47 protein-coding genes and 2 pseudogenes are annotated in these 54,668 nt (G+C 70.4%); 32 read left to right on the top strand and 17 right to left on the bottom strand.

The features are described from left to right. The coding region (locus tag IEZ11_RS46805; protein ID WP_189269199.1) for an enoyl-CoA hydratase/isomerase family protein at positions 1-1,011 on the bottom strand (1,011 nt) is incomplete at its 3' end. Positions 1,012-1,020: 9 nt separating this feature from the next. Beyond that, positions 1,021-2,151 (bottom strand): acyl-CoA dehydrogenase family protein, encoded by a 1,131-nt coding sequence (locus IEZ11_RS46800; RefSeq protein ID WP_189269198.1) that lies wholly within the window; start codon positions 2,149-2,151, stop codon positions 1,021-1,023. Positions 2,152-2,280: 129 nt separating this feature from the next. Here IEZ11_RS46800 and IEZ11_RS46795 point away from each other — a divergent pair, with 129 nt between their 5' ends. Then, positions 2,281-3,468, top strand: coding sequence for an acyl-CoA dehydrogenase family protein (locus IEZ11_RS46795; protein WP_189269197.1), 1,188 nt, complete (start codon positions 2,281-2,283; stop codon positions 3,466-3,468). An 83-nt stretch (positions 3,469-3,551) separates the two neighbouring features. Here the strand turns inward: IEZ11_RS46795 and IEZ11_RS46790 are convergent, their stop codons facing one another. Further along, a complete protein-coding gene (locus IEZ11_RS46790; RefSeq protein ID WP_189269196.1) occupies positions 3,552-4,541 on the bottom strand; it encodes an LLM class flavin-dependent oxidoreductase in 990 nt (329 codons plus the stop codon). 115 nt (positions 4,542-4,656) lie between these two features. Between IEZ11_RS46790 and IEZ11_RS46785 the strand changes: the two genes are divergently transcribed. From IEZ11_RS46785 to IEZ11_RS46735, 11 genes are all read left to right on the top strand, one after another. Next, on the top strand, positions 4,657-5,916 hold the full coding sequence (locus tag IEZ11_RS46785) for an FAS1-like dehydratase domain-containing protein (RefSeq protein WP_229713822.1): 1,260 nt from the start codon (positions 4,657-4,659) through the stop codon (positions 5,914-5,916). A 102-nt stretch (positions 5,917-6,018) separates the two neighbouring features. After that, the gene (locus IEZ11_RS46780; protein ID WP_189269195.1) at positions 6,019-7,323 is read left to right on the top strand and encodes an AMP-binding protein; all 1,305 of its coding nucleotides are present in this window, start codon (positions 6,019-6,021) and stop codon (positions 7,321-7,323) included. A gap of 86 nt (positions 7,324-7,409) precedes the next feature. Beyond that, entirely contained in the window at positions 7,410-8,174 is a 765-nt protein-coding gene (locus IEZ11_RS46775) for an SDR family NAD(P)-dependent oxidoreductase (RefSeq protein ID WP_189269194.1), read from the top strand. A 23-nt stretch (positions 8,175-8,197) separates the two neighbouring features. Then, positions 8,198-8,962: a crotonase/enoyl-CoA hydratase family protein gene (locus tag IEZ11_RS46770; protein ID WP_189269193.1), complete on the top strand. Its 765-nt coding sequence runs from the start codon at positions 8,198-8,200 to the stop codon at positions 8,960-8,962. Positions 8,963-8,991: 29 nt separating this feature from the next. Next, on the top strand, positions 8,992-9,762 hold the full coding sequence (locus IEZ11_RS46765; RefSeq protein WP_189269192.1) for an SDR family NAD(P)-dependent oxidoreductase: 771 nt from the start codon (positions 8,992-8,994) through the stop codon (positions 9,760-9,762). A 14-nt stretch (positions 9,763-9,776) separates the two neighbouring features. Then, complete coding sequence (locus tag IEZ11_RS46760; protein ID WP_189269191.1) at positions 9,777-10,880, top strand: acyl-CoA dehydrogenase family protein; 1,104 nt, start codon at positions 9,777-9,779, stop codon at positions 10,878-10,880. Between the two features lie 5 nt (positions 10,881-10,885). Further along, complete coding sequence (locus IEZ11_RS46755) at positions 10,886-12,013, top strand: acyl-CoA dehydrogenase family protein (RefSeq protein ID WP_229713821.1); 1,128 nt, start codon at positions 10,886-10,888, stop codon at positions 12,011-12,013. A gap of 43 nt (positions 12,014-12,056) precedes the next feature. After that, positions 12,057-13,241 carry an acyl-CoA dehydrogenase family protein gene (locus tag IEZ11_RS46750; RefSeq protein WP_189269189.1) on the top strand — a complete coding sequence of 395 codons (1,185 nt, stop codon included), beginning with the start codon at positions 12,057-12,059 and terminating at the stop codon, positions 13,239-13,241. Then, entirely contained in the window at positions 13,241-14,047 is an 807-nt protein-coding gene (locus IEZ11_RS46745) for an enoyl-CoA hydratase/isomerase family protein (protein ID WP_189269188.1), read from the top strand. The genes IEZ11_RS46750 and IEZ11_RS46745 overlap by 1 nt, the downstream gene beginning before the upstream one ends. Continuing rightward, positions 14,047-15,150, top strand: coding sequence for an acyl-CoA dehydrogenase family protein (locus IEZ11_RS46740; RefSeq protein WP_189269187.1), 1,104 nt, complete (start codon positions 14,047-14,049; stop codon positions 15,148-15,150). The genes IEZ11_RS46745 and IEZ11_RS46740 overlap by 1 nt, the downstream gene beginning before the upstream one ends. Positions 15,151-15,264: 114 nt before the next feature. Then, complete coding sequence (locus IEZ11_RS46735; protein ID WP_229713820.1) at positions 15,265-15,879, top strand: TetR/AcrR family transcriptional regulator; 615 nt, start codon at positions 15,265-15,267, stop codon at positions 15,877-15,879. A gap of 4 nt (positions 15,880-15,883) precedes the next feature. Here the strand turns inward: IEZ11_RS46735 and npdG are convergent, their stop codons facing one another. Next, positions 15,884-16,606: an NADPH-dependent F420 reductase gene (npdG, locus tag IEZ11_RS46730; protein ID WP_189269206.1), complete on the bottom strand. Its 723-nt coding sequence runs from the start codon at positions 16,604-16,606 to the stop codon at positions 15,884-15,886. 140 nt (positions 16,607-16,746) lie between these two features. Here npdG and IEZ11_RS46725 point away from each other — a divergent pair, with 140 nt between their 5' ends. Continuing rightward, positions 16,747-19,167, top strand: coding sequence for a CaiB/BaiF CoA transferase family protein (locus IEZ11_RS46725; RefSeq protein ID WP_189269185.1), 2,421 nt, complete (start codon positions 16,747-16,749; stop codon positions 19,165-19,167). Between the two features lie 247 nt (positions 19,168-19,414). Beyond that, complete coding sequence (locus tag IEZ11_RS46720) at positions 19,415-20,446, top strand: DUF2889 domain-containing protein (RefSeq protein WP_229713818.1); 1,032 nt, start codon at positions 19,415-19,417, stop codon at positions 20,444-20,446. Positions 20,447-20,488: 42 nt separating this feature from the next. Here IEZ11_RS46720 and IEZ11_RS46715 read toward each other — a convergent pair whose 3' ends face one another. The 4 genes and pseudogenes from IEZ11_RS46715 to IEZ11_RS46700 form a co-directional block, all read right to left on the bottom strand. Next, positions 20,489-21,019 (bottom strand): DUF6114 domain-containing protein, encoded by a 531-nt coding sequence (locus IEZ11_RS46715; protein ID WP_189269183.1) that lies wholly within the window; start codon positions 21,017-21,019, stop codon positions 20,489-20,491. Between the two features lie 37 nt (positions 21,020-21,056). Beyond that, positions 21,057-21,665, bottom strand: a complete 609-nt coding sequence (locus IEZ11_RS46710; protein ID WP_189269182.1) for a DUF6230 family protein — start codon at positions 21,663-21,665, stop codon at positions 21,057-21,059. A 337-nt stretch (positions 21,666-22,002) separates the two neighbouring features. Further along, a pseudogene (locus IEZ11_RS46705) lies at positions 22,003-22,147 on the bottom strand (transposase); the annotation flags it as partial. 126 nt (positions 22,148-22,273) lie between these two features. After that, positions 22,274-22,522, bottom strand: a pseudogene (locus IEZ11_RS46700) (transposase); the annotation flags it as partial. Between the two features lie 299 nt (positions 22,523-22,821). Between IEZ11_RS46700 and IEZ11_RS46695 the strand changes: the two are divergent. The 4 genes from IEZ11_RS46695 (at position 22,822) to IEZ11_RS46680 (ending at position 28,606) form a co-directional block, all read left to right on the top strand. Next, on the top strand, positions 22,822-24,042 hold the full coding sequence (locus tag IEZ11_RS46695; protein ID WP_229713816.1) for a cytochrome P450: 1,221 nt from the start codon (positions 22,822-22,824) through the stop codon (positions 24,040-24,042). A 454-nt stretch (positions 24,043-24,496) separates the two neighbouring features. After that, positions 24,497-24,808, top strand: coding sequence for a DUF485 domain-containing protein (locus IEZ11_RS46690; protein WP_189269180.1), 312 nt, complete (start codon positions 24,497-24,499; stop codon positions 24,806-24,808). Positions 24,809-24,810: 2 nt separating this feature from the next. Further along, complete coding sequence (locus tag IEZ11_RS46685) at positions 24,811-26,448, top strand: sodium/solute symporter (protein WP_189269205.1); 1,638 nt, start codon at positions 24,811-24,813, stop codon at positions 26,446-26,448. Positions 26,449-27,283: 835 nt separating this feature from the next. After that, complete coding sequence (locus tag IEZ11_RS46680; protein WP_189269179.1) at positions 27,284-28,606, top strand: sialidase family protein; 1,323 nt, start codon at positions 27,284-27,286, stop codon at positions 28,604-28,606. A gap of 422 nt (positions 28,607-29,028) precedes the next feature. On the opposite strand, the gene IEZ11_RS46675 is transcribed toward IEZ11_RS46680, so the two are convergent. Further along, the gene (locus tag IEZ11_RS46675; protein ID WP_229713814.1) at positions 29,029-29,457 is read right to left on the bottom strand and encodes a hypothetical protein; all 429 of its coding nucleotides are present in this window, start codon (positions 29,455-29,457) and stop codon (positions 29,029-29,031) included. Positions 29,458-29,730: 273 nt separating this feature from the next. Here IEZ11_RS46675 and IEZ11_RS46670 point away from each other — a divergent pair, with 273 nt between their 5' ends. From IEZ11_RS46670 to IEZ11_RS46650, 5 genes are all read left to right on the top strand, one after another. Continuing rightward, positions 29,731-31,944, top strand: a complete 2,214-nt coding sequence (locus IEZ11_RS46670) for an MMPL family transporter (RefSeq protein WP_189269178.1) — start codon at positions 29,731-29,733, stop codon at positions 31,942-31,944. 110 nt (positions 31,945-32,054) lie between these two features. Next, positions 32,055-33,236 carry a sensor histidine kinase gene (locus IEZ11_RS46665; protein ID WP_189269177.1) on the top strand — a complete coding sequence of 394 codons (1,182 nt, stop codon included), beginning with the start codon at positions 32,055-32,057 and terminating at the stop codon, positions 33,234-33,236. Positions 33,237-33,268: 32 nt separating this feature from the next. Then, positions 33,269-33,928: a response regulator transcription factor gene (locus IEZ11_RS46660; RefSeq protein ID WP_189269176.1), complete on the top strand. Its 660-nt coding sequence runs from the start codon at positions 33,269-33,271 to the stop codon at positions 33,926-33,928. Between the two features lie 251 nt (positions 33,929-34,179). Beyond that, on the top strand, positions 34,180-36,420 hold the full coding sequence (locus IEZ11_RS46655) for an MMPL family transporter (RefSeq protein ID WP_189269175.1): 2,241 nt from the start codon (positions 34,180-34,182) through the stop codon (positions 36,418-36,420). A 303-nt stretch (positions 36,421-36,723) separates the two neighbouring features. Further along, a complete protein-coding gene (locus tag IEZ11_RS46650; protein WP_229713812.1) occupies positions 36,724-37,665 on the top strand; it encodes an SGNH/GDSL hydrolase family protein in 942 nt (313 codons plus the stop codon). A gap of 4 nt (positions 37,666-37,669) precedes the next feature. Here IEZ11_RS46650 and IEZ11_RS46645 read toward each other — a convergent pair whose 3' ends face one another. The 8 genes from IEZ11_RS46645 to IEZ11_RS46610 all read right to left on the bottom strand — a co-directional run bounded on the left by IEZ11_RS46645 (position 37,670) and on the right by IEZ11_RS46610 (position 46,152). Further along, positions 37,670-38,329 (bottom strand): response regulator, encoded by a 660-nt coding sequence (locus tag IEZ11_RS46645; protein WP_189269174.1) that lies wholly within the window; start codon positions 38,327-38,329, stop codon positions 37,670-37,672. After that, on the bottom strand, positions 38,317-39,471 hold the full coding sequence (locus IEZ11_RS46640) for a sensor histidine kinase (RefSeq protein WP_189269173.1): 1,155 nt from the start codon (positions 39,469-39,471) through the stop codon (positions 38,317-38,319). Before IEZ11_RS46640 ends, IEZ11_RS46645 begins: the two co-directional genes overlap by 13 nt. Before the next feature lie 121 nt (positions 39,472-39,592). Further along, positions 39,593-40,015: a hypothetical protein gene (locus tag IEZ11_RS46635; protein WP_189269172.1), complete on the bottom strand. Its 423-nt coding sequence runs from the start codon at positions 40,013-40,015 to the stop codon at positions 39,593-39,595. 125 nt (positions 40,016-40,140) lie between these two features. Further along, positions 40,141-41,379 carry a sensor histidine kinase gene (locus tag IEZ11_RS46630; RefSeq protein WP_189269171.1) on the bottom strand — a complete coding sequence of 413 codons (1,239 nt, stop codon included), beginning with the start codon at positions 41,377-41,379 and terminating at the stop codon, positions 40,141-40,143. A 449-nt stretch (positions 41,380-41,828) separates the two neighbouring features. Beyond that, a complete protein-coding gene (locus tag IEZ11_RS46625) occupies positions 41,829-42,662 on the bottom strand; it encodes an NAD(P)H-binding protein (RefSeq protein WP_189269170.1) in 834 nt (277 codons plus the stop codon). 151 nt (positions 42,663-42,813) lie between these two features. Next, on the bottom strand, positions 42,814-44,139 hold the full coding sequence (locus IEZ11_RS46620; protein WP_189269169.1) for a lipase family protein: 1,326 nt from the start codon (positions 44,137-44,139) through the stop codon (positions 42,814-42,816). Between the two features lie 220 nt (positions 44,140-44,359). Then, positions 44,360-45,013 carry a response regulator gene (locus tag IEZ11_RS46615; protein ID WP_189269168.1) on the bottom strand — a complete coding sequence of 218 codons (654 nt, stop codon included), beginning with the start codon at positions 45,011-45,013 and terminating at the stop codon, positions 44,360-44,362. Continuing rightward, entirely contained in the window at positions 45,001-46,152 is a 1,152-nt protein-coding gene (locus IEZ11_RS46610; protein ID WP_189269167.1) for a sensor histidine kinase, read from the bottom strand. Before IEZ11_RS46610 ends, IEZ11_RS46615 begins: the two co-directional genes overlap by 13 nt. 82 nt (positions 46,153-46,234) lie before the next feature. Between IEZ11_RS46610 and IEZ11_RS46605 the strand changes: the two genes are divergently transcribed. The 9 genes from IEZ11_RS46605 to IEZ11_RS46565 all read left to right on the top strand — a co-directional run bounded on the left by IEZ11_RS46605 (position 46,235) and on the right by IEZ11_RS46565 (position 54,613). Further along, positions 46,235-46,954 (top strand): response regulator transcription factor, encoded by a 720-nt coding sequence (locus IEZ11_RS46605; RefSeq protein WP_189269166.1) that lies wholly within the window; start codon positions 46,235-46,237, stop codon positions 46,952-46,954. Between the two features lie 296 nt (positions 46,955-47,250). Next, positions 47,251-48,078 carry an SDR family oxidoreductase gene (locus tag IEZ11_RS46600; protein WP_189269165.1) on the top strand — a complete coding sequence of 276 codons (828 nt, stop codon included), beginning with the start codon at positions 47,251-47,253 and terminating at the stop codon, positions 48,076-48,078. 563 nt (positions 48,079-48,641) lie between these two features. Further along, a complete protein-coding gene (gene mftA, locus IEZ11_RS46595; RefSeq protein WP_229713810.1) occupies positions 48,642-48,779 on the top strand; it encodes a mycofactocin precursor MftA in 138 nt (45 codons plus the stop codon). A 9-nt stretch (positions 48,780-48,788) separates the two neighbouring features. Beyond that, a complete protein-coding gene (mftB, locus tag IEZ11_RS46590) occupies positions 48,789-49,064 on the top strand; it encodes a mycofactocin biosynthesis chaperone MftB (RefSeq protein ID WP_229713807.1) in 276 nt (91 codons plus the stop codon). Next, positions 49,061-50,257, top strand: a complete 1,197-nt coding sequence (mftC, locus tag IEZ11_RS46585) for a mycofactocin radical SAM maturase (RefSeq protein ID WP_189269164.1) — start codon at positions 49,061-49,063, stop codon at positions 50,255-50,257. Before mftB ends, mftC begins: the two co-directional genes overlap by 4 nt. 176 nt (positions 50,258-50,433) lie before the next feature. Beyond that, positions 50,434-51,033, top strand: a complete 600-nt coding sequence (locus IEZ11_RS51585) for an alpha-hydroxy-acid oxidizing protein (RefSeq protein WP_229713805.1) — start codon at positions 50,434-50,436, stop codon at positions 51,031-51,033. Then, positions 51,023-52,204, top strand: a complete 1,182-nt coding sequence (locus tag IEZ11_RS46575; RefSeq protein WP_189269163.1) for an acyl-CoA dehydrogenase family protein — start codon at positions 51,023-51,025, stop codon at positions 52,202-52,204. The genes IEZ11_RS51585 and IEZ11_RS46575 overlap by 11 nt, the downstream gene beginning before the upstream one ends. A 98-nt stretch (positions 52,205-52,302) precedes the next feature. Next, a complete protein-coding gene (locus IEZ11_RS46570) occupies positions 52,303-53,040 on the top strand; it encodes a hypothetical protein (protein ID WP_189269162.1) in 738 nt (245 codons plus the stop codon). Between the two features lie 313 nt (positions 53,041-53,353). Beyond that, a complete protein-coding gene (locus tag IEZ11_RS46565; RefSeq protein ID WP_229713804.1) occupies positions 53,354-54,613 on the top strand; it encodes an amidohydrolase family protein in 1,260 nt (419 codons plus the stop codon). The last annotated feature ends 55 nt before the right edge of the window (positions 54,614-54,668 follow it).

Below are 54,668 nucleotides of genomic sequence, written 5' to 3'. Positions count from 1 at the left end.
CAACGCGGTACGCGCGTCGATCGGCGCACCGCTGAGGACCAGGTAGGCGGTACGCCACCGCCCGATGCGCCGCGTCACGCTCACCGTGCCCCCCGCCCCGGGTACGAGTCCCATGCGCAGTTCGGGGAGCTGGAAGTAGGCGTCGTCGGTGGCTTCCACCCGGTCCGCGAACGCCGGTACCTCGATGCCCGCGCCGATGCAGGCACCATGCACCCGGACCCGGACGCGGTCGGCAGCCCGGTACACCGCGTGGCCGGCGCTCTGCCGGACACGGATCAGATGGGCGGTCGCCACGTCGGGGGTCGTACCGAACTCGTCGAGGTCACCACCGCTGCAGAACGACGGACCGTTGCCGCTCAGCTCCACTTCGGTGATCGTCGGGTCGAGCAGGACGAGGTCGAGGGCCTCGACAAGACCGTCCCGCACGCCCCGGCTGAAGGCGTTGTGGCGCTGCGGCCGGTTGAGGGCGACGCGCAGGAGCGATCCGTCGCGGGAGACCAGGACCGGTTCGGGGTGGTCGGGCACCGGCCGTCGCGGAGTGCGGGCGCGCCAGGCGGCGAACTCGGGGCCTGCCAACAGCATCGAATAGGCCAGTGACTCGGCGGTCAGGCCGTCGGCGACCGGCAGCCTCTCGGTGAGTCGGAGCAGACCGTTCAGCGTCACCGCGGCCCTGGGCACGGTGGCCGCGTACTCCGCCATACGCTCGGCGGTCGCCCAGGGATCCTCCACGCCCACCCGCTCGGCCCCGCACGCGTCCTCCCCGGCCGGCACAAGGGTGCACGTCAGCCTCTGCAGGAGGGGCGAGAGGCGATCTGGGACGGAGGTTCTCGTCACTCCGATCAACACCCGGTGCGGCTCGTCGGCGAGGACGGGCAACGGGTCGCTCGGGGCCCATTGGTCCAGGTCGACGAAAGCCACCGGTGCCACCGGGTGCCCGGAAGGAGTCAGCTCCAACCGCGTGACGGCTTCGTCCGAGAGCTCACGCGGGCCGACGCGGCAGACAGTGTCCATGGGGGTGCCTCAGGGGAAGACCGGGTGCCGTGCAGCCAGCAGCAGTCGGCACACGCGTTCGTAGTGCAGGGCGGAGTTGCCGTACAACACCTCGTCGGCTTTCACGCGCCGCAGGTAGAGGTGCAGATCGTGCTCCCAGGTGAAGCCGATCCCGCCGTGGATCTGCAGAGCCTCGCCTGCGAGGCGGCTCGCCTCCTCGGAGGCGAAGGCCTTCGCGGTACTCGCGGCCTGCGAGGCGTCAGGTGCACCGGCATCGGCGGCCATGGCCGCGTAGTACACGGCTGCCCGCATGCCCTGGACGGCCAGGCGCATGTCGGCGGCCTTGTGCTTGATCGCCTGAAAGCTTCCGATGGGCCGCCCGAACTGGACCCGGACCTTGGCGTACTCGACCGTCGCCGTCAACATCCACTCGGCCGCGCCGAGGGCGTCGGCGGCCGTCAGGACGGCTCCCGCGTCCCGCAGCCGGCTTACCTCGGCAGGCTCCGCATGGAGCCGTCTGCCGAACGGGACGTGCACCTGGTCCAGGGACACCTCGTACAGGTTCCGGGTCAGGTCCAGTGACCGCTGGCGGCGCACGGTGACACCCGAGGCGTGGCGGTCGACGAGAAAGTTGGCCGGCTCACCGTCGAGCTGCGCTGTGACCAGCAGCCAGCGGGCGCTGCCCGCGTCCTGGGCGGCCGACTTGGTGCCGCGCAGCACGAATCCGTCCCGCTGCGGTGTGGCTGTGGTGAGCTGGTGCCGTGTGCTCCATTGCCCCCCGGCCTCCGCGAAGGCCCACGTCGCACGAGCCGACCCGGCCGCGAGCAGGGGCAGGACTTCGACGCACAGCTCGGCGGAGCCGCCACGGCTCACCGCGAGCCCGACGAGGGCACTGGTGAGGAACGGCCCGCGGGCCACGGCCCGCCCCAGCTCCTCGGCGACCAGGGCCAGCTCCGTCAGGCCCTGGCCCGCGCCGTCGTATTCCTCGGGCAGCGCGAGACCCGTCCATCCCAGGTCCGCCCCGAGCTGCCACAGCTTGGTGTCCACGTCCTCGTCCGCGCCGAGCAGGCCTCGTACCCGCTCGGGTCCGGCGTGGTCCCGGAGGGTGGCCCGGGAGACGTCTCGGAGCATCGCCTGCTCCTCGCTGGGTTCGAAATCCACCGTCGCTCCCTCTCTCCGCCGGGTTGCGGTACCCGACGCGCGGCTCCATCAGATGGGGAGGTTATGCTATCACTAAGTTAACCAAGTCGATGAGGTCTGCTAGGGCCTCGGCACCCCGTGGAGGCCACCGTGCGACTCGACACCTCCCCCGAACTCGATGCGTTCAGGGCCCGTGTGCGTGCCTTCATCTCCGATCATGCGCCGGGAATCAAAGTGCATACAGGGGTACGCGCCCCGGAGCCCGGACTTGTTCCGGCGATCCGCGCCTGGACCGCGCGGCTGTACGCCGAGGGACTTCTGGGGATCGGCTGGCCGGAGCAGTACGGAGGCAGGCCGGACGCCCATCCGCTGGAGGCGTTCATCGTGGCCGAGGAGCTGACGCGGGCGCGCACCTGGGAGCCGATCGGCGCCGCTTCGCTCGCCGCGGCAGCCGTGATCGAATACGGCACGAAGGAGCAGAAGGACCACTTCCTGGCCCGCATCAGGGGCGGCGCGGACATCTGGTGCCAGTTGTTCAGCGAGCCGGGAGCGGGCAGCGACCTGGCGGCGCTGAGTACGAGGGCCCGCCGCGAGGGCGACGCGTTCGTCGTGGACGGCCAGAAGGTGTGGACGACCAACGGTCAGCACGCGGACGTCGGCTACCTGCTGGCTCGAACCAACCCGGACGCCCCCAGGCACAAGGGCATCACGGCCTTCGCCCTCGACATGCGCGCACCGGGCGTCGACATCCGCCCGCTGCGCGAGATCACCGGCTCCACCGACTTCAACGAGGTCTTCCTCGACGGCGTACGGATCCCCGCCGACCGGGTCATCGGTGAGGTGGACGACGGCTGGCGCGTCGCGATGTCGAGCCTCGCGCACGAGCGCACCGGGGTCGCCGGGCACGCCGCCGAGCTGTTCCTGTATCTGGACGACGTCCTCGGTGTCGCGGCGGACGCCTCCGTCGCGGGCCGGCCCGCGCTCGACGACGCCTCCGTGCGCCGGGACATCGGACGGCTCGCCACCCGGGTGCACGTGAACAACCTCATGAACAAGCTGCAGCAGTCGCAGATGCTGGCGGGCAGAGAGGATCCCGCGGCCGCCCCCCTAGGCAAGATCTTCTTCGGTGAGACCAACCTGGCGCTGACCGAGTTCGGCATGGCTCTCCAGGGTGCCGACGCCCTGCTGACGGAGGGTGATGCCGGCGCGGTGGCCGACGGCTGGTGGCAGGACGCGTTCCTGTACGCACGGGCGTACACCATCGCGGGCGGGGCCAACGAGGTGTTGCGCACCGTGGTGGCCGAGCGGGCTCTGGGGCTGCCACGCGAACCACGGTGACGGTCGGTGCGGCGACCGAGGAGGAGGCCCACCCGGGCGAACCGGGTGGGCCTTCTGCTGTGGAGGTCGGCCCTGAGGCGCGCTCAGTCGAGCAACGCCAGGCTTGCCCGTGCGTAGGCCTGTCGGCGCCGCTCGCTGACAAGGAAGGAGGGAGGCGCGAAATAGGCCACATCGCGGGCGAGGGAGTCACCGCGCCGACGGAGAGCCGCACGGGCGTCCAGGGTGGTGCCGCACACGGCGATCTCCTCGACCATCTCGTCGGTGACCGCCCCGGCCATGCCGTCCGTGTCGCCGCGACGGAAGGCATCCCGCAGTTCTTCGACCGGCTTCTGCCAGCCGTGATGCTCGACGTAGGGGTCGTACGTCTTCACGGTGAGATAGAAGGCGATCATGCGACGGGCGTCACGGACGGCACGCTCGGGGTCGTCGTCGTTCACGGCGGTGATCACCCACCCGTGCTCGACGGGCCGCTTCTCGCGTTCGCCCCTCTCGGCTCCGCGTGCCACGGCCGGCCGTACCACCTCGTCCCACCAGCTGCGCGTGAACAGGCCGTGCCCGATCACCCCGTCCGCGACCCGCCCGGCGGCGCCCGCCATCTGCTTGTTGAAGCCGGCGAGCAGCAGGGGCACCTCGATACGGCCCAGCACCGGCGCGCGCACGTCGGCGTCCACGCGGTAGAACTCGCCCGCGTAGCGGACCGGCTCGCCGTTCTCGGCGTGCAGCCAGGCCCGCACGGCACCGACGAGGTCGGCCATGCGGGCCACCGGACGGTCCGCCTCGACGCCGAACCAGTCGCGGTTGATGCGGTACGCCCCCGAGCCGAGCCCGAGGAACAGCCGCCCGGGGGCGTGCTTCCACATGCTGCGCAGGGCGGCGGCGTGGGCGTAAGGGGTGCGGGCGAACGCGTAGGCGATCGCGGGGCCCACCGTCGCCGTACGCGTGGCGAGCGCCATCTCCGCAAGCGTCGTGTACGCCTCGTGGTCCACGAACTCACCACTGCAGAACATCGTCACCCCGGCCGCCTCCGCCTCGGCGGCGATCTCGGCGCCCTGCCACGGGATTCCGTACTCCATGCCCTGTCCTCCTCATTCCCAACCGCCCAAGACTCATCTAACCTAGTTCACTATGATAGCTCTGTAGGTTCTGGATGTGAGAGCGGAAAGTCGCCGACGCAAGGGAGAAGGACACGTGAGCAGCGCGCAGTCGACGGTGCGGGAAGAGGCCTTCGGTGTTCTGACCGAGGCCGCACTGGAGAGGTCCCGGGGGCGTCTCGGCGTGCCGCAGCCGCAGCGCAACCCTCCGCACAACTACGAGGTGACGTGGGACGCCGCCCGCCACTTCGCCTACGGCTACGGCGACGACAACCCGCTGTACTGCGAACCCGAGTACGCGGCCGGAACTCGGTGGGGCAGACTGCTCGCTCCGCCGACCTTCCTGTACACGATGGGGGAGGACGCGGCGCCCAGGCCCGATGCGGAGACCAAGGCGCTACTCAAGGGCGACCCGTTCGCCGGGCTCGGCTCCTACCAGGCGGTGATGGAGTTCGAGTGGTGGCGCCCCCTGGCGCTGGGCGACCGCTGCCGGGTGCTGCAGGCGCAGGTCGGCGTCGTGGAGAAGAAGTCGAGCTTCGGCGGTCGTACGGCCCACGTCACCAATGACTTCCTCTACACGGACGGCCAGGGGCGGATGCACGCCGTGCGCCGGGGCACGTGGATCAATGCCGAGCGCCACACGTCGAAGAAGCGGGCCAAGGAGCAGCTGGAGCAGACTCCCTACACCCCCGAGCAGCTGGCGGAGATCGACGCGGCGTACGCGGCCGAGACGCGGCGCGGCTCCGAGCCCCGCTACTGGGAGGACGTACGCGTCGGCGACGAACTGCAGCCCCGGGCCAAGGGGCCGCTGACGACCACGGACGTCGTCGTGTGGCACCTCGGCTGGGGTATGCAGCTCACGCCTCCCGGTGCCTTCCGGATCCAGTACGACACCCGCAGGAAGGCGCCGGGTCTCTACCCCGCCAACGCGCTCAACGCGCCCGACACCGTCCAGCGACTGCACTGGGAGCCGCAGCGCGCCCAGGAGCTCGGACTGCCCACGTCCTACGACTACGGCGGCATGCGGGAGACCTGGCTGGTGCACGCGATCACGGACTGGATGGGCGACGACGCCTGGTTGTGGAAGCTGCGCTGCGAGCACCGCAAGTTCAACTACCTCGGCGACACCACCTGGGTGCGGGGCAGGGTCGTGGGCAAGCAGGAGATCGACGGCCGTCACGAGGCGCACCTCGAAGTGTGGTGCGAGAACCAGCGCGGCCAGACCACCACGCCTGGCACGGCCGTCGTGCTGCTGCCGACGAGGCGCGCCCCGCGGGTGAGCCTGCCGGAACCCCCTGCCGCCGACCTGGACGGCATGGTGCGGCACGAACTGCGGCGGCACCGGGTCGCCGGCTGAAATCTGGGTCCGGGCAGCCCCGCAGGGTGCGAAAGAGCCCCACCGGACTCGGCCGGCGGCCGGCGCCGGCGGGTCCGTACAGCGAAGAGCGGAGTGAACGAGATGTCACAGCAAACGATGCCGGCCGAGGCCCACCTGGCACGCCTGGCGAACTCCCCGTCCGTCGGTCTCCGTGTCGCGGCGCTGGAGCGCGGCCATGTCCGTCTCGTCTTCCACGGCGTGGCCTCGGTCGCGGAGGTGACTCTCGCGGAACTGCATCAGCGCGCGTGCAGTGTCGCCGCGGGATTCGCGGCGCTGGGCATCGACCGGGGCGACGTGGTCGCCGTGCAGCTCCCGCACCGGGTCGAGGAGGCCGTCGCCCATGCGGCGGCGCTGCTGCGGGGCGCGGTGCTGATGCCCCTGGACCTCTCGTGGAGCGCCCAGGAGGTGCAGCGTGCGCTGCGGCGATCCCGGGCGGTCGCGCTGGTCACCTCGGCCTGGCGCTCCCACGACGTGCTCCGGGCCCGTAACGCGGCCGACGGTCTCCCGTGGCTACGGCATGTCGTGGCGGTCCCCGGGACCTGGCCGACGGCCGGTGTGCCCGCCGACGGCATCGAATGGGAGATACTCGAACGCTTCAGACCGCAGCCCCCGGCGGCGGCCGCCCGCCCGGACGAGGTGGCGCTGATCGTGCACGCCCCGGCGGTCGGGTCGATGCCGCCGCGGGCCGTCCTGCACACCCATGCCTCGCTGCTCGCCGAACTGGCGACGATGCCGCCCGCGCCCGGTGTCGTCCCCGGGCGCGTCCACCTCGCGCCACCGGGCGCGGGTGACCTCACCGCCACGACGAGCCTGCTGCGCGCACTGGTGACCGGGCTGCCCACGGTGTTCCTCGAGCGCTGGGACGCGACCACCGCGCTGGAACTCATCCACCGGCATCACGTGACATCGGTCGCCCTGAGCCGCTTCCGTCTCACAGGCCTCCTGGAGGCTGCCGCCCGCAGTGGTGAAGGCATGGCCGAGGTGACGGAATGTCACATCCTCGGCGCCGTCACGCGAGCGGTCGTGGAACAGGCCGAGCGTGCCGGGGTCGCGGCCTACGGCGGCTACAGCCGGGTGGAGCATCCCACCATCGCCGCGGGGTCGCCGAGGGATTCGCTGCAGGTGCGCGGCGCGGGTGCCGGATGTCTGTTGCCGGGCAACGAGGTGCGGATCGTGGACTGCGCCGGCCGGGATGTGCCGCCCGGGCGGGAAGGCCGGATTCTCAGCCGGGGGCCGGAGCTGTTCCTCGGGTACCTGGAGCAGGCCGGGGAGCCGCCGATCGTCGACGGCTGGTTCGCGACCGGCGACCGCGGTGCGCTCGACGCCGACGGACGTCTGTACACGGCGGGCGTGGCGCGGGCGGAGGAGACCGCCGACGCGGCATGACCCAGAAGGTCGACATAGTTTACTAGGTGAGCTGGCACGAGGTATGGTGCTGGAAGATGCCTCTCTCCACCACCAGGAGATCTTCCATGCACATCGAGGGAATGTCCGCCCTGGTCACCGGCGGCGCGTCCGGCCTCGGACTCGGAACGGCCAAGCGGCTCGCCGAGGCCGGCGCCCATGTGGTCATCGCCGATCTGCCGTCCTCCCCGGGCCAGAAGGTCGCCGACGAACTGGGCGACCGCGTCCGCTTCGTCCCCACCGACGTGACCGACGAGGACCAGTTCCATGACGCCGTCGCGGCGGCGGGCGAAGCCGCGCCGTTGCGTGCCCTGGTGCACTGTGCCGGGATCAACCACACGATCCGGCTCGTCGACCGGGACGGAGAGCCCGGAGAACTCGCCGGCTTCGACAGGGTGATCAGGGTCAACCTGATCGGCTCGTACAACGCCCTGCGCCTGGGCGCCGCAGCCATGGCGGCGACCGAGCCGGTGGACGGCGAGCGCGGCGTGATCGTCCTGACCGCGTCCGTGGCGGCGTACGAGGGCCAGATCGGCCAGATCGCCTACAGTGCCTCCAAGGGCGGCGTGGTGGGCATGACGATCGTCGCCGCGCGCGACCTCGCCGGCCGCGACATCCGCGTGAACACCATCGCCCCCGGACTGATGAAGACCCCGCTCTTCGACTCCCTGCGCGAGGACGTCCAGGCGTCACTGGCCGCGAGCGTGCCGAACCCCAAGCGCTTCGGAACGCCCGACGAGTACGGCCGGACGGCGCAGTTCCTGATCGAGAACGCCTACGTCAACGGCGAGACCATCCGCCTCGACGGCGCCATCCGCATGGCGCCTCGCTGATCCCTCAAGGAGAACCACGCGCCATGTCCGACGAGGTACTGGTGGAACACGCCGACGGCGTCACCCTCATCACCATCAACCGGCCCGAGGCCCGCAACGCCGTCAACCGCGCCGTCAGCGAGGGCGTCGCCGCGGCCCTGGACGAGTTCGAGTCCCGTAAGGACCTGACCGCCGCCGTCATCACCGGTGCGGGCGGCACCTTCTGCTCCGGCATGGACCTGAAGGCGTTCGTCGCCGGGGAGACGGTGGCCCTGGAGGGCCGCGGCTTCGCCGGCATCACCAGGCGGCCTCCGCGCAAGCCGGTCATCGCCGCGGTCGAGGGCTACGCCCTGGCCGGCGGCTGCGAGATCGTCCTCGCCTGCGACCTGGTGGTGGCCGCCGACGACGCCAGGTTCGGCATCCCCGAGGTCAAACGCGGCCTGGTCGCCGGAGCGGGCGGGCTGCTGCGCCTGCCGAGGCGCATCCCCTACGCCGTCGCCATGGAGCTGGCCCTCACCGGTGACTTCCTGGATGCCGCCCAGGCGCACCGCTTCGGCCTGGTGAACCAGCTGACCGAGCCGGGCAAGGCGCTGGAGGGCGCCCGGCGGCTCGCCGCACGCATCGCCGCCAACGGTCCGCTGGCGGTCGCAGCCACCAAGGAGATCATCGTCCGCTCGGCCGACTGGTCGGCGGAGGAGGCCTTCGACAGGCAGGCCGTGATCATGGAGCCCGTGCTCAGGTCCGCCGACGCGCGCGAGGGCGCGATCGCCTTCGCGGAGAAGCGCCCGCCGGCGTGGCGCGGCGAGTAGACATTCCGATTCCGATACGAGGAGCAGCAATGGAGCTGGCTGGTGGCGTCGCCCTGGTGACGGGCGGGGCGGGCGGACTCGGCGAGGCGACGGTACGGCGCCTGGCGGCGGCCGGGGCCAAGGTCGTCATCGCGGATCTCGCCGACGAACGCGGCGAGGCCCTCGCCAGGGAACTCGGCGACGACGCGGTCTTCGCACGCACCGACGTGACCCATGAGGACAGCGTGCTCGCGGCGCTCGAAGTCGCGCGGGGACTGGGTGAGTTGCGGGTCGCCGTCAGCGCGCACGGCGGTCCGGTGGCCCACGCCCGCGTACTGGACCGCGAGGGCAACCCGTACGCCCTCGACCTGTTCAAGCGCACCCTGGACGTGTACCTCACCGGCACCTTCAACGTGCTGCGCCTGTCGGCCGCGGCGATGGCGAAGAACACACCGAACGAGTCCGGCACCCGTGGGGTGGTGGTCAACACCGCCAGCATCGCCGCTTTCGAGGGCCAGATCGGCCAGTCCGACTACGCCGCGGCCAAGAGCGGCGTCGTCGGCCTCGGACTGGTGGCCGCGCGTGACCTGTCGGCGGTCGGCATCCGCGTCATGACCATCGCGCCCGGCACCTTCTTCACCCCGGCCTTCCGCATCCCCGAGGAACAGGCGCAGGAGACCTGGGGCTCCAAGGTGCCGTTCCCCAAGCGCATGGGGCGGCCCGAGGAGTACGGCGCCCTGGTCCAGCACATCGCCGAGAACGACTACCTCAACGGCGAAGTGATCCGGATCGACGGCGCGCTGCGCTTCGGCCCCAAGTGACGAGGGCGACGGCAATGAGCACGGCAGCCGAAGAACTCCGGGCCTACCTGGACGAGGTCACCCCCGCACTGCACCGCGCCTGGCCGGACAACCGCTCCTTCGCGGCCCGTCTCGCCTGGCAGCGCGCCCTCCACCTGGGCGGCTGGGCGGCCCCGCACTGGCCCGTCGAGGACGGCGGCCGGGGTCTCGGCATCCTCGACCGCCTGGCGTGCGACGCGGAACTCGCCCGCGCTGGAGCCCCCGACATCGCCGGCGTCTTCGGTATCAAGAACGTCGGCCCCACCATCTCCCGGTTCGGCACTCCCGAACAGCGCGCGTCCCTTCCCCGGATTCTGTCCACGGAGGAGATCTGGTGCCAGGGCTTCAGCGAGCCCGACGCGGGCAGCGACCTCGCGTCCCTGCGCACTCGGGCGGAGCCGGACGGGGACGGTTTCCGGATCAACGGCCAGAAGGTGTGGACCTCGGACGGCATGCGGGCCACCCACTGCATGCTCCTGGTCCGCACGGATCCCGGGGCCCGCCCGCACCAGGGCATCTCGGTCCTGCTCGTCCCCCTGGACACCCCCGGCATCGAACGCCGACCGCTCCGCCAGATCACGGGCGACTACGAGTTCGCCGAACTGTTCTTCACCGACGTGCACGTCCCGGCCGACTCCCTGCTGGGCCCCCTGAACGAGGGCTGGCGCGTCACCATGACCACCCTCGGCCATGAGCGCGCCGGCGTCGTCGAACTCGCCAACTCCCTCCAACGGGACGTGAAGAAGGCGGTGGCGGGGTTCCCGGACGGCGTGGCCGACCCGGTGCTGCGCCAGGAACTGGCCCGCCGCTACGTCGAGGCGCGCACGGTCGGCCTGCTCGGCCGGGACGTGCTGCGCGCCCTGAGCGCGGGGGAGCAGCCCGGCCCCGCCCAGTCCGTCATCAAACTCGGCTGGAGCCTGACCACGCAGCGCCTGGGCGAGACCCTGCTGGAAGCGGCGGGCCCCGCCGCCATCGCCGCCGGGGACGGCCCCGAGGTCCACCGCTTCCTGCGCGGACGTGCCTCGACCATCGCCGCGGGCACCACCGAGGTCATGAAGAACATCCTGGCCGAACGCGTCCTCGGCCTCCCGAAGGGATGAGTGCCGTGAGCGACCGCAACGACGAGCACGACGAACTCCGCAAGGTCGTCCGTGCCTTCCTGGAGCACGCCTCGCCGAGCAGCGAGGTACGCCGGCTGGCGGAGACCGACGAGGGCTACGACCCCGAGGTCTGGCGCCGCCTCGCGGACGAGCTGGGCCTGGTCGGTCTCATCGTCCCCGAACGCTTCGGAGGGGCCGGCGCCGGAGCGGCCGAACTCGCCGTCGTCATGGCGGAGATGGGCCGAACTCTGCTGTGCGCCCCATATCTGTCCTCGGCCGTGCTCGCACCGGCCGCACTCCTGGAGAGCGGGGACGAGACGGCCTGCGCCGAATTCCTCCCGGACATCGCGGACGGCTCGGTGATCGCGACCCTCGCGGTCGCCGAGGGCAACTCGGACATCCGCGACCTGGACGCCGTATGGACGACCGCGCGCGCCGACGGGGACCGCCACCTCCTGTTCGGCACCAAGGAACGGGTCACCGACGGATACGCGGCGGGGCTCCTGCTGACCGTGGCGCGCACGGAGAAGGGGCTCTCCCTCTTCGCCGTCGACCCGGAAGCCGTGGAGCGCCGGCCACTGCCCGCACTCGACCCCACCCGCAAGCTGGCCCGGGTCCACTTCGACAGGACGCCTGCCCGCCTCATCGGTGCCGAGGGTGCGGCCGAGGGGGCCGTCGCCAGGGTTCTCGACCTGGGAGCCGTCGCCCTCGCCGCCGAGCAGGCGGGCGGCGCCGAGCGGTGCCTTGAACTGTCCGTCGAGTACGCGAAGACACGCGAGCAGTTCGGCCGGCCGATCGGCGCCTTCCAGGCGATCAAACACAAGTGCGCCGAACTGCTCTACGAGGTGGAGTCCGCCAAGGCAGCCGCCCAGGACGCGGCCCGGCTGTGGTCGGCGGCCGCGGCCGCGAGCGAGCAGGGCCTGGCCGCGTCGGTGGCCCGGGCGTACTGCTCCGAGACCTACGTCCACGCCGCGGCCGAGACCATCCAGATCCACGGCGGCATCGGCTACACCTGGGAGCACGACGCCCACCTCTACCTGCGCCGGGCCAAGTCGTCGGCACTGCTGCTCGGCAGCACCTCGTGGCACCTGGAACGGGTCGCCGCCGACATCGGCCTCGTCCCCACCGCATAACCCCCCGAACAGCCCCCTGACCCCTCGACTCCAAGGAGGCCCGATGGCCAGCGCCACGGTCCAGGACGCCGGTACGTCCCCCGCGCGCCAGGCGCACTGGAGCGTGCGCCTGGCGGAGTTCCTGGACGCCCACGCGGGCAGGCCGCCCCGCGACAAGACCGCGCGCCTGGCCTGGGCCCGCGCCTTCCACGCCGATCTGGAGGAGGCTCACCTCGCCGCTCCCGGCTGGCCGGCCGAGGCCGGCGGCATGGGACTGGACCTGGGCGACCAGATCGCCTACCACCAGCAGATGACGGCCGCCCGCGCCCCCAGACACCCCTGCGGGCTGTCCTTCATCGTGGCACCCACCCTCATCCGGCACGGCACCCCCGAGCAGAAGGAGCGGTACCTGCGGCCGCTGCTGCGCGCCGACGAATTCTGGTGCCAGGGCTTCTCCGAACCGGGCGCCGGAAGCGACCTGACCTCGCTGACCACCCGGGCGGAGCGGGTCGGCGACGCATACGTCGTCAACGGTCAGAAACTGTGGACCACCATGGCCCACCTGGCCGACTGGATGTTCGCCCTGATCCGCACAGGCCCCGCCGGACCCGGCGGCGCCGGGATCTCCTACCTGCTCATCTCCATGAAGAGCGAGGGCATCACCGTACGCCCCCTGAAGGACATCAGCGGCGGCACGCACTTCTCCGAGGTCTACTTCGACGACGTACGTGTGCCGGTCGGGAACCTGGTGGGGGAGGAAGGCGGCGGCTGGGCTATCGCCCGCACCAGCCTGGGCCACGAGCGGGCCACCGCGTTCCTGTCCGACGAGTTCCGCTACCGGAGGGTCGTCAGCGAACTGCACCGGCTCGCCAAGACCTCGGGTGCCGCGGACGACCCCGTCGTACGGCAGGACCTGGCCAGGATCGAGGCTTCGGTCCGGGTGCTCGCCTCCAACAGCCGGCGTGCCCTCGACGCGGTTCTGGAGGGCCGGGACCCCGGTCCCGCGGCCTCGGTCAACCGACTGGTGCGTGCCGAGTTCGACCAGCGTCTGCACGAGGTCGCGCTGCGCGTCGTCGGACCCGACGCCGTACTGGGCCAGCGCGAGCCGACCGCCCCGGAAGGCGGACGATGGACGTACGGGTACCTGATGAGCCGCTCCTCGACCATCGGGGCCGGTACCGCGGAGATCCAGCGCAACACCATCGCCGAGAAGGTGCTGGGCCTGCCCTCGTGGAGGAAGGAAGCCTGATGACACCACCAACCGGCCCGAGCGAGCTGCCGGACTTCGGGACGATCCTGGCCGAACTCGGCGAGGACCACGTTCTGACGGTGACCCTCAACCGGCCCGAGCGGCTGAACGCCTTCAACCAGCAGACCCTGGACGACTTCGCCGCGCTGTGGCGGTACGCCGCCCAGGAGGACGCCGTGCACGTGGTGGTCCTTCAGGCGGAGGGCGAGCGGGCCTTCTGCACCGGCGTCGACGTCGGGGAGGGCATCGACCGGCACCCCAACCCGTTCAGCGACCTCGATCCCGGCACCAGCCTGTCGCCCAAGCTGAACCGCTGCTGGAAGCCCCTCGTCTGCGCGGTGCACGGCATGGTGGCCGGGGGAGCCCTCTACTGGCTGAACGAGGCCGACCTCATCGTCGCCGCCGAGGACGCCACCTTCTTCGACCCGCACACCACCTACGGGATGGTCGCGGCCCTCGAGCCCATCGGGCTCGTCCGCCGCATCCCCATCGGGGAGGTGCTGCGGATGGTGCTGCTGGGCAACGACGAGCGGATGTCGGCGCGCCGGGCCCTGGAGATCGGCTTCGTCAGCGAGGTCGTCGAGCGGGAGCGACTGCGGGAGCGGGCGCACGAACTGGCCGCGCTGATCGCGGCGAAGCCACCCGTAGCGGTGCAGGGAAGCGTCCGGGCGATCTGGGAGTCCCTGGACACCGGACGCAGCCAGGCCCTCGCCACGGGGCTCGCCTACACCCAGATCGGCAACCCGATCGGCAAGGCGCGGATCGACCGCGATGCCGTCAAGAACCGGAAGTACGAGGTGCGTTGATGACCGCCGACGCGGAGATCGAGAAGGAGCTGCGAGAGACTCTCGGCGGCCTGCTGCGCCGGCGCTGCGACATCGAGACGGTGGCCGCCCTGGCCGACGGGCCCGAGAGCTGGGACCGGAACCTGTGGCAGGAGCTTGAGGGGATGGGCGTACTGGGGCTGGTGGTCCCGGAGCAGTACGGCGGCGAAGGCGCCGGCTTCTCCCTCGCGGTCGCCGCGCAGGAGGAGCTGGGGCGTCGGCTCGCGCCCGTGCCGACGGTGTCCATGGCCGCGGCCCAGGCCGCCCTGCTGGCGGCGGGGACCGACGAGGCCGCGCGATGGCTGCGCCGGATGACGGGGGAGGGAGTGACGGCCGCACTCGCCGTCGGACGCGGCGCCGACGGCTGGAGCCAGGACGCGGGGATACGCGCCGAGGACGTATCCGGGGAATGGACCGTGACCGGAATCGTGCCCGTGGTCGCCGACGCGCCGTGCGCGGCCGTGTTCCTGGTGGCGGCGGAGACCGCGGCCGGCCCTGCCCTGTTCGCGGTGGAACCGCAGAACCGATGTGTGACGACACCCGTCGACGCCCTGGACCCGACCCGTCCCCTGGGCGCCGTCGCCCTGACCGACTGCCCCGCCCGACTGGTCGCCGGCCCCGACGTCTTCGGCGAGGTCCTGCGCGCCGCCGAACGGGCCGCGCTCGTCCTGCTCGCCGCGGACGCCGTGGGCGTCGCCGCCGAGGCCATGGTCCTGGCGGTGGAGTACGCCAGGACCAGGCACCAGTTCGGCCGCGCCATCGGTACTTTCCAGGCCGTGTCGCACCGCTGCGCGAACATGCTCATCGCCGTCGAGTCGGCCCGGGCTCTGGTCGCCGCCGCGGCCGATGCACTCGACGAGCCCGGTCCGGACACCGACACCGCTGTGTGCCTGGCCGCCGCCGAGGCCCTGGAGACCGCGGTATCCGTCGCCCAGGGGTGCGTGCAGGTGCACGGTGGCATGGGCTTCACCTGGGAGCACCCCGCCCACCGCTACCTCCGCCGTGCCAAGGCCGCCGAGGCGCTGGTCGCGCTCCCGGACCGGCTGCGAGAGCGTGCGGCGACCGGTCTGCTCGCTGCCGTCTAGACGCCCGGCCACACGATGCCTGACCGCCCCTCGCCCGTGTTCGCCGGGGCCGGACATGGTTACCCTGGTCGTCCCGCGTGGTCGTGCGGGACAGACGGAGAGGAGGCCGCGCCCGTGCCTACGGAGTCCGCGGAGCGTGAGCGGATCATCAAGGCGGCCTATCGCTGCCTGGCCGAGGCAGGAGGCGCGGGAGCGTCGGTAGGCGACATCCTGCGCATCGCAGGGCTCGGGACGCGTGCCTTCTACCGGCACTTCGACTCCAAGGACGACCTGCTCCTCGCCATGTTCCGGCGGGACAGTGAGCGGCTGCTGGCCGAACTGCAGAGCGCCGCGGCCAGCGCGGGCACTCCTGCCGACGCGTTGCAGGGATGGATCGAGGCGATGCTGCGCCTGACGTCCGAGGCGCGTCGGCGCCAGCACGTACGGATCCTGTCTTCCGAGGGAGCCCAGCGCGCTGCGGGATACGCCGCGGAGCGGGCCCGGGTCGCAGCGGGACAGGAGGCCGCCCTTGCGCAGATCCTGTATCGGGGGCGCCAGGACGGTTCGTTTCCCTGGACCGACCCCGAGTCGGACGCCCGGTTCATTCGCGCCGTTATCGCCCAGGCATTCGACGAGCAGATGGCGCCGACGGTGTCCATGAGCGCGACCGAGGCTGCCGCCCGTGTGCGCGACTTCGTACTGCGGGCGCTGGGGGCGGCGGCACCGGCTGCGGAACCGCAGGAGCGTTGAGGTTCTACACGTCCGTGACGCGGAGCCCGGCGTGTGCCTTGTAGCGGCGGTTGACCGAGATCAGGTTCGCGACCAGGGACTCCACCTGGTGGGCGTTGCGCAGCCGCCCCGCGAAGACACCGCGCATCCCGGGGATCCGCCCGGCCAGCGCCTGCACGATCTCCACGTCCGCCCGCACCTCGCCGAGCACCATCACATCGGTGTCGATCTCCTCGGTCTCCGGGTCCTGGAGGAGCACGGCGGAGAGGTGGTGGAAGGCGGCCGTGACCCGCGAGTGCGGCAGCAGTGCCGCGGCCTGCTGCGCCGCGCTGCCCTCCTCCGGCTTGAGCGCGTAGGCGCCCTGCTTGTCGAAGCCGAGCGGGTTGACGCAGTCCACGACCAGCTTGCCGGCCAGTTCCTCGCGCAGTGACTCCAGCGTCCTGCCGTGCCCGTCCCACGGCACGGCGACGATCACGAGATCGCTGCGGCGCGCGCACTCGGCGTTGTCGGCGCCCTCCACACCGTGCCCGAGCTCGTCGGCGGCGGCCTGCGCGCGCTCGGCGGCCCGGGAGCCGATGATCACCTTCTGGCCGGCCCGGGCCAGCCGGTAGGCGAGGCCCTTGCCCTGCGGGCCGGTGCCGCCGAGCACCCCCACGACCAGACCGGAGACGTCGGGCAGGACCCAGGGGCCCTCGACCGGCGCTCGTTCGGGCGCGGCCGCGGAGGATTCGGTGGCGTCGTCTCTGATGGTCACGGCAGGTGCCTTTCGTACGGCGAGCGGGAAGTGGGCGCGGCTGGTCCGTTCACGTCTCTTGACGCACTCTTCAGGCCACGGTCAGACTCACTATAGGTGAAAATGCTGTTTTCGCGTCGATCGGAGAACCGGCGATGGAGTCGCAGGAACGCGTGAGGACAGGGCCCCTGGAAGGGCTTGTGGTGGTCGACCTTTCCACGACGGAGCCAGGCGCCTTCGCCACTCAGTTCCTCGCGGACTCCGGTGCCGACGTAGTGGGCATCGAGCCTCCTGGAGGCAGTCCCCTACGTTCCCGGGCGGCGTGGCCGGCTTTGGCGCGCGGCAGGCGTAGCGCTGTGCTGGATGTACACGACGAGGCCGACCGCACCGCCCTCTTCCGGCTCGTCGAGCAGGCCGACGTGCTCGTCACCACCATGCGGCCCCGCACGCTCAAGCGGCTCGGCCTCGAACGGGAACACCTCGAGCAGCGCAATCCCCGGCTGGTCAGCGCAGCCGTCACCGGCTGGGGGGCCGGCGGTCCTTGGCGCGACCTGAAGGGCTACGAGGGGCTGGTCATGGCCAAGTTGGGCATGTTCCACGTGAAGCGGGACATCGTCGTCAGGCCCGGACCCGCGTTCCTGTCGGTGCCGTTCGCGACATGGGGGGCGGCTCACACCGCTGTCCACGGCATCCTGGCGGCGTTGTTGGAGCGGGAGAGCAGCGGGTACGGCCAGCATGTGGAGGCCGACCTGGTGCGCGGGATCGGCACGCTGGACACCTGGACATGGTTCACGGAGCTGGTCGGGCTCCGCTGGCCGGAGGCGTATCGCACGGTCGAGGCCTACACCCCGGAGGGGGAGCCGCATTCGACCTTGGTCTACCCGCTGCTCGTGGCGCGGACGGAGGACGGGCACTGGCTCCAGTTCGCCCAACTCGGGCCGCGTCTGTTCGCCGCGTTCCTGGCGGAACTGGGCCTTGTGCGGTTGCTCGACGAGCCCAAGTGGGCAGGTTTTCCGGACCTTGGGACCCAGAAACTGCGCACGGAGTTCTGGGAGATCCTTCTCCAGAGGGTCGGTGAGCGCACCCTCGCGGAATGGCAGCAGGTCTTCGAGAGAAACCGCGACGTCAACGCCGAGGTCTTCCGATCCGGTCCCGCTGTCCTCGAACACCGGCAGCTCACCCACGACGCACGCGTCACCGTGGCGGGCGGAGTACGGCAGCCAACGACCCTCGTGCACATGGACGGGAAACCCCTGACATCGGCCCGGCCCGCACCCCGTCTGGACGAGCACGGGGATTTGGTCCGGGCACCGTCGGCGAGCAGCGGGCCGGTGCTCCCGCCCACGGACGCGACCGGCGGCCTGACTCTGAAGGGACTCACGGTTCTGGACCTGGGCGTCATGTTCGCCGGCCCGTTCGGGGCCATGCTCCTGTCCGACCTCGGGGCCAGGGTCATCAAGGTCGAGCCACTCGGAGGCGACACGATCCGCCGGGTGTTCCCCTTTCCCGAAGCGGGCGGAGCCAAGGTGATGCAGGGCAAGGAGAGCATCTGCCTCGACCTTCGTACCGACGAGGGGCGCGCCATCGTCCATGAACTCGCCCGCCGCAGTGATGTCGTGCTCCAGGCGCTACGGGCCGGAGCCGCCGAACGCGCCGGCGTGGACGCTGCCACGCTGAGGGCGATCAATCCCGACCTCGTCTATGTCGACGCCTGCGGGTACGGTGACGGCGGTCCGTACGGGGCGCGCCCGGCCTACGCCCCTTCGATCGGCGCGGCGGGCGGGGTGGCACTGACGGATGCGCCCCACGCGGGGGCCGCGGTCGGCTGCCTGGCGGAACTCAAGCGGAGCGCGGTGCAGCTGTACGGCGCCGCCGCGAAACCCTCCCTCCAGGCCGACGGCCTGGCCGCGTTGGCGGTCGCTTCCGCGGCGCTGCTCGGCCTGCTGGCGCGCGCCCGTGGCCGTGCGTTGGCGCCCTTGACGACCTCCATGCTCGCGACGGTCACTCACGCCCTGCTCGACCGGGTCATCGACTATCCCGGCCGTCCCGCCTCCCCGGACGTCGACGACGCAGGGTGTGGCTTCCACGCCCTCTACCGCCTCTACCGAGCCGCCGACGGCTGGATCTTCCTTGCGGCACCGGCGGTGAAGGAGTGGCAGCCGCTGGCCGCCGCGCTGGGACTGAGCGGCGCCGGGCGCTTCGACACTCCCGAGGCGCGTAGCGCGCACGACGCGGACCTCGCCCGAGCCCTGGCGGAGCTCTTCGTCACACGCCCCGCGGCCGAGTGGGAAGAGCTGCTCACCGCGGTCGACGTGGGCTGTGTCCAGGTCACGGAACAGCCCCCCGAGGTCGTGATCCAGACACACGAGGAGCTGGCCGTGCAGTATGCCGCCACCGCCGAGAGCCCGGTCTTCGGCGAGCACTTGCGCCCCGGTCCCACGGTCCGCTTCTCCCGGTCCGCCACGCAGGCGAAGGGCGGCTGCCTCGCCGGGGAGCACACCGACGCCCTTCTGGGCGAACTCGGCTACGGCAGCGGGGAGATCGCAGCGCTGCGGGAGCGCGGATTGGTCGGCTGAGCCGGACGGCGCCGACGGTGGCCGATTGACAGGCGTGCCCATCGGGTTCATCATGAAAATGACGTTTTCAATGCATGGGGCAAATGTATCTCGTGCGGGGTCGACCGGAGCGGAGGCCTCCGCCGCCCTCGATGACGCCGACCTGGCGATCGCGGACGGCACCACATGTCGAGGCGGCAGCTACGACGGCCCTACGACCTGTCTCGACGCACCGCCATGCCCCGCTTCCGGGAGTTGAACCATGGTCATGACCGGCCCTCAGCGTGAGCTGCATCCCCGCCACGGCACCCATGAGCCGACGGTCGGCAGCCCCGCTCGCTCACCAGGATCGATCCGCCGCACCACCAGCATCGACATGCTCCGCCCGGACGGCCTGGACGGCCCGCTCGTCCTGGCCGGACGCGGTCGTGATCTGCTGACCGCTGCCGACGGGACGGCGCGTTTGGTCGCGAAGGCCAGTTGTCGTGCCGTGGTCGACTACACGGGCGGGTGGGCCCTCCGGGAGTTGACGACCGAGCCCGCTCGCCCTCAGCTCGCTGCCCTCATCGGCGGCAGCGCCTCCGCCGGATTCCGGGGCCGACTGAATGAGTCCGACCCGTCCCTCGCCGCGCGGTACAACCTGCTTCACCTGCTCTTGGACGAACTCCCCGTGGTCACTCTTGTCTCCGGGCACGCAGTGAACGCCGGCCGTGACGGACGGGTCGCTTCGCCAGGCCGTCCGACGTTCCGGGAGAACCAGTGCGCAGGGTTCGCGACCGGCGGGACCATCATGGTCGAACTGCGGCGAGACGGGAAAACGCCCGTCGTGACGGGTCCGGAAGCACCACGGCTCAGCGTCGTGAGGGACCCGCTCGCCTGGCACGGTACCGAACCCCTGCCGCCCGGGGCCATGCGCCGAGTCCGCCGCACCGACGTGCGCCCGGGTCTCCGCGCGATCGTCGACGGTCTCTTCAGGGACTCGTACGTGCTGCCCGACGGCACCGAGACTGTCATCCACGAGTACACGCTGAGCGCGGAAGTCGACACGAGCGCCGGCTCGGTGGTCTCCTGCGAGGCGACACCTCGTGTCCTGCCCTGGACCGAGTGCCCCGTCGCCGCGGCGAGCGCCACCCGCCTGGTCGGACAGCCCCTCGCTGACCTGCGTCGGCGGGTGCGGGAGACCTTCGGCGGCACGGACACCTGCACCCACCTCAACGACATGCTGCGCGGGCTGGCCGACGTACCGGCCCTGTTGTCCACGCTCGCGGCGGACGGCCCTGCCGAAGCAGATCAATGGTGATGCATCCGCTGAGGTGAATCACCATTCATCTTGGCTCTTCCTTCAGGAGGGGGGCGCTTGCGTGCGCCGATCGTTGTGCCCCGGACCGGACCCGGCGAACGGCTGCGCGCTCGTCTGGCGGTTCCGGTGCCGGCCTTCGGCGGCATCCTGACGGCGGTCTTGCGGACCGCCGCCGTCCTGGCAGGGCGTCCAGGCGATGGACAGAGAGGCTCCGAGCAGGCTCAGGAGGAGGCCAAGGAAGAAGCCGCCTAGGTTGCAGACCGGAATCGATGCGAGGGCCAGCAAGATGGCCCCGGAACCTGCGAATACGTGCATGACTGGCTGCAGCCACATAGTCAGGCTAAGTATGACAAGAAGCCCACCGATGATCAGCGAGCCGCAACCGGCAGTTGTCGCCATGCGAATGGGAAGTTGGCCGATCGTAAGGCCCGCGTAGGGCGGATAGAGAATCGAGATGGCGCCCGATGCGGTGAGGATCCCGGCCGGAAATGGTCGACCCGTCCGCCAGTCGTTGAACCGCTCCCGGGCATCAGCAAGTCGATATCGAGAACCTCTGGGACGATTTCCGCTCATCTGCCACCTCTCTGGATATTTACCTTGAGCAGACGGTCTAGAAGCATTCATCGAGACCCTTGTGAATTCTCACAGTGACCCCGCTTGACTCGGCGCTGCCAGTACTCGTTGCCAGTACGATCTGTTTGGAGTCGGTCACCACGATGGAATCGGAATCCCGTGCGGCGCCGGCGGGATCCACTTTATCTCCCTCCTTGATTCCCGGCCCTTTTGTGTCGGACCCTGTCGCGACACCGCTGCGCTCGCCCGTGACCGTGGTTGTTCCGGCGACAGTCCGAATAATGTCGGTGTATGAATCACGCGCCGTGGACTCTTCTGTGGTCACTTTTACCGTGTATGTGCCGATCAGCGGGATGTTTTGGAATACTGTGGATTGGCAGATTCCTTTGGACTTTGCAAACTTGAGACCCGAGACGAGGACCGGGATCCTTTTCCCGTCATACCGCCTGTCTGTGGCTGCGTATTCAATGAAACCGGCTCCATCTGTTCGTTCGGTGGAAATCTTCATTTTCTGATTGGAGATAGTGAATGAGGCTGCGAGGGCGCCCTGGGCCACAGCGATGAAGAGTCCCGTGCTGGCCGTAAAGCTTGCGACCATCACGCTGGCGAAAATTCCCCATCTGATCCTGCTGGACTCGCCGTGCATGTTTCTTCTCGCTCCCTGGAAGGATTGCATATTGCGGCCAGGAGGGTATGGGTGAATCAATGTACTGATCCCTGGAGGGATGGGTGTCGACGTGCGACACCCAACATCCCAGGCATCGTAGGTCAAGGCTCAGTGATGAGCGAATCACGGAATGTCTGCCAATCGAGTGACGATGCGGAGTTACCGATTGTCAAATCGGGTTTCCGGGTGGCAGAAGGGAAGGCGCTCGTGGCGTGAGCCGAGTCCGCGGTATCCGGACTCCGGTTCGCACGCCTCCTGGCCGTTACTGTGGATCCGGTCGGTCATGAAGCCTTTTCCGCATACAGGTACTCGGGCTGAAGTGGGCCAGGGCCCGCCGGTTGCCGTCCCCGCCCAGCCGGGCGGCCGTCGGCTCCACCGGCTTGCGCCGTCCGTCCAGCAGCAGGCCCCGCAGATACGCCTTGCCCCACCATGGCTGATCCGCCCGCGCGCGGCTCGAACACCTCCGCCGCTGAGACTGTGTCCTACATGGTCGGTTTGAGGAGCCGTTTGTAGCAGCAGAGAGCGGCTGCGAGTCCGAGAAAGGACAGGTAGGTGCCCAGTCCGGTGCCAGGACGGCGAGCGGGGTGCCGCACGCCGTCCTCGTTCCAGTCCCGCAGCCGTCGCCGGCAGGTCATGCCCGAGCTGAAGCCCCGCTCCTTCGGGAGGTGCTCCCACCGGATGCCGGTGTGCAGCACGTACAGGATCCCGCACAGCACCTCCCGGTCCGGTAACGCCTTGCGGCCGGGATACCGCAAGCGCCGTTCGCGCTGCGGCAGCGGCGGCTCCAGGCCATCCCACCCGAACCGAACGCACAACTCCCGCTCCGGGCACGGCAGTCAGAGGCAATCCACCTCATTGTGTCAGGCGTTGTAAGTCCTCCAGATGACACCGGACCGCTGCCGGCTTCTCAGCCGGCGCACCCGCTCAACAGCACGGGCAATCAAGGAGACATGCCACCGGCGAGTGAACCTGACCAAGCACTACTGGCTTTCCGGCCACCGATGAAGGAGATCGGCTCGCAATTCGGAAAGCGGTCGAGTGATGCAGCGCACATAGGGTCCGGGCCGGATCGGGATGGTGTTAGCGTGCGGCCGTGAATTTCCCTGCAAGGCTCGACACCAGTGGCCCGATCGGATTGCTCGACCTGTTCGGCGACAGCTTTGTCAGGGATCCTTATCCCTGGCTGGACCTCCTGCGGTCCGAGTCTCCCGTGCACCACGACCCCGTTACCGGGATGTGGCTGGTGAGCCGCCACGAGGACGTGCGGCGGGTACTCCTCGCACCCGATCTCTTCCTCCCGGACAACGCCCAACACGCCGTCACCGCGCTGCCCATCGCTGTACTGCGGGTTCTGGCCCGGTCCGGCTTCACGCTTCCCCTGGCGCTCGCCAACAACGGCACCACGACTCACCCCGGGCTGCGGAGAGTGGTCACCAGGTTTTTCAACGCGCAGCGCGTCGCTGATGCCGTACCGGTGATTGAGCGTATCGCCACTGAATTGCTCGCTGACGTAGGGTCACAGCTGGCCGCCACCGGCGGCTGTGATCTGTTCGCCTCGTTCGCCCAGGTCCTTCCGTGCAGAGTACTGATGGAACTCCTCGGTATCCGGGGCCTCGACCCGAGCACTCTGATTCGTTGGAGCGACGCTTCACTGGAACTCTTCTGGGGCAGACCCGCGCCGGAGCGGCAACTGGAGTTGGCAGAGCTTGTGGTGGCCTTCCATCAGTGGCTCACCGAGACCGTACGCAGCGGCCCGGTCCCCTCTGACTCCTTCATCGGGGCACTGAGCCGCCACCGTCTGCCGGACGGTGCGCTCCTGGACGTCGAGACCGCGGTCGGCGTGTGTTTCTTCGTCTTCGTCGCCGGCCAGTCCACGACCGGGCAACTCATCGCCACCGTTCTGCGCCGGGCGCTGGTCGAGCCCGGTATATGGCCGCGCACGGCGTCGGAGGCGGGGCTCGCCGAGGCCTGGGTCGAGGAGGTTCTGCGACGGGAGCCGCCGGTGACCACCTGGCGCCGGGTCACCGCGCGGCCGACCGAAGTGGATGGGAACGAACTCCCCGCGGGTGCACACATACTGCTCATGCTGCTGGGCAGTGGCTCCGACCCGGAGGTCTTCCCCGATGCGGAGCGGATGTGCCCGAACAGGGCGAACGTCCGCCACCATCTGGCCTTCGGCGCGGGACGTCACCGATGCCCCGGCGCGTCTCTGGCGCGCACGGAGGCGGCATTGGCCCTGCGCGCGGCAGCCCGCGCTCTCCCTGACGTTCGTCTGTCAGCCGAGGCCGCAGCACCTCGGATGCTTGGCCTGCTCTCCTTCAGGGCACCCCTGGAGGTGGCGGTAGAACAGCCGTAGGCAGCTGTATCCCGGGCTTTCACACCGCCTGCGACCTGCGACTGCTCGTTTGTGAGCTTGCCGGTGACATGTCGCACATATGCAGAGAGTTGACGGAACATCACTGGTTCCATGAATCTCTTGATCACGACATGACGCTCCACGGCAACAGCCGCTTGAGCGTGTGCACGACCTCGCGAGCACCCTCGGGCGCGCGATCCGTGCTCAGTCGTTCGCACGCGATCCTTCGCCAGAGATCTGGCCCAGCACCCTGTGTGCCGAAAGGCGAATGATTCCGGTAGCGCGTCCTGTTCTGCCTGCGGTGCAGCGGCCGGCGCGCGCCACCTGCCGGCTTCGCGTGCCGCCATCCGCTCCCGCCTTGCCCGGAGGTTCCGTGCCCCCGCAGTACCCCCCGAATCCACCTGGCCGTCCATCGGCACTGCGCGACGCGCGCGACGCCGAACAGCGGACTCGCGTGGACCACTTGCGCGAGGCCGTTCACCGGGCTCAGCGGGCCTTTGTCGCCGTCAACCTGGTTCCCTTTGTCGTCGGCATAGTGCTCTCCTGCTTCACCGACGTTCCCGCAGTCGCAGTGTACGGAAAGCTCACACTTGGCCTGGTGTGGGGCATCTTGCAATGCGTACTCTTCGTCGCCACCGCATGGTGGTACGAGAACCGGAGCACGCGGGTGTTCGATCCCGTCGAAATGTCGCTGACGGCGCGTGTGCACCAGACCGAGATGTCGGGAACCGGCACCGGCAACGGCTCCCCGGCGGTGACGCGGTGAACATGGACATCCTCAGCTCGGGCATCGTCGACCCCATCGGTTCGGGTGCGAGACGCCCAGTGATCTTCGCGTTCCTCATCTTCATCGGGCTGTGTCTGCTGTGGCTCTTCACGCTCGCCACGGCGGAGGAGGACTCTCCGGAGAGGCTCTACATCGCCGACCGGTCCCTATCCCCGGTCTTCAACGGATTCGCCATGGCCGGCGAGCAGATCTCGGTCGTCACCCTGCTGACGGTCCCGGGGACCATCGCTCTGTTCGGCTACGACGGGTTCACTTTCGCCCTCGACAGTCTGATCGCGCTCGGTGTGCTGCTGCTTCTCGGGCAGAAGATGCGCAACAGCGGTGGCTACACGCTCGGCGACATCTTCTCGCTGCGGGCCCCGGACAGGGCGCCCCGAGTCGCCGCGACCGCGGTGACGCTGGCCATCACCGTCCCCATCCTGATGATCCAACTGAGGGCCGCCGGCGTCAGCGCAGCACTCCTGATCGGCACCCCAACCGATGGGGCCGAGGTGCTGTGCACCGTACTGATGGGCTGCCTCGTCGCCTGCTTCGCCGCGGTGGCAGGCCTGAAGGGGAACAGCTTCATGCACGTCGCGAAGGTGCCGCTCACCATCGGGACACTTGCCGCAGTCACCTGGCTGGCGCTCAGGAAGTTCCACTGGGACCCCGGAGCCCTTCTCTCGGCTGCGGTCGACAAGAGCAGCGCCCCGAACGGCTACCTTCGTCCTGGGGGTTGGCCGTACACGGCTGGTCTCGGCTCGCTGAACACGTTCTGCGACCACATCGTCGTCATCCTCGGTACGGCCGTGATGCCTCATCTGATCCTGCGGGTCGGCGCGTCCCGATCCGGGCGTGCGGCGCGGCGGTCCATGAGTATTGCCACGGGGTTGGTGGGTGTCTTCATTCTCCTTCTGATCACCACGGGCTTTGCATCCGTGGCCGTTGTGGGCGCCACGAACCTCACCGCGGTCGACCCGGGTGGGCAGGCCTCGCCGATCCTGCTGGCCTCGGAGGTACTCGGCGACGGGTCGGCGGGCCGTGTCGTGCTCATCACGGTCATGGCGTGTGTCGTCTTCCTTGCCGTGCTCACCACCGTGACCAGCGTGACATTCGCCGCCTCCGTCTCCTTCGCCCACGACGTGTTCGCACGAGGCAGGCGCCGCCGCACTGACACCGAGGAGGTGCGGGCACTGCGGGTGGCCGCCATCGTCCTGTGCACGGTATGTCTGTCGCTTGCCGCGGCCATCCACCGGTACCCCACCGAGTTCCTGATCGCCTTCTCGATCAGCGTTGCAGCCTCATGCGTGTTCCCCGTGTTGATCTACTCGTTGTTCTGGCGCCGGTTCAACCGCAGAGGACTGCTCTGGTCCGTCTACGGCGGGCTGGTGCTGTGCACCGCTCTCACGGCCTTCTCGCCCATCGTCTCCGGAACCCCGTTCGCGCTCTGGCCGGAGGCGGGCTTCGACTGGTATCCGTACCAGACCCCGGGACTGGTGTCCGTGCCTGCTGCGTTCGTCCTCGGGTGGCTCGGCAGCATCACCGCACCAGCGGCCTCCGAAGTCGGCTTTGAGCGCATGCGGTACAGAATCCTGACGGGGCGGGAGGCCGGGCCCGAGGCTGTTGATGCACGGCGATAGGGACTGAGCCAGCGGGGGCGCTCGCGGACCTTGCGACGGAAGGCCGACGTTGAGGTGACCATGTCCTCGGCGGTGGTCGGCGGGAGACGGTCACCGTGTCGAGCTGCTCGCCCCGGCCATGGTGGCCAGGGGCGGGCGATCCAGTAGAAAGCCGCGCGCGGAGGGCTGGCCCCTCAACGACGGGAAGCGGATCACACAGGCTCTGCTGAGGTCAGCAGGTGCGCGGCGGTGGGAGCAGCACAGCGGTCTCGACCGGATGCCACTGGGCCGCTCCGTTGTCGTGCCGGTGACGCCGGGCCGCCGGGCGATGGCCGGACCGGAGCCTTCCAGGACTCACAGCAGATCGACATGGGTGCGTCCTGCCATTGCGGACTTCCGTGTACTGCCATCTCACTACGCGCTTCCCCTGGGACGGGAGTGGGACGGGCCGGCCGGCCCGACGATGGCCGAGCTGTCGCGGGCAGGGCAGGGGATTCCACCCACCGGCTGTTGCCGCACCACAGACCTGGGGCGAGCGCATCGTGCGGAAGTCGACCGTGCGGTCTGCGTCTGCCGCAGTGTCCATGCCACGAACGTATGAGTTCCGCGCCTGCGTCTGCACGAAGCAGCGCGTTCGCCGTGACTGCCACTCTCGTTGATCGACGGCACGGTCGGCGCACCGCCGATGTCGCGGAGGGGCCTCCGGCAGGGACGAGGCGTCATCCGCCGCTCCGGTCGGTCTGCCGGCGCCGGGCAGTCCGTGCCGTCCGGCCGCCACGGGTCCCCACCGGCGGTCGCCCCCCACCAATGGAGATCAGAGAGGATCACCATGACGCTGTTCGCACGTTTACCGCGAGTGAGAGCCGCAGCCGCGTTGTCCGCTTTCGTCCTGCTCACCGGTGCTCCGGCGGCCTTCGCGGGGACGGGTTCATCCCACCCGCACGGCTCCGGGAGAGCGTCGATCCTGGAAGAGGACATCACCAACCTTCCCGACACCCGCGAAGGACAGCCCACCATCGCGGTCAACCCCAGGAACCCCGACAACCTGGTCTACACCGCCACCACGTTCCCCGACAGCCCGGGTCTGGAGCCCGTCGGGGCCTGTTTCGTGGCCTTCTCCTTCGACCGGGGCAGGACCTGGCACCGGGCCGGCTGGCCGATGGGCGACCGACCGCAGTGCGGTGAGCCGGAGGTCATGAGCGACGCCGAGGGTGTCTTCTACATTTCCGACAACCAGATCGGCCCCGACCGGTACACGACGTACACCAACCACAACGTCGTGTCCAAGTCCGTCGACGGCGGACGGACATGGACGGGTCCCGTGCAGACCCCGCTGGTCCTCGGCGGTGCCCCCAAGCTCCGCGTGGACCAGGCCACCGGCAAGGTGTACGCGGTCGCCTCGCACACGACCTTCGAGTACCCCAGCGCCGTCTCGGTCAGCGACGACAAGGGCGAGACCTGGTCCGACCCGGCGACGATCCCCGGTCCCCAGCCCTGCGTCGAGATCACCCCCGACCTGCCCCCGTCCTGCGGTTACCCCGGCCGGGAGATCGCCGTCCACGGCGGGATCCTCGCCTCCGCCGCACAGGGCGACGACGGCAGGGTGACCTTCTACACCACGCACGACGACGGAGCCACCTGGAAGACCTTCCCGGTCACCGACGGCCAGGGCAGCCCCGTGCCCAACGGCACCGGTGCCCTGGTTCCGGTACCGGCGTTGGGAGCGGCCGCCGACCCGGTGCCGTGGGTGTCCGCCGACCCCACGCACAAGGGCCGTTTCGCCGTCATGGTTCCCCGGGGAGACAACCTGGAGGTCTATGTCACCGACAACGCCGGCAAGTCCTGGAACGGACCCGCCGTCATCGCGGCGCCCAACGCACAGCGCCCGTGGTTCGACTTCGGTCCGGGCGGGCAACTGGGCGTGATGTGGCGCACGACCGAGCTGAACACGTACTCGGTCGTCTCCTTCGACCACGGCCGCACCTTCAGCGACCGGCTCCAGGTCAACGCGACCACCGAGCCCGCCGGGGTCAACGGCCCTCCCGGAGACCGCTGGTCGACCATCACCCTCGACAGGAAGTACGCCTACGTCGCCTGGGCCGACGGTCGCAACGGGGAACTCGACAGCATCCTGGGCCGGGTCCCGCTGAGCGCCTACCACGGCGGACGCCGGTCCTGACCGGCAGGGAGCCGGGAACGTAGGCCGCCGTAGGCCGCCGCCGGCCGTCGGGGTGCCTTTCCCGCCAGAAGCCAGGGGAAGGCACCTCCTTCGCAGGGGGGGGCACGACACCCGGGCGGAATCCCGGTGAGGCCGAGGCCGTCGGGAACCGTGAGGTCACCACGATCTTCTCGGCCGCGCCAGGGGTGCGGGCCGACTCGTGGGCGCGTTCGGCCTCTTCGAAGGGAACGCGGCGGCTGAACAGCTTCGCGAAGCGGTCCTTGTGCTCGGCCGGGCAGGGGGTGACCTCGAAGATCTCGGTCGGGTGGCCCTGGGAGGCGATCAGGGGCAGTTCGCTGCGGAGCATGCCGCCGAGGTCGATCTCGCCCTTCACGGACCAGCGCGCCCTTGGGACCGGGGTGGGCGTGGTGGGATGAGGCGGGTCAGTTCTGGGCGAGGCGGTGGCGGTTGACCAGGCCGCCGGCGGCGCCGAGCGAGACCAGGCCCATGGCCGTGGCCGCGACGATCCCCTCGATGCCGTTCAGGGCGAGGGCGCAGTAGGTGGCGACGCCGCCGTTGAACAGGAACAGGAACCACAGCACGGGGGCGGTCGACAGGAACGCCTTGACGCGGGGCCCGCGGGAGATCCGCGAGCCGGCCAGCAGGGCGAGGGCGGAGCCGCCGTAGGCGGCGATGTTCTTGCCCGTGCCGTCGAGGAAGGCTCCGGCCCCCAGGCTCGCGCCCAGACCGCAGACGAACGCCGTCCACAGCATCACGTCCAGGGCCAACTTCCTGGTGGCGGTGGCGGTGGCGGTGGCGGTGGCGGTGGCGGTGGCGGTGGCGGTGGCGGTGGCGGTGGCGGTGGTGGCCATGACGGATTCCTTCCGGGCGGATCGTTGTGTGCCGGGCTTTCCTGCCCCGCACACCACGATCCGTCCCAGCGGCCCCCACAACCACGGGCCCCACTCCCCGAAGCGGGGTGTAGACCGCTACACCACCACGACGACCGCGGCCGCGAGGTACTGCGGATGCCGTAGGAGCGGTCGGCGATCTCAGTAGGGGCTGTCGGCACTGGCACGACGACGCCAAGGGCCTCGGCTTCGGACCATGGACGAGTTCCCGATCCGAATGTGGAGATCCGCTCCGTGGCTGTTTTGCTCTACCGCGTAGGCCGTACGGCCTTCCGTCGACGCTGGTACGTCGCCCTGCTCTGGGTGGTACTGCTCGGCGCCCTCGGCTTCGCCTCGACGCAGGCCGCCGCCCCGCCCGACGACAACGGCTCCATGCCGGGCATCGAGTCGCAGCGCGCCTACGAGCTGTTGCAGAAGCGTTTTCCCGGTACCTCGCAGAGCCCGGACCAGGCGACGGCGCGCATCGTCTTCGTCGCACCCGACGGCGAGAAGCTGACCTCGACCAGCAACCGGGCGGTGATCGGGAAAGTGGTGTCCGAGGCTGCCGAGAGCAGCCAGGTCCAGGCCGCCGTGAGCCCCTTCCGGGCCCATACGGTCGACAAGGACGCTTCCACCGCCTACGCGACCGTCACGTACGAGGTCGCGTCCAAGGACCTCACCACCGCCACCAAGGACGGTCTCCGAAGCGCCGTCGACGTGGCCCGGCACGCGGGGCTGACGGTGGACGTCGGCGGTCCGGTCCTGGCCGACGATGCCGTCGCCGCCGGCGGCTCCGGCGAGCTGATCGGCATCGTCATCGCGGCCGTGGTGCTGCTGATGACCTTCGGTTCGCTGGCCGCGGCCGGGCTGCCGCTGCTCACCGCCGTCCTCGGCGTGGGCATCAGCACCGTGTCGATCACGGCGCTCGGCTCGACGTTCGGGCTGTCGACCACGAGCAGCAGCCTCGCCTCCATGCTGGGCCTGGCCGTCGGTATCGACTACGCCCTGTTCGTCGTCTCCCGCTACCGCGAGGAACGCGACCGGGGCCACCACCCGCAGGAGGCCGCGGGCCGTGCCGTCGGCACTGCCGGTTCCGCCGTGGTGTTCGCCGGACTCACCGTCGTGATCGCCCTGGCCGGTCTGTCCGTGGTCGGTGTGCCGACGCTCACCAAGATGGGCCTGTCCGCCGCCGGCGCCGTCGTGGTCGCGGTCCTGGTGGCCCTCACCCTGATTCCGGCCCTGCTGGGCATACTGCCCGACGCGGTCCTGGCCCGGCGCCTGCGCAAGGGCCGGGCCGCCCGAAGCGGGGACAAGGACAACGCCGGCACCCGCTGGGCGCGCTTCGTCCAGCGTCGTCCGATACCCGTGCTGCTCGCCTCCGTGATCGGCCTCGGCGTCGTCGCGCTGCCCGTCCTCGACCTGCAGCTCGGTATGCCCGGCGACGAGTCCAAGTCCACCGCCACCACCGAACGACGGGCCTACGACGAACTCGCCCACGGCTTCGGCCCCGGCTTCAACGGCCCCTTCACCATCGTGGTGGACGCCAAGGGCGCGAAGAACCCCAGGAGCGCCGCGAAGACCGTCGCCAGGACGATCTCCGAGACCAGGGGCGTCGTCTCGGTCACCCCGCCCGTCTTCGACCCGGCCGGCGACACCGCGCTGTTCACCGCCACCGCCGCCACCGCACCCACCGCCGAGCAGACCAAGGACCTGGTCCGCGCCATCCGTGCCGAACGGCCGAGGACTACCGCGGAGACCGGGGCGACGTTCTTCGTCTCGGGTACCACGGCGATCAACATCGACGTGGCGGACAAGATGCAGAGCGCCTTGGTGCCGTACCTGGCCGTCGTGGTCGGGCTTGCCTTCCTTCTCCTGCTGGTGATCTTCCGGTCCGTCCTGGTCCCGCTCAAGGCCGCACTCGGGTTCCTGCTCTCCGTGCTGTCCGCGCTCGGCGCGGTGGTGGCGGTCTTCCAGTGGGGCTGGCTCGCCGACCTGATCGGCCTGCAGCAGACCGGGCCGGTGATGAGCACCATGCCGATCATGATGGTGGGCATCGTCTTCGGGCTGGCCATGGACTACGAGGTGTTCCTCGTCTCCCGGATGCGCGAGGCGTACACCCACGGCGAGCGCCCCGCCGAGGCCGTCGTCACCGGCTTCCGGCACAGCGCCCGGGTCGTGGTCGCCGCCGCTCTCATCATGATCGCCGTGTTCTCCGGCTTCGTCGGCGCCGGCCTCGCGCTGATCAAGATGATCGGGTTCAGCCTGGCCGTCGCCGTCCTGTTCGACGCCCTGGTGGTGCGGATGGCGCTGGTCCCGGCGGTCATGGCGCTGCTGGGGAAGCGGGCCTGGTGGCTGCCCGGCCGGCTCGCCCGGTGGCTGCCCCGCGTCGACATCGAGGGTGCGGCCCTGAGCCGTACACCTGCCGTGGAGGCGGAGCCCACGTCGGTTCCGGAGGCGGCGAACCGTTGATCGAGGCTCCACAGGGCCGGGGCGGCTCGCGACACCGCGGGCGCCCGGCCTCACGGGTTGCGGTCATTTGGCAGGATGTCCTCAGGCCCATCTCGCCGGAGCACACGTCGATGACCACCCGCTGGCAGCATTTCTCCCGCCGACACCGACGTCCCCTCGACGCGGTGCTCGTCGTGGTGCTGTTCATCCTGTCGGGACCCGTGGCGTACGAGAGCAGCAAGTCCTACGCCGACGGTCTCGGCTGGTGGTCCGCGCTGCCGCTCGCGGCCGTGGCGACCGCCGCCGTCCTGGCCAGGCGCGGGCACCCGCGGGCGACCGTCCTCGTCACCGCGGTCTGCGCCGCCGCCGCCGGTGGGGTGGGCTATCTCCTCACCCCCATGCTCCTGGCGCCCGTCCTGGTCGCGCTCTACAGCTTCGCCGCCCAGGAACCTCCCAGGAGGGTCTACCGCTTCTGCCTCCCCGTGACGGCGATGGTCGTGCTGTCCACCCTCTTCGGCGACCGCTACGGCCACCCCTGGCCGTTGGCCACGGTCAATCCCGTCCTCTGTCTCCTGCTGCCGGTGGCCCTGGGCTCCGCCACCCGCATCCGCAACGCCTACCTCGAAGCCGTCGAGACCCGTGCCAGGTACGCCGAGCAGACCCGTGAGGAGGAGGCCCGGCACCGGGTGGCCGAAGAACGCGTGCGCATCGCCCGTGAACTCCACGATGTCGTCGCCCACCATCTCGCCCTCGCCAACGCCCAGGCCGGCACCCTCACCTTCCTCGCCCGGACCAGCCCCGACAAGGTCGCCCCGATGGTGAACCAGCTCGCCACGACCACCTCCTCGGCGCTGCGGGAACTCAAGGCGACCGTGGGCCTGCTCCGCCAGCCCGACGACCCCGACACCCTCGAACCTGCCCCCGGACTGGCCCAGCTCCCGGACCTGATCGAGTCCTTCAGGACGACCGGTCTCGATGTCCGGGTCACGATCGACGGCAAGGAACAGCAGCTGTCACCCGGTGTGGACCTCAGCGCGTACCGGATCGTGCAGGAGGCCCTCACCAACATCACCAAGCACGCACCCGGCGGCACCGCACACGCCCGGCTCGGCTACGGGCACGAACGGCTGACGATCACGGTCACCAACACGCCGGGACAGCTTGCCGCCACCCCCACCCGCATTGCCGACGGGGACGGCTTCGGACTCATCGGCATGCGTGAGCGCGCCCGCTCCGCCGGGGGCAGTTTCAGCGCCGGGCGCCGGTCGGACGGCGGCTTCACCGTTACGGCCGAGCTGCCCATCCTGCCCTGACCGCAGCCATCCCCCCGACGAAGACAGGTCCGATGACGATCCGCATCCTCCTCGCCGACGACCAGCAGCTGCTGCGCATGACCTTCCGTATCCTCATCGGCGAGGTGCCCGACATGGAAGTCGTCGGCGAGGCCGCCGACGGCGCCGAAGCGGTGGAGCTCACCCGCCGGCACCATCCCGACATCGTGCTCATGGACATCCGGATGCCGGGCACCGACGGGCTCGCCGCCACCACCCGGATCTGCGCCGATCCCGTCCTGTCCGCCACCCGCGTCCTCATCCTCACCACGTTCGAGACCGATGAGCACGTGGCGCAGGCCCTGCGCGCGGGCGCCAGCGGCTTCCTCGGCAAGGACGTCTCCGCCCAGACACTCGTCGAGGGGATCCGCACCGTGGCCGGCGGCGAGGCACTTCTGTCACCGAAGGCCACCCAGACCCTGATCACGCGCTTCCTCACCGCCCCGACCCCCACGACGGCCCCACCACCGGAACTCGCGAACCTGACCGTCCGGGAACGCGAGGTCATGATCGAGGCGGCGCAGGGCAAGTCCAACGCCGAGATCGCCGGAGAACTCTTCCTCAGCCCCCTGACCGTCCGCACCCACATCCACCGCGCCATGACCAAACTCAACGCCCGCGACCGCACCCAACTCGTCGTCATCGCCTACCAGAGCGGGCTGGTCCGTCCCTGACCGATGCCTCGGATCCGCCGGCGGCTCCTGCCGCCGGGCGGCGGGGGAGTCTGCTCGTAAATCGATGGTGTAGTCCGCTACACCACGATCGGGGAGTGTGGTCCATCGCGCCACCAGGCGGCTCCACGGGATCGTGGAGATCAGGGAAACGAGCCTCCCACGGTCCCTGACCGGCGCCGACATCACGCGGCAGAGGCGGCCGTCCCTCTTCTCGCCGATCTCGTACCGCTGATGTGGAGGCCCTCCTCGCCATGGCAACTGTCCTCTATCACCTGGGCCGTGTGGCCTTCCGGTGGCGTTGGTTCGTCGCCCTGTTCTGGGTGGCGGTCCTCGGCGTCGTCGGTGTCGTCGCCGCCAAGGCGCCCGCGGCTGCCGACGAGGGTTTCACGATGCCTGGCATCGAGTCCCAGAAGGCCTTCGACCTGCTTGAGCACCGCTTCCCGGGCACGGCGGCGGACGGGGCGAACGCGCGGATCGTGTTCGTGGCACCCAGCGGAGAGAAGATCACCGTCGGCCAGAACAAGAAGGCCGTCGAACGACTGGTCCACCAGGCCGCCGAAGGGCCACAGGTCGCCGCCGCCGTCGATCCCTTCCAGGCCGAGGCCGTCAGCAAGGACGCGACCACGGCGTACGCGACCGTCTCCTTCAAGGCCAAGGCCGGTGACCTCACCGACGCGAGCAAGGCGTACCTGGAGAAGGCCATCGGTCAGGCCCGCCACGCGGGCCTGACCGTGGAGGCCGGCGGGGACGCGCTCGCCGCGCAGCCCGCGGCCGGCGGCGCCGGCGAGGCCGTCGGTGTGGCCATCGCCGCGGTCGTCCTGCTGATCACCTTCGGATCGCTGGCAGCGGCCGGGCTGCCGTTGTTGACCGCGATCCTCGGCGTCGGGATCAGCATGACCGCGATCACCGCGCTGAGCGGCACCTTCGGTCTGTCGGAGAGCACCGGCACGCTGGCCACCATGCTGGGCCTGGCCTGCGGCATCGACTACGCCCTGTTCGTCGTCTCGCGTTACCGCGAGGAGCGGGCCAAGGGACACGACCCGAGGACGGCGGCCGGTCTCGCCGTCGGTACGGCCGGCTCCGCGGTCGTCTTCGCGGGCCTGACCGTCGTCATCGCCCTCGCCGGCCTCTCGGTGGTGGGCATCCCGACGCTCACCAAGATGGGGCTGGCTGCCGCGGGCGGGGTGCTGCTGGCCGTCCTCGTCTGCCTCACGCTCGTTCCCGCGCTGCTCGGGTTCTGGCCCGACGCGGTGCTGGAGCGCGGGGCGCGGAAGAACTCCAAGCGCTACCGGCGCAAGCAGCGCAAGAGCGACAACGGCGGCGCACGCTGGGCGCGGATCGTCGTGCGGCACCCGCTCCCCGTGCTGCTGCTGGGTGTCGTGGGCCTCGGCGCGGTCGCCGTCCCGGCCATGAATCTCCAACTGGGCATGCCCGGCGACGAGTCGAAGCCCACGTCCACCACCGAGCGGCGTGCCTACGACGACCTCGCCAAGGGCTTCGGCCCCGGCTTCAACGGTCCGCTGACCATCGTGGTGGACGCCCGGGGCGCGGGAGGCGCCAAGGAGGCGAAGGCCGCCGTACGGACGATCAAGAAGGACATCGCCGCCACCGACGGTGTGGTCTCCGTCTCGGCCGCCCGCTTCAACCAGGCCGGCGACACGGCGGTCTTCTCGGCCACGCCCGCCACCAGTCCCACCGACAAGAAGACCCAGGACCTCGTCACCACCATCCGGGACGAACGTGCCGGCATCGAGGCCCGGACCGCCGGAGCGACCTTCGAGGTCACCGGAACGACGGCACTGAACATCGACGTCGCCGAGAAGGTACAGGCTTCCCTGATCCCCTACCTCGCGGTGGTCGTCGGCCTGGCGATCGTCCTGCTGCTGCTCGTCTTCCGTTCCCTGCTCGTACCGCTCAAGGCCGCCGTCGGCTTCCTGCTCTCCGTGCTGGCGGCCCTGGGCGCGGTCGTCCTGGTCTTCCAGGAGGGACACGGCGCCGCCCTGCTCGGGGTGGAGTCCACCGGACCCATCATGAGCATGATGCCGATCTTCCTGGTCGGCATAGTCTTCGGACTGGCCATGGACTACGAGGTGTTCCTCGTCTCGCGGGTGCGCGAGTCCTACGTCCACGGCGACACGGCCAGGTCCGCGATCGTCTCCGGGTTCCGCTACAGCGCACGCGTGGTGGTGGCCGCCGCGCTCATCATGATCGCGGTGTTCTCCGGATTCATCGGCGCCGACGAGTCGATGATCAAGATGATCGGCTTCGGACTGGCGATCGCCGTCCTCTTCGACGCGTTCGTCGTCCGGATGCTGATCGTGCCGGCCGTGCTGTCCCTGCTCGGTGACAAGGCGTGGTACCTGCCCCGCCGGCTGAACCGGCTGCTGCCGGACATCGACGTCGAGGGCGAGAAGCTCAACGCCAAGGTGCCTGCTCCCCAGCAGGTGATCCAGGAGGAACCGCCCGCCACAGAGCCGGTTCTCCTCGGCTGAGCATCAGCCGACCCGCCACGGCGGACGTCCTCCTGATCTGTCCGCCCACTGACCGGGGCCGCCTCGGGCGGTGGCGGCCCCGCCGCGCCGGACCCGTGGGGACGGTGGTGCGGCGCGACCCCGGGCCCGGCGGCCCGAGCCTTCCTCTCGGCTCGCCGCCGGGCCCGCTGGCCTTGCGCGCACGGCACCCTTCGGAACCCGACCGCTCCGTTGCCCACACCGCTCCGGCACCGCGGCCCCCGACAGCCGGTCGCCCCCGTACCCGCACCTCGCGGTCATGCCCGAACCGGAAGGCAGCACACTGTGACAACACCCGACCTGCGCATCGTCACCGCTGGAGTCCTCGTAGCCGTCGGCGTCCTGGCCGCTGCCGTCGGCCTCACGCACGACGCCGGCGACGACAGGCCCGCCGCCTCGGTGACCTGGACGAAGGGCCCGTACGTGGCGCTGGGCGACTCGTACACCGCCGGCCCGGACATTCCGGGTCGGCACGGCACTCCGGTGGGATGCGCTCGCTCCGACCACAACTACCCGTCCTTGGTCGCCGGCCGACTCGGCGTCTCGGCAGCGGACTTCAGTGACATGAGCTGCACCGGCGCGACCGTCGCCGACCTCACCGCACCTCAGCACACCGGCAACGGCACGAACCCCGCCCAGCTCACGGCTCTGTCGAGGAAGACCCGTCTGGTCAGCCTCGGCATCGGCGGCAACGACATCGGCTTCGGGGCGATCATCGAACGCTGTGTCGCCATGGGGGCGGTCTACCACGCCCTCGGCAGCGGCAAGTTCATCGCCGAGGACGCGCCCTGCGAGCGGCTCTACACCGAGGACGGCGGCGAGGACCAGGTCGAGCGGAAGATCGATGCCGCGGGCACCCGGCTGGCCGATGCCCTGGGGGAGATCGGGCGCCGCGCTCCCCAGGCCCGTGTCTACGTCGTCGGCTACCCGGACATCCTGTCCGCAGACAGTTCCGCCTGCCGACGGGACATGTCCCTCGCTCCGGGGGACACGGCGTACCTGCGCGAGAAGGAGCAGCGGCTCAACACCGAACTGCGCGAGCGAGCCGAAGCCGCGGGAGCGGTGTACGTCGACACGTACGGGCCCTCGAAGGGGCACGACGCCTGTGCGGATGAAGACACCCGCTGGATCGAGCCGCTCCTGCCCAGCAGTGCGGCGGCGGCCGTCCATCCCAACGCGCGGGGCGAGCGGGGCATGGCCGACGCCGTTCTGCGAGCGCTCCGATGACCCGTCAGGAAGAGCCCTGACCAGGGCTGTTGAGATAGGCCAGCACGGCGAGCACCCTGCGGTGCCCGCTGTCGCTGGGGGGCAGGTGCAGCTTGAGGAACACGTTGCCGATGTGCTTGCTGACCGAACGTTCCGTGATGACGAGGGTCTTGGCGATGGTGGCGTTGTCGTGGCCCTCGGCCATGAGCTGCAGCACCTCGCGCTCGCGCGCCGTCAGTGTGTCGATCGGTGTGTCGCGGCGGCGGGTGAGGAGTTCGGAGACCACCTCCGGGTCGAGGGCGGTGCCGCCCGCGGCCACCCGCTCCAGCGCCTCCAGGAACTCGTCCACACGGCCCACACGATCCTTGAGCAGGTAACCGACGCCACTCGCACCGCCCCCCAGGAGCTCGGAGGCGTACGACTCCTCGACGTACTGCGAGAGCACGAGCACCGGCAGGCCGGGGATGTTCCGCCGGGCCTCCAGGGCCGCACGCAGTCCCTCGTCCCGGAAGCCGGGGGGCATCCGGACGTCCAGCACCGCCACGTCCGGACGGTGCTCCAGCATCGCGGGCAGGGCCTGTGGCCCGCTCCCGACCACGGCCACCACCTCGTGTCCGGCAGACCTCAACAGCAGGACCAGCCCTTCCCTGAGCAGGGCATTGTCCTCGGCGATCACCACACGCACGGCAGCTGCACCTCAATCACCGTCGGTCCCCCGGCGGGGCTGGAAACCATCACGCCACCGTCCAGCGCGGCCACCCTGCGGCGGATGCCCAGCAGGCCCGTGCCCTCATTCTCGTCCGCACCGCCCTTGCCGTCATCCTGGACAACGGCGCGCAGGCCGGTACGGAGCCGTTCCAGCCGCACGTCGGCCCGACGGCCACCGCCGTACTTGGCGGCATTGGTGAGTGCCTCGGCGACCGCGAAGTACGTTGCGGCCTCGACGGCGGCCGGAGGCCGTGGCCCCTCCTCCAGCCCCCCTGTCACCTCCACGGTCACGTCCAGTCCGCTGCCCGCGGCCAGCGCCCTGACGGCACCCGCGAGGCCGCGGTCCGTGAGGATCGGGGGATGGATGCCCCGCACCACCTGCCGCAGCTCGGTGAGGGCCTCCTGAACCTGGTTCTGCGCCTCGGCCATCAGGGTGCGCGCGCCTTCCGGATCCCGGTCGTAGGCGCGCTGCGCCAGCCCGATCCGCATGGACAGGGCCACCAGCCGGGCCTGAGTGCCGTCGTGGAGATCACGCTCGATGCGTCGCAGCTCGGCCTCGTGCGCCGCGATGGCATCGGCGCGAGTGGCCGCCAGCGCCTTGACCCGGGCGGCCAGCAGTGCCTTGGGAGACGGCCTGAGCAGGGCGGTCGACCAACGGGCTTCCAGATCGGCGATCTTCGTGATCAACGGCAGTACGACCGGCGACCGGCGCAGCACACCGCTCCAGGCACCGTCCACCACCAGGGCCAGGGGCCACAGCGGCAGCGCCAGGATCACCAGGGCGCCGTACACGTACGAGGCGACCATCCAGCGCAGGTCGAGGAGGGTGCCGGGGTCGCGGACCGCGATGCGGAGGCGCTCGCGCAACGACCCCTCGATGGCCTGGTACGCCTCGGGGATCTCCCGGCCCGTCCACCTGGCCGTCATCTGTCGCTTCGCTCCTGCGATCCGACGGATCACCAGCACGGTCTCGGGGAGCAGCCAGGCCCCGGCCACCGCGATCGTCCCGACGGCCGTGATGATCAGGACGGTAATGAAGATGTACAGGCCGAAGGTCATGACTGCGGCCAGAACCAGATGGACCGTGGCACGTACGGCCTGCCGCAATGATTTACCCATGTCGCCACGCTAGGCGATCGGACATCGACGTCCGAGGGAGCAGAACACACCGTCGTGGTGTAGCCGGCTACACCATCTGTGCGGGACACCCATGCCTCGTGGCGGCAGCCCGGCGCAGTGGTCACTCGGGGTGGGCGTGCTCCGCGAGGTGGGCGGCCGCATGCGGGGCCTTGTTCCTGTTCTTCCTGCCGGAGACGAGGCCGCCGAGCGCGCCCAGGGAGACCAGCCCCATCATGCCGGAGCCGATGTAGCGGTCCAGGCCGCTCATGGCGAAGTACATGACAGCAGCCGCGGCGCCGTTGACCAGGAACAGGAACCAGAGCGTGCCCGGACGTCCCAGGAAGGCCTTTATCCTCGGCTTCTTCGCGATCTGGGAGCCGGCGACGAGCGCGGCGATCCCTCCGCCGTACGTGGCGAGGTTCTGCTGTGTGCTGCCGTCGAAGATCTGCTTGGCCGCGCCGCTCAGGCCGAGGCCGACGACGAAGAACGACCAGAGGACGAGGTTGACGAAGAACGACTTCACCTTGGCGAGGAGCGAGTTCACGTGATTTCCCTTCGGGGGAGGGGGAGGTGGGTGACGAAGGGAACTCCCTTCGCTCTGGCCTCGACGATTCCGTGACCCGCCCGTCGGCACGAGGGACCGCACTCCCGGAGACGAGGTGTAGTCAGCTACACCATGGGGCGACGAAGCTCCTTGCCGTCCCACGGCTGTCCGCGTTCGGGGTGCGTGCGTGGCGGCTGTGGAAGTTCGGCGACGACCTTGAAGCCCCCGGTCGGGCAGTGTCTCGCCCAGGCGCGGCCGCCCACGGAGCGGGCCCGCTCGCGCATCCCCATGAGGCCGTAGCCGTGCGTCGGCGTCGTGGACGGGGAAGCCGTCGGGGCGCCGCTGTTCGTGACGGTGACGGTCAGCAGGTCGTCGGTGTAGGTGAGCCGTATCTCCGCCGTGTCGGCCGAGGAGTGTTTGGTGACATTGGTGAGTGCCTCCTGCACGATGCGGTACGCCGTGAGGTCCACCCCCGGGCCGAGGGGTCGGGGCTCACCCTCGGTGGCGATGGTGACCATGAGCCCGGCTCGCTCGAAGGACCCTGCCAGGTCGTCGAGTTGGGCCAGTCCGGGCATGGATGACGAGGTGGTGTGTCCCTTGCCGGTTCCCTCCTCGTGCTGATGGCGCAGCAGATGCACGGTGGACCTGAGCTCGCGCAGGGCCGAGGAGGTGGCGTTCGTCAGGGCATCGGCGGATCTCGACACCTCTTCCGGCCATGTCGGGGCGGAGCGGGCCAGGGCACTGGCGTGGAGGTTCGCCAGCACCAAGTGGTGGGCGACGACGTCGTGCAGGTCACGGGCGATGCGCATGCGCTCCTCGGTGACGCGGTGTCGGGCCTCCTGTTCACATGTGCGTTCGGCGTGCTCGGCCTTCCTCCGCTCGGCTTCCGGACACGCGGATCGAAACCGGGTCACCGTGCCGAGGGCGGTGGGCAGGAGCAGCCAAGCGACCGGGCCCAGCAGCTGCAGAGCCGGTGGATCTCCGCCGGGGCCGGAGAGCAGGGCTGTGATCGTGAGCAGGCCGATACCGGTGAACGCGAAGGTGTTCGCCGTTCCGCGGTCCGTGTTCACGGCCAACGAGCAGAGGGCGACCACGAGGGGCGCCAGCAGCAGGACCGTCAGCGAGTGGCCGAGGCAGACAGCGACGGCCGTGCAGGTGAAGGCGGCGACAGCGGCCGCGTGGGGGAACCGGCGGCGCCACACGAGGGCGACGCAGGAGCCCCCGGCCAGAAGTGTGCCGGGCCACCACGGGACGTGCAGGTCGTGGCCGGGACATGTGACCGGACTGCCGGGAACGGAACAGGCGAAGAGCGCGGCGGCGATCAGCGGGTCGGAGGTGCGTGGGCGGCCGGCATGGTGTCTCACGGCCGATGAGGGGTTCGGCCGGGGCTTCGTGTGAGGTCCGGGGCCTGCCACAGGGGCATGACGCGCGTCTGTGTACAGGGCGCGGGTGACACCGGGCCGGTCGCGTCGGCGGTGCCGGAGCGGGTGGGTGTCGGCCGGGCGTGGTGCGGTGCCGTCATGGGTGTTCTCCTCGGTTTGCCGAGTCGAGTTGCTCGACTGTTCGTGGCGGGCGGGGCCTACGACCAACGTCGTCGCTCCTGTACTGCCGGCCCTGTGCGGAGCACCGGTGCACGCGTGTGCCCAGGGCGACAGGCAGACACCGAACGTGATCAGAAGCCGGGTCGCGTTCACGGCCTCGTGTCCCTGCCGACTACGATCGCGTCACTCGGCCGTCGTCACGAGAGAGCGGGCTCCCGGGTCCTTGGTGGAGCGGGATACACCACCGTTCAGGTCGTCCCCGGCCGGCTGTCTCAGCGGAACAGGTGGGCGTTCTCCTCGGCCCACCGCCGGAACGGCCTGCCCGGGGAGCCGGTGACCCGCGACATCGTGTCGCGCACTGCCAGCAGCTCGTCGTTGACGTCCCCGCCCGTGACATCGAGCACCGCGTCCGCGCCCTCCTCGCCGAAGACCGCGGCCAGCTGGGCACGAGCCTCCTGCCGGCTGGTCTCGACGAAGGGCACATCCCGTCCGAGCGCTGCCGCGATGGCCTCGACCTGCTGCCGGGGTGTCACCGGCTCCGGACCGGTCAGGGCGTACGTCCGCCCCCGGTGGCCGGGCTCGGTCAGCGCGATCCGCGCCACCGACGCGATGTCCGCGGGGTGGATCGTGGGCAGGCCGGTGTCCGCGTACGGCGCGCGGACCGCCGCACGGTTACGGATCGGCCCCGCCCACATCATGGCGTTCGAGGCGAACTGCGTCGGCCGCAGGATCGTCCAGGCCATGTCGCTGTCCTTGAGCAGCCGCTCGACCGCCAGGTTCTCGCCGGCGGGGCCCAGGTGCGGATGGGTCTGGACGGTGATGGACGACACCAGCACCACGTGCTCCACACCCGCCTGCCGCGCTGCCGAGAGGATGTCCGCGTCCGGGCCCATGCGCGACAGGAGGAACAGCGAGCGCACACCCTCCAGAGCGGGCCGCAGCGACTCCGGCACCGCGAAGTCACCCTCGACGGCCTCGACCCCCTCGGGGAACGCCGCCCTGGAGGCGTCACGGGTGAACCCTCTCAGGGGCCCCGCCCCGCACAAGTGCAACTCCCTCACCAGTGCGCTGCCGATGTTTCCGGTGGCTCCGGTCACGAGGATCATGAGCGTGTTCTCCCGCCGTCAGGTGATCGACTTGAGGACACGCTAGAAGCTCGATCGCGCTTCAGGTCAAGAGCGTTCGTCGACAGCCGCGCAGCCGTCCGAAGGGGCTGCCGGAAGAACCTCTTCCGGCAGCCCGGTCTCCCCGGTCCGGTCACGGCTGGACGGGCATGCTCCAGCAGTTGGAGGTGGCTGCCTTGCCCGCGAGCCGGTCGGTCAGCCAGCCGATGGCGTCGCCCTGGTCGGTGAGCAGCGGGGCGAAGTGGTTGAGGAGCGCGCTTCCCACGTTGGGCAGTACGACGGGCTTGTAGGTGACGTCGCCTCCCTTGCGGCACCAGTCGACGGCGAGTTGGCGCGCCTGGGCGTGCGGAACGAGGTTGTCGCTGACGCCTGTTGCCAGGCGGACGGGCCCGGACGGTTCGAGGGTGCCGATCCGCTGGCTGTCCAGGAACGACTGCAGGGCGGGTGTCTCCGCGATGATGTCGCTGATGCTCTGTCCGTCGGTCGTCCACTTGGTGCTCTTCGCGTAGCCGTAGTTGAAGAGCGCGTCTCCGACACACATGGTCGACAGGTCGGCGAGGGCGGCCTTTCCGGCGGCGTTGAGATGCGCCTCGGCGACGGGCCTCAGGGACGGGTCGGACTGGAGGAAGCCGTTGAGCGACCAGCCCAGCGCGCCGGCCAGTTCGCTGCCGTCGATGGCCTTGGTGACCGAGGTCAGATTCGCGGGCGGCGCACCCGCGTAGGTTCCGGCGAGCGTGACGTCGGGGGCGTAGGACGCCTGGAGTTCCGCCGCCGCGGCGGTCGCCCCGCCGCCCTGGCTGTAGCCGAACAGTCCCACGGGCGAGGCGCCGGTGACGGACGCCCCGTCGACCGCGCGGGCGGCGCGGACCGCGTCCAGCACCGCGTGTCCCTCGTCGAGGCGGTTGACGTAGGTGTGCAGCCGGTCGGTCGCCCCGAGGCCCACGTAGTCCGTGACGACCACCGCGATGCCCTTCGCGAGGAGGCGGTAGATCGCCAGGTCCTCGTAACCGATGGACACCGTCTGGCTGTTGACGGTCAGCGGGTGTTCGAGACCGAGGGACGCGGCGCACTGGTCGCCCTGGCCCATGGTGCCGGGGGCCAGCGCCACCAGCGGCCGGGGGCCGCCGCCCTGCCACCTGGCGCTCGGTTCGATGTAGGCGCCGGTGACGGCCACCGGCTGACCGTTGGAATCCGTGGACTTGTACATCAGGCGGGTCGCGCTGCCGGGGAGCGGACCGTCCAGGCCGGGCAGGCTGAGGGCGAGCGGGAGCGGCTCGCTGCGGATCAGGGTGCCGTTCGCCGAGGGCAGGCCGGCGGGCGGGTCGTAGAACGCGGGGATGGTGACGCCTCTGGAGACCACCTCGTCCGCCGCGGTGGCGGCGGTGCTTGCGAGGGCCTGGGCGCCGAGGCAGGCGGCAGCGGTGACTGCTGCTGCGAGCAGCCGTCTGCGTGCGGGCATGGCGAACCTCCTGTGATGCGGCCGGCAGTGAGGTGCACAGGTGAATGCGGCAGGAGAGCGCGGCCGTCCCGGGCCGGCTCATCCCGCTGGGGGGGTGGTTCGCCAGAACCTTACGCACGAGTAAGTTACTCGTGATAGCGCCGCGTAGGTTACGGTTCGGTAATTTGACAACTTGTCTAACTGGGGGCCCTGTCCGGGCGGTCGGGAGCCCCGACCGTGCTCACGCCCGCGGAGTGTGCGACAGATGGGCCAGCACGGCCAGCACCCGGCGGTGGCCGCTGTCGCTCGGGGGCAGGCCGAGCTTCAGGAAGACGTTGCCGATGTGCTTGTGGACCGCGCGCTCGGTGACGACCAGGGTCCTGGCGATGGTCGAGTTGTCATGGCCCTCCGCCATCAGGGTCAGCACCTCCCGCTCGCGCGGGGTGAGCGAGTCCAGCGGCGAGTCCTTGCGGCGGGTGAGGAGCTCCGTGACGACCTCGGGGTCCAGTGCGGTGCCACCCGCGGCGACCCGCTCCAGCGCGTCGAGGAACTCGTCGACCCGACCCACCCGGTCCTTGAGCAGGTAGCCGATCCCGCTGGTGCCGCCGCCCAGCAGTTCGGCCGCGTAGGACTCCTCGACGTACTGCGAGAGCACCAGCACCGGCAGCCCGGGGATCCGCTCGCGCGCCTCCAGCGCCGCCCGCAGCCCCTCGTCGCGGAAGGACGGCGGCATCCGCACGTCCAGCACGGCCACGTCCGGCCGGTGCGCCAGCAGCGCGGGCAGGACCTCGGGCCCGCTGCCCGCGACGGCCACGACCTCGTGCCCGGCCGAGGTCAGCAACAGGACCAGTCCCTCCCGCAGCAGGGCGTTGTCCTCGGCGATCACCACACGCACGGCAGCTCCACTTCGATCATGGTCGGGCCCCCGACGGGGCTGGACATCCGCACGGTGCCGTCGAGCGCGGCGACCCGGCGCCGCATGCCGAGCAGCCCCGAGCCGCCCGATTCGTCGGCACCGCCACAGCCCTCGTCCCGGATCCGGACCCGCAGGCCGCGCCGGGCCCGGACGAGGTGCACCTCGGCGCGGGTCACCCCGCTGTACTTGGCGACATTGGTGAGCGCCTCGGCCACCACGAAGTAGGCCGCCGCCTCCAGTGCCGCGGGCGCGCGCACCCCCTGGTCCAGGCCGCCGTCGTCCAGGGCGACCTCCAGTCCGCTGCTCGCCGCCAGCGCCCGTACCGCTCCGACGAGACCGCGGTCGGTGAGGATCGGCGGATGGATGCCGCGCACCACGTGCCGCAGCTCCGTCAGCGCCTTCTCGGCCTGCTCCTGGGCCTCGTCCAGCAGCTTGAGGGCGCTCTCCGGCGCGCCGGCGTAGGCGCGCTTGGCGAGTCCGATGCGCATGGACAGTGCCACGAGCTGCGCCTGTGCCCCGTCGTGCAGATCCCGTTCGATACGGCGCAGTTCGGCACCGTGCGCGTTGATCGCGTCGGCCCGGGTCTGCGCCAGCCGCTCGACCCGGGCGGTGAGCAGCGCCTGCGGGGACGGCTTGAGGAGGGCGGTCGACCAGTCGGCCTCCAGGTCGGCGAGCCGCACGACCAGCGGCAGGACGACCGCCTCGCGGCGCAGCAGCCCGCACCGCACACCGTCGACGACCAGTCCCACCGGCCACAGCGGCAGCGCGAGGGCGAGCAGGGCGCCGTAGAACCAGTAGGCGACCACCCAGCGCAGATCGTGGCGGGTGCCGGGATCGCGTACCGACCGGACCACCCGCTCGCGCATGGTGCCGGTCAGCGGCTGGTACACCTCGGGGATCTTCACGCCGGTCCACGCGGCGGTCAGGCTCCGCTTGGCCCCCGCGATCCGCCGGATCAGCAGGACGGTCTCGGGCAGGAGCCAGGCGCCGACCACGGCCACCGTGCCGACCGCGGTGATCAGCAGCACGGTGATGAAGATCCACATGCCGAACGCCATCGCCGCGGCGGCGAAGAGGTGGAGCGTGGCCCAGGCCGCGCGGCGCACCGATTTCCACATGGGCAGGACGGTAGTGGGTTTGCTTGAGTTAGGCAATTATTGGACGGACGCAGCCCGTCCCATCACCGAGGAGGAGTCAGCGATGCGAGGGAACATCGAGGTCCAGGCCGCGCCGTCCCGCACCGGCGGCCGGGACGTGCTGATCGCGGGACCCGACTCCACCGACACCGATCTGCTCACCACGACGTTGGAACTGGCCGGTTATCGCATCGCGGGCAGGGCGGGAACCGGCGTCGAGGGGATCGAGCAGCTCATCCGGCGGCGGTTCGACCTGGTGGTCTGGGACGCCACGATGCCGGATCTGAGGGAGGTGGCCCGAGGCCGCCGTATACCGCCCGAGGACCGGCCGCCGCTCCTGTATCTGATCACCTGCGAGTACCTGCACACCCTCCTGCCTGTACTCGGCCGTGGACGGGAGGACTACGTCACCAAACCCGTCCGGGCCACCGAGGTCCTGGCCCGCGCACAGATCCTGCTGCGAGGGCGGCGCCCCCCGGGCGGGGCGGGGGAGGCCGGTTGCGACGACCTGGTGCTGGACCGGGCCGGCTGCCAGGCCTGGCGTGGCTCCAGGGCGCTCGGTCTGACCCCGGCCGAGTACCGGCTGCTGAGCCATCTGCTGTCCAACGCCGAGCATGTGCTGTCCAAGGAGCAGATCAGCCGGCACGTCTGGGGTGAGTTCCGGGCGAGCGAGGCCATCGAGAAGCTCGTCTCCCGGCTGCGTCTGAAGGTGGACCGGGAAGAGCCCGCACTGATCCATACGCACCGGGGTTTCGGCTACCGGCTCGGGCGGCCCCGCTGCTGAGACCGATCCGCCGGGCGGCCCTCCTCGACCGCCGGGCGGCCCTCGCGGCCCATGTGACGGCGGTCACGTCCGGGAATTGTCAGGTAACGGTCCGGCAGGTGTCAGACAGGCGGGCTTGCATGCCGGGACAGCGACCGTCGCCACCGGACCGGACGGGGCCGGACTGGACCGGATGGGACTGGACTGGACCGGACCGGACCGGACGGTACGGGGCCGGGTTTCCGGGACGGGCCCCGGGCCGGCCGTCCGGGGCGGGTGTCACGGGCGACGGACACCACTGCGCCGAGGAGCAATGCATGACGACCGTAGGAATAGTCACCGGAGCCGGACGCGGCATGGGGGAGGCCTGTGCGCGACGGCTCGCCGACACCGTAGACGTGCTGCTGCTCGTCGACCGGGACGCACCGAGTGCGGAGGCGGTGGCGGCGGACCTCGACAGCGGGGGCGGCAGGGCGCACGCCGAGCCGTTCGCAGCCGACATCACCGACCGTGCGGCCCTGGCCGGTCTCGCCGAACGGGTCGCCGAACTCGGCACGCTGCGCTCCGTCGCCCACGCGGCCGGGATCTCGCCCACCATGGCCGACTGGCGGCGCATCTTCCAGGTCGACCTCATAGGGACCGCCCTGCTGGCCGAGGCGCTGCGTCCGCTGGCCACGGCGGGCACCGCGCACGTGTACTTCTCCTCGATGTCTCCCCTGCTCATGGGTGTCGACCACCCCGATCCGGCCGTCGCCGAGGCCTTGGACGACCCGCTGCGGGAGGACTTCCTGGACCGGATCCGGGAAGCCGTCGGGCCGGAGGTCGAGGAGTCCAACCTGGCCTACCCGTGGGCCAAGTACGGAGTGGCCCGGTTCGCGCGGAAGGAAGCGGTGCGGCTCGGGCCGGTCGGGGCACGGGTGTGCTCGCTGGCACCGGGCATCATCGACACCCCGCAGGGCCGGCAGGAGGCGGCGAAGCACCCCGTGATGCAGCAGCTCGTCGACGCGACGCCGCTCGGCCGGACCGGCCGTTCCGAGGAGGTCGCCGATGTCGTGGCGTTCATGCTCTCCGACGGGGCGAGCTTCCTGAACGGCGTCGACATCCTCGTCGACGGCGGGGTCTGCGCGGCCGTCCGCGACAGGTGACGACGGGGCGCCGGACCACCGAGCACGGCCGGGTGGTCCGGCGCACCTCCCTCCGAAATCCCCGGGTACGCCCGGTGCTCGGTGCCCGGTTGCCGGTCACCGGTTGCCCGCTCCGATCGGCTCCGCCCTTGCCCCGTCTGGGCGGGCCCTTGCCCCGTCCGGGCGGGCCCCTGCGCCCCTCGGACGGGCCCCCGCCCCCGGCGGCCGGGCCGCTCCGGAGGGTGAACCGGTTCACGTCAGGCCGCGCCGTACGGCGTCGGCAGGATCGAGGTGTCCGCGCCCCGCAAGCCCGCCAGAGCACGATTTCACCCCCGCCCACGGTCCTGCGCCGCCCGTTCCGCTCGACCACGACACAGGCCGCCCGCCCGCGCTCGACGACGACCCGGAGGACCGTACTGTCCCCTTCCGCAAGGAGATTGGACCTGCCGGTCGGTCTCAAGGCCAGGTGATGGAAGGCGCGGTCACCGGCCCGCACAACGGGGAGTCCCGGTGGCCGGGACCGTCCCCGGCACCGGACCCTGCCGTCACCTAGCGTCAGCCGTGCCCGACGAGAGGAGACCCCCGTGAACGAGCTCCGCCCCGCCGCCCCGGCCGAGGAGATCGGCACCGACGGCGACGACACCGCGCTCACCGCCTCGCTGATCGAGGCGGAGGACCTCCTGGAGGAGGTCTCGATCGACGGCATGTGCGGCGTCTACTAGGCCCCCACCATGACAGCAATGGACCTCGACCGTGCCTGGGACCTGCATCCGCAGGTCTCCGTGCGGCCGGAACCCTTCGGCGCGCTGCTCTACCACTTCGGCACCCGCAGGCTGTCGTTCCTCAAGGACCGTCGGCTGCTCGCCGTCGTCCAGGCGCTCGCGGACGCGCCCACGGCCCGCGCCGCCTGCCTGGCCGCGGGTCTCGCAGAGGACGAACTGTCCCGCTACGGCCGGGCTCTCGCCGTACTCGCGCAGTCCTCGATGGTCGTCGGGAGGACCTCATGACCGCCACGCCCACCTCGTCCCGGCTGGTCGACCTGTTCGAGTACGGGCTCGACGCACCGATCTGCCTGACCTGGGAACTGACCTACGCCTGCAACCTGTCCTGCGCCCACTGCCTGTCCAGCTCCGGCCGCCGTGACCCGCGCGAGCTGAGCACGGCGAAGGCCAAGGCCGTCATCGACGAACTGGAGGCCATGCAGGTCTTCTACGTCAACATCGGCGGCGGCGAGCCCACCGTCCGCCCCGACTTCTGGGAACTCCTGGACCACGCCACGAACCATCACGTCGGCGTGAAGTTCTCCACCAACGGCGTGCGGATCACCCGGGAGACGGCCGAGCGGCTCGCCGGCAACGACTACGTGGACGTCCAGGTCTCCCTCGACGGCGCCACCGCCGACGTCAACGACGCGGTGCGCGGCCCCGGTTCGTACGCGACCGCGCTGCGGGCGCTGGAGCACCTCGCCGCCGCCGGTATGCGCAACTTCAAGATCTCCGTGGTCTGCACCCGGCACAACATCCCGCAGCTGGACGACTTCAAGGCCCTCGCCGACCGCTTCGGCGCCCAGTTGCGCCTGACCCGGCTGCGCCCCTCCGGACGCGGCGCCGACGTCTGGGACGACCTGCACCCCACGGCCGGACAGCAACGGGAGCTGTACGACTGGCTGCTGGCGCACGGCGACAACGTGCTGACCGGCGACTCCTTCTTCCACCTGGCCGGCTACGGCCAGGCGCTGCCGGGCCTCAACCTGTGCGGCGCCGGCCGCGTGGTCTGCCTGATCGACCCGGTCGGGGACGTGTACGCCTGCCCGTTCGCCATCCACGAGGAGTTCCTGGCCGGCAACGTCCGCGCCCCGGGTGGGTTTTCCAGGGTGTGGCGCGACTCGGAGCTCTTCCGTCGGCTGCGGACACCGCAGCACGGCGGCGCCTGTGCCTCCTGCGCGTTCTACGACACCTGCAAGGGCGGCTGCATGGCCGCGAAGTTCTTCACCGGGTTGCCACTGGACGGCCCCGACCCCGAATGCGTCCAGGGACACGGCGAGAAGCTGCTCACCCTGCGCCCGGTCGGTGGGTCCGGACTTCCCAAGCCGTCCGGGGACCACTCCCACCGGACCGGCGCACCGGTGCGCGACTGCGTGGAGGACCCGCTGGCCGGACTGCGGCTCACACCGAAGGAAGAGAACGGGGCGCATGGCTAGGAACCCCTGGTTCGAGACGGTCGCCGAGGCACGGCGCCGGGCCAGGCGGCAGCTGCCGAGTTCGGTGTAGGGCGCCCTCGTGGCCGGCTCGGAACGCGGCCGGACGATCGACGACAACAGGCCGTGGACCCGGACGGGGAGGTGGCCGTCGCGCGGGCCGCGGCGAGCCGGGGCGCGTGATCACGGGGGTCAGTTCCTTCGCGAGCAAGCCGGTGGAGGAGGTCGGAGAAGCACAGCCGGACCTCTTCTTCCAGCTGTGCTGGAGCGGCACGCGCGCGACCATGGTGCGCCGCATGGACCGGGCGCGGGCGGCGTGCGCCAAGGCCCTCATCGTCACCCTCGACTGGTCCTTCTCGCACGGCCGTGACCGGGGCAGCCCCGCCGTCCCGGACCGGCTCGACCTGAGGACCATGCTCCGGTTCGCCCCCAAGTGCTGCCCCGAGCCGCCTGGTTGTGGCGGCCGGGTACGACGGGCCACGGCGATCGCCGCCGTGGCCGATATCGCGCTTGAGCACCGACGTGATCAGGCCACGCCGGACCCCGTTCGCTACGGCGTCGCCCGCCGTCTCGACGACCTCGCGTACCGCGCCGGGGTCTGGTTCTCCGCCCTCGGGGCCGCTCGTCCGCCGCCCTGCGGCCCCGTGTCACGCGCTGACGTACACGTGTCCCGGTCAGCGGAAAGCAGAGGGCGAGGGCCGGTCCGGTGCCCCGACACTGGGGCCACCCCGCCGCGGGCGAGGGACCAGTCACCGGGAGGTGTGCGGAGTGACGCATGAAGTGGTCGGCCGTGTCGAGGAGTCGGGTCCTGAACTGGCCGCACTGGCCGACGAGAACGAGTCACTCGGCAGGCTGAGCGACCGGACCGTCGAACTCCTGCGTTCCGCGGGGGTCGTACGGATGCTGCAGCCCAAGGAGTTCGGTGGATTCGAGGCGCATCCCCGGGAATTCGCGGAGGCGGTGATGGCCGTGGCCCGGCACGACGGGGCCGCCGGCTGGGTCTGCGGAGTGGTCGGCGTTCACCCGTGGGAGCTGGCCCAGATGGACCCGCTCCTCGCCCACGAGGTGTGGGACGAGGACCCCGACACCTGGATCGCCTCGCCCTACATGCCCAACGGCATCGCCGAGCCGGTGGACGGCGGCTATGTCCTCAGCGGCCGCTGGCCGTTCTCCTCGGGCACCGACCACTGCCGCTGGGACTTCCTCGGAGCACTCCTCGGGGACGGAACGGGCAAGCCCGCCATGCCGGTCACCGTGCTGCACGTCGTACTGCCCCGCTCCGACTACGAGATCGTCGACGGCACCTGGGACGTCATCGGACTGTCCGGCACCGGCAGCAAGGACGTCGTCGTGGACAAGGCGTTCATCCCCGAACACCGGGCCGTCCGGCAGGAGTCCGTCCAGGAGGGCGCCGCGGCGGAGGCGTTCGGCCGCACCGGCACGCTGTACCGGCTCCCCTTCGCCTCGATGTTCCCGCTCGGCATCACCGCGGCGGTCATCGGCATCTGCGAGGGCGCGCTCGCCGTCCACCTCGCCCAGCAACGCGACCGGGTGGCCGTGACCGGTGTCCAGGTCCGTGACGACCCCTACGTGCTGTACGCGGCGGGGGAGGCCGCCGCCGAGATCGCCGCCTCGCGGGTCCAACTCGTCGACGGCATCAGCCGGCTGTACGACCGGGTGGAGGCCGGCCTGCCGGTGACGATCGAGGACCGGGCGAACGTACGGCGCAACCAGGTCCGCTGCGCCTGGCGCGCGGTGTCCGCCCTGGACGAGATCTTCGCGCGCTCCGGCGGCAACGCCATCCGGCGCACGAACCCGATCCAGCGCTACTGGCGGGACGCCCACGTCGGACTCCAGCACATGATCCATGTGCCCGGAACGGCCTACCACGCGAACGCCCTGGCCCAGATGGGGCTCGAACTGCCCGAGTCGATGCGTGCCCTGATCTGACTCCGGCGCCGCTGTACGACAGGCCCGTCGGCCGGGACGCGGCGGACCCGTCAGGAAACGGCGTCGTCCGACGCCGTCGGCCAACAAGGGAGCTGCAGATGCGGAAAGACCTGTACCTCAGACTGGAACGAATTTCGGCGTGGTGCGGATTCGTCCTGCTGGTCGGCTTCGTCGCCGCCTTCAGCGCGGGCGGCATCCTCACCCCGATGAGTCCGACGAAGAGCCCCGCGGACATCGTCACGTTCCTGCACGACCACCGGACCGGGATCCTGTGGTGTGTCGTGCTGATGGTGCTCACCGTCCCCTTCGAGTACCCGTACGTGATCGTGACGAGCCTTCAGATGCGCCGGGTCGAAGGCGGCTGGGGCCTGCTGTCCATGATCCAGCTCACCACCGGCGTGGTCGCCCCGCTGGGGTTCTTCTTCCCCCTCGCGATCCTGGCCGCGGCGGCCTACCGGCCGGAGATCCACTCCCCGGACGTACTGGCCGCGATGAGCGACACGTTCTGGCTGATGTTCGTCGGCAACGCCTGCATCTTCGTCCTGCAGGTCTGGTCGATCGGGTACGCGTCGTTCGTCGACCGGCGTGAGCGTCCGGTCTTCCCTCGCTGGTACGGCTGGCTCAGCATGGTGCTGGGGGTCCTTCTCGTACCCGGGGCCTTCGTCTTCCTCTTCAAGACCGGGCCGCTGGCCTGGAACGGGATACTGGCCAACACGATCCCGATGCTGACGTACTTCGTCTGGAAGATCGCCACGCCCGTCGTGCTGCTGCGCGCGGTCAGGTCCGAGGAGCAGGAACTGGCCGGGACGGAGGCCACGGCACCGGTGACCGTCTAGAACCCGCGCGGCCGCCGCCGACCGGATCCCGCGACAGACGGCGCGGGATCCGGCTGGTCGTCCGCTCGGGGCCGATTCCGTGTCCGCCTGGAATTGAGTATCCGTAATTCGAATATACGGAATGGGCCCTGGTGCCAAAGCCCCATGTCAGGAATCTGTCAGGTTTCCGGCGGCCTCGGTTCAACGGTCATTCCATATGCTGAATCATTGACTAGACCGGGCGGTACAGCTAACTTCGCATCATCCGCGGGTTGGGTTCTGCCACGAACGACGAGGTTCGAAAGAGGTACCGCCTGTGTTCAAGGAATTTGTCGTGTCCGGCGACTCGCACATCATCGAGCCGGTCGATCTCTTCAAGACCCGGCTGCCCAGGCAGCTGCGGGAACGGGCCTTGTGGGAAGAGGAGTTCACCCTCGACGAGCCGATCGTCGACGGTGGGCACACGGAGTTCAAGAAGCTGCACACCATCGGGTTCGACGGCTGGACCATCTCCAAGTACCGGCAGACCGGCGGGGAGACCCCGGACGGCGACCCGGAGCACATCATCCGGGACATGAACTTCGACGGTGTCGACGCGTCGGTGATGTTCCCGAACCTCTCGCTGTTCGTCCTGTTCACGGACGACCACGAGCTCTCCATGGCCCACGCCCGGGTGTGGAACGACTACCTGGTCGAGCGGTATCTGCAGTACAAGGACCGGCTGCGTCCGACGGCGGCGATCCCGCTCACGGACGTCCCCGAGGCGGTCGCGGAGATCGAGCGGGTCGCGCGGCTGGGCATCGGCGCGCTTCTCCTCCCGGAGATCCCGCCCCTGCCGTACTACTCGCGGGAGTACGACCCGGTCTGGGCGGCCGCGCAGGCGCACGGGCTGCCGGTGTTCATCCACGTGGCCACCGGCGGGGTGAAGGTCAGGGAACAGGTGTCCGAGACCGCGCTCACCGTCCGCGGCCTGATGACGGCCATGAACATGGGCAAGGGCAACCTGACCGACGACATGGTGGCCGGCCGCACCATGGGCAGTGCGGTCGGCTCGGCCGTGGCCGGCCCGCAGGGCATCATCGCCAGCCTCGTCGGCGGCGGGGTGTGCGAGCGCTTCCCCGACCTGCACTTCAACCTGATCGAGTACACGGCCGGTTGGCTGGTCTCCTTCATGGGCTACATGGACAAGGCCTGGAAGACGGGCACCGGTCAGGACCCCGACTGGTGGCTCGGTTTCTGGGACGACAGCCGTGGTCCGAAGGAGCAGCCCTCCATGGGGCGTCTGTTCGCGGTGAACGACAAGTGGCCCTACCCGCTCAAGCCGACCGAGTACGTCCGCCGGCAGATCCATGTCCAGTTCGCCGACGACCCCACGGCCGTCAAGGCCCGCCACATCACCGGGCTGTCGACGGTGATGTGGGGCAACGACTACCCGCACGCCGAGGGCACGTTCCGCAGCAGTGAGGAGTGCATCGCGGAGAACTTCGAGGGCGTGGGGGACGAGGACCGTGCCGCCATCCTCGGCGGCACCCTCGCGAAGGTGGTCGGCTTCGACGCGAGCCGGAAGCTGGCGCCCGTCGCCGAGGAGGTCTGACGTCGTCGGGAGGCGATGAGCGACGGGTGAACCCTGCCGGGGGGGGGGGGGGGGG

The sequence above is a fragment of the Streptomyces fuscichromogenes genome, from assembly GCF_014645815.1.
GTDB lineage: Bacteria > Actinomycetota > Actinomycetes > Streptomycetales > Streptomycetaceae > Streptomyces > Streptomyces fuscichromogenes.
This window is presented reverse-complemented; position numbering and strand designations above follow the sequence as displayed.

Coding starts and splice junctions, on each gene's coding strand:
- IEZ11_RS46720 (WP_229713818.1), top strand. CDS start 19,415: ATGACCGGCCCTCAGCGTGAGCTGCATCCCCGCCACGGCACCCATGAG.
- IEZ11_RS46570 (WP_189269162.1), top strand. CDS start 52,303: ATGCGGAAAGACCTGTACCTCAGACTGGAACGAATTTCGGCGTGGTGC.
- IEZ11_RS46725 (WP_189269185.1), top strand. CDS start 16,747: ATGGAGTCGCAGGAACGCGTGAGGACAGGGCCCCTGGAAGGGCTTGTG.
- IEZ11_RS46780 (WP_189269195.1), top strand. CDS start 6,019: ATGTCACAGCAAACGATGCCGGCCGAGGCCCACCTGGCACGCCTGGCG.
- IEZ11_RS46655 (WP_189269175.1), top strand. CDS start 34,180: ATGGCAACTGTCCTCTATCACCTGGGCCGTGTGGCCTTCCGGTGGCGT.
- IEZ11_RS46760 (WP_189269191.1), top strand. CDS start 9,777: ATGAGCACGGCAGCCGAAGAACTCCGGGCCTACCTGGACGAGGTCACC.
- IEZ11_RS46665 (WP_189269177.1), top strand. CDS start 32,055: ATGACCACCCGCTGGCAGCATTTCTCCCGCCGACACCGACGTCCCCTC.
- IEZ11_RS46740 (WP_189269187.1), top strand. CDS start 14,047: ATGACCGCCGACGCGGAGATCGAGAAGGAGCTGCGAGAGACTCTCGGC.
- IEZ11_RS46750 (WP_189269189.1), top strand. CDS start 12,057: ATGGCCAGCGCCACGGTCCAGGACGCCGGTACGTCCCCCGCGCGCCAG.
- IEZ11_RS46640 (WP_189269173.1), bottom strand. CDS start 39,471: ATGGGTAAATCATTGCGGCAGGCCGTACGTGCCACGGTCCATCTGGTT.
- mftC (WP_189269164.1), top strand. CDS start 49,061: ATGACCGCCACGCCCACCTCGTCCCGGCTGGTCGACCTGTTCGAGTAC.
- IEZ11_RS46675 (WP_229713814.1), bottom strand. CDS start 29,457: ATGGCCACCACCGCCACCGCCACCGCCACCGCCACCGCCACCGCCACC.
- IEZ11_RS46775 (WP_189269194.1), top strand. CDS start 7,410: ATGCACATCGAGGGAATGTCCGCCCTGGTCACCGGCGGCGCGTCCGGC.
- IEZ11_RS46625 (WP_189269170.1), bottom strand. CDS start 42,662: ATGATCCTCGTGACCGGAGCCACCGGAAACATCGGCAGCGCACTGGTG.
- IEZ11_RS46660 (WP_189269176.1), top strand. CDS start 33,269: ATGACGATCCGCATCCTCCTCGCCGACGACCAGCAGCTGCTGCGCATG.
- IEZ11_RS46600 (WP_189269165.1), top strand. CDS start 47,251: ATGACGACCGTAGGAATAGTCACCGGAGCCGGACGCGGCATGGGGGAG.
- IEZ11_RS46790 (WP_189269196.1), bottom strand. CDS start 4,541: ATGGAGTACGGAATCCCGTGGCAGGGCGCCGAGATCGCCGCCGAGGCG.
- IEZ11_RS46685 (WP_189269205.1), top strand. CDS start 24,811: ATGGACATCCTCAGCTCGGGCATCGTCGACCCCATCGGTTCGGGTGCG.
- IEZ11_RS46710 (WP_189269182.1), bottom strand. CDS start 21,665: ATGCACGGCGAGTCCAGCAGGATCAGATGGGGAATTTTCGCCAGCGTG.
- IEZ11_RS46610 (WP_189269167.1), bottom strand. CDS start 46,152: ATGTGGAAATCGGTGCGCCGCGCGGCCTGGGCCACGCTCCACCTCTTC.
- IEZ11_RS46765 (WP_189269192.1), top strand. CDS start 8,992: ATGGAGCTGGCTGGTGGCGTCGCCCTGGTGACGGGCGGGGCGGGCGGA.
- IEZ11_RS46715 (WP_189269183.1), bottom strand. CDS start 21,019: ATGAGCGGAAATCGTCCCAGAGGTTCTCGATATCGACTTGCTGATGCC.
- IEZ11_RS46770 (WP_189269193.1), top strand. CDS start 8,198: ATGTCCGACGAGGTACTGGTGGAACACGCCGACGGCGTCACCCTCATC.
- IEZ11_RS46620 (WP_189269169.1), bottom strand. CDS start 44,139: ATGCCCGCACGCAGACGGCTGCTCGCAGCAGCAGTCACCGCTGCCGCC.
- IEZ11_RS46745 (WP_189269188.1), top strand. CDS start 13,241: ATGACACCACCAACCGGCCCGAGCGAGCTGCCGGACTTCGGGACGATC.
- IEZ11_RS46605 (WP_189269166.1), top strand. CDS start 46,235: ATGCGAGGGAACATCGAGGTCCAGGCCGCGCCGTCCCGCACCGGCGGC.
- mftB (WP_229713807.1), top strand. CDS start 48,789: ATGACAGCAATGGACCTCGACCGTGCCTGGGACCTGCATCCGCAGGTC.